Annotated in this window: 55 protein-coding genes and 1 tRNA gene (1 of these 56 running past the window's edge); 41 read left to right on the plus strand and 15 right to left on the minus strand. The window is 71.9% G+C overall.

The genetic code is table 11. From position 1 onward, the window contains the following. Positions 1 to 80: 80 nt before the first annotated feature. Entirely contained in the window at positions 81 to 575 is a 495-nt protein-coding gene (locus LUM46_RS03790) for a heme-degrading domain-containing protein (RefSeq protein ID WP_274992388.1), read from the plus strand. 38 nt (positions 576 to 613) lie between these two features. Here LUM46_RS03790 and LUM46_RS03795 read toward each other — a convergent pair whose 3' ends face one another. Further along, entirely contained in the window at positions 614 to 1,246 is a 633-nt protein-coding gene (locus tag LUM46_RS03795; RefSeq protein WP_274992390.1) for an RICIN domain-containing protein, read from the minus strand. 121 nt (positions 1,247 to 1,367) lie between these two features. Here LUM46_RS03795 and LUM46_RS03800 point away from each other — a divergent pair, with 121 nt between their 5' ends. Continuing rightward, a complete protein-coding gene (locus tag LUM46_RS03800; protein WP_274992391.1) occupies positions 1,368 to 2,102 on the plus strand; it encodes an SDR family NAD(P)-dependent oxidoreductase in 735 nt (244 codons plus the stop codon). Positions 2,103 to 2,130: 28 nt separating this feature from the next. Here the strand turns inward: LUM46_RS03800 and LUM46_RS03805 are convergent, their stop codons facing one another. The 3 genes from LUM46_RS03805 to recQ form a co-directional block, all read right to left on the minus strand. Continuing rightward, positions 2,131 to 2,775, minus strand: coding sequence for a hypothetical protein (locus LUM46_RS03805; protein ID WP_274992392.1), 645 nt, complete (start codon positions 2,773 to 2,775; stop codon positions 2,131 to 2,133). A 19-nt stretch (positions 2,776 to 2,794) separates the two neighbouring features. Then, complete coding sequence (locus tag LUM46_RS03810; protein ID WP_274992393.1) at positions 2,795 to 3,103, minus strand: hypothetical protein; 309 nt, start codon at positions 3,101 to 3,103, stop codon at positions 2,795 to 2,797. Positions 3,104 to 3,234: 131 nt separating this feature from the next. Then, positions 3,235 to 5,091 carry a DNA helicase RecQ gene (recQ, locus tag LUM46_RS03815; protein ID WP_274992394.1) on the minus strand — a complete coding sequence of 619 codons (1,857 nt, stop codon included), beginning with the start codon at positions 5,089 to 5,091 and terminating at the stop codon, positions 3,235 to 3,237. A 116-nt stretch (positions 5,092 to 5,207) separates the two neighbouring features. Between recQ and LUM46_RS03820 the strand changes: the two genes are divergently transcribed. Next, positions 5,208 to 5,372, plus strand: a complete 165-nt coding sequence (locus LUM46_RS03820) for a hypothetical protein (RefSeq protein ID WP_274992395.1) — start codon at positions 5,208 to 5,210, stop codon at positions 5,370 to 5,372. A 3-nt stretch (positions 5,373 to 5,375) separates the two neighbouring features. Here LUM46_RS03820 and LUM46_RS03825 read toward each other — a convergent pair whose 3' ends face one another. The 4 genes from LUM46_RS03825 to LUM46_RS03840 all read right to left on the minus strand — a co-directional run bounded on the left by LUM46_RS03825 (position 5,376) and on the right by LUM46_RS03840 (position 9,091). Beyond that, positions 5,376 to 6,971: a flavin monoamine oxidase family protein gene (locus LUM46_RS03825; RefSeq protein ID WP_274992396.1), complete on the minus strand. Its 1,596-nt coding sequence runs from the start codon at positions 6,969 to 6,971 to the stop codon at positions 5,376 to 5,378. Positions 6,972 to 7,167: 196 nt separating this feature from the next. Beyond that, positions 7,168 to 8,292 (minus strand): DUF998 domain-containing protein, encoded by a 1,125-nt coding sequence (locus LUM46_RS03830; protein WP_274992397.1) that lies wholly within the window; start codon positions 8,290 to 8,292, stop codon positions 7,168 to 7,170. 186 nt (positions 8,293 to 8,478) lie between these two features. Beyond that, positions 8,479 to 8,563 (minus strand) — tRNA-Leu (locus LUM46_RS03835). Positions 8,564 to 8,668: 105 nt separating this feature from the next. Next, positions 8,669 to 9,091, minus strand: a complete 423-nt coding sequence (locus tag LUM46_RS03840) for an SDR family oxidoreductase (RefSeq protein ID WP_274992399.1) — start codon at positions 9,089 to 9,091, stop codon at positions 8,669 to 8,671. A 28-nt stretch (positions 9,092 to 9,119) separates the two neighbouring features. Between LUM46_RS03840 and LUM46_RS03845 the strand changes: the two genes are divergently transcribed. The 4 genes from LUM46_RS03845 (at position 9,120) to LUM46_RS03860 (ending at position 12,976) form a co-directional block, all read left to right on the plus strand. Continuing rightward, positions 9,120 to 9,683 (plus strand): GNAT family N-acetyltransferase, encoded by a 564-nt coding sequence (locus tag LUM46_RS03845; RefSeq protein WP_274992400.1) that lies wholly within the window; start codon positions 9,120 to 9,122, stop codon positions 9,681 to 9,683. A 165-nt stretch (positions 9,684 to 9,848) separates the two neighbouring features. Beyond that, a complete protein-coding gene (locus tag LUM46_RS03850) occupies positions 9,849 to 11,060 on the plus strand; it encodes an AI-2E family transporter (RefSeq protein ID WP_274992401.1) in 1,212 nt (403 codons plus the stop codon). A 4-nt stretch (positions 11,061 to 11,064) separates the two neighbouring features. Then, positions 11,065 to 12,285, plus strand: coding sequence for an AI-2E family transporter (locus LUM46_RS03855; protein ID WP_374726924.1), 1,221 nt, complete (start codon positions 11,065 to 11,067; stop codon positions 12,283 to 12,285). Positions 12,286 to 12,331: 46 nt separating this feature from the next. Further along, a complete protein-coding gene (locus LUM46_RS03860) occupies positions 12,332 to 12,976 on the plus strand; it encodes a GNAT family N-acetyltransferase (RefSeq protein WP_274992403.1) in 645 nt (214 codons plus the stop codon). Here LUM46_RS03860 and LUM46_RS03865 read toward each other — a convergent pair. Beyond that, entirely contained in the window at positions 12,969 to 15,275 is a 2,307-nt protein-coding gene (locus tag LUM46_RS03865) for an MMPL family transporter (RefSeq protein ID WP_274992404.1), read from the minus strand. The two genes, LUM46_RS03860 and LUM46_RS03865, sit on opposite strands and share 8 nt — an antisense overlap. A gap of 130 nt (positions 15,276 to 15,405) precedes the next feature. Between LUM46_RS03865 and LUM46_RS03870 the strand changes: the two genes are divergently transcribed. The 13 genes from LUM46_RS03870 (at position 15,406) to LUM46_RS03930 (ending at position 29,592) form a co-directional block, all read left to right on the plus strand. Next, positions 15,406 to 16,788, plus strand: a complete 1,383-nt coding sequence (locus LUM46_RS03870) for a replication-associated recombination protein A (RefSeq protein ID WP_274992651.1) — start codon at positions 15,406 to 15,408, stop codon at positions 16,786 to 16,788. A 212-nt stretch (positions 16,789 to 17,000) separates the two neighbouring features. Further along, positions 17,001 to 17,627 carry a 30S ribosomal protein S4 gene (rpsD, locus tag LUM46_RS03875; protein WP_274992405.1) on the plus strand — a complete coding sequence of 209 codons (627 nt, stop codon included), beginning with the start codon at positions 17,001 to 17,003 and terminating at the stop codon, positions 17,625 to 17,627. A 267-nt stretch (positions 17,628 to 17,894) separates the two neighbouring features. Then, entirely contained in the window at positions 17,895 to 18,305 is a 411-nt protein-coding gene (locus tag LUM46_RS03880) for a DUF948 domain-containing protein (RefSeq protein ID WP_274992406.1), read from the plus strand. After that, complete coding sequence (locus LUM46_RS03885) at positions 18,302 to 18,556, plus strand: hypothetical protein (protein WP_274992407.1); 255 nt, start codon at positions 18,302 to 18,304, stop codon at positions 18,554 to 18,556. Before LUM46_RS03880 ends, LUM46_RS03885 begins: the two co-directional genes overlap by 4 nt. Positions 18,557 to 18,743: 187 nt before the next feature. Beyond that, the gene (alaS, locus tag LUM46_RS03890; RefSeq protein ID WP_274992408.1) at positions 18,744 to 21,449 is read left to right on the plus strand and encodes an alanine--tRNA ligase; all 2,706 of its coding nucleotides are present in this window, start codon (positions 18,744 to 18,746) and stop codon (positions 21,447 to 21,449) included. An 11-nt stretch (positions 21,450 to 21,460) separates the two neighbouring features. Beyond that, a complete protein-coding gene (gene ruvX / locus LUM46_RS03895) occupies positions 21,461 to 22,048 on the plus strand; it encodes a Holliday junction resolvase RuvX (protein ID WP_374726923.1) in 588 nt (195 codons plus the stop codon). A 36-nt stretch (positions 22,049 to 22,084) separates the two neighbouring features. Beyond that, on the plus strand, positions 22,085 to 23,218 hold the full coding sequence (mltG, locus tag LUM46_RS03900; protein WP_274992409.1) for an endolytic transglycosylase MltG: 1,134 nt from the start codon (positions 22,085 to 22,087) through the stop codon (positions 23,216 to 23,218). Positions 23,219 to 23,576: 358 nt separating this feature from the next. Further along, a complete protein-coding gene (mltG, locus tag LUM46_RS03905; RefSeq protein ID WP_274992410.1) occupies positions 23,577 to 24,608 on the plus strand; it encodes an endolytic transglycosylase MltG in 1,032 nt (343 codons plus the stop codon). 91 nt (positions 24,609 to 24,699) lie between these two features. Further along, positions 24,700 to 25,602 carry a shikimate dehydrogenase gene (locus tag LUM46_RS03910; protein WP_274992411.1) on the plus strand — a complete coding sequence of 301 codons (903 nt, stop codon included), beginning with the start codon at positions 24,700 to 24,702 and terminating at the stop codon, positions 25,600 to 25,602. Positions 25,603 to 25,657: 55 nt separating this feature from the next. Then, positions 25,658 to 26,902, plus strand: coding sequence for a chorismate synthase (aroC, locus tag LUM46_RS03915; RefSeq protein WP_274992412.1), 1,245 nt, complete (start codon positions 25,658 to 25,660; stop codon positions 26,900 to 26,902). Positions 26,903 to 26,934: 32 nt separating this feature from the next. Next, a complete protein-coding gene (locus LUM46_RS03920) occupies positions 26,935 to 27,489 on the plus strand; it encodes a shikimate kinase (RefSeq protein ID WP_374726994.1) in 555 nt (184 codons plus the stop codon). Then, positions 27,486 to 28,643, plus strand: a complete 1,158-nt coding sequence (gene aroB / locus LUM46_RS03925) for a 3-dehydroquinate synthase (RefSeq protein ID WP_274992414.1) — start codon at positions 27,486 to 27,488, stop codon at positions 28,641 to 28,643. The genes LUM46_RS03920 and aroB overlap by 4 nt, the downstream gene beginning before the upstream one ends. 172 nt (positions 28,644 to 28,815) lie before the next feature. Further along, on the plus strand, positions 28,816 to 29,592 hold the full coding sequence (locus tag LUM46_RS03930) for an excalibur calcium-binding domain-containing protein (RefSeq protein WP_274992415.1): 777 nt from the start codon (positions 28,816 to 28,818) through the stop codon (positions 29,590 to 29,592). 1 nt (position 29,593) lies between these two features. On the opposite strand, the gene LUM46_RS03935 is transcribed toward LUM46_RS03930, so the two are convergent. The 3 genes from LUM46_RS03935 to LUM46_RS03945 form a co-directional block, all read right to left on the minus strand. Next, positions 29,594 to 30,367 (minus strand): glycerophosphodiester phosphodiesterase family protein, encoded by a 774-nt coding sequence (locus tag LUM46_RS03935; RefSeq protein ID WP_274992416.1) that lies wholly within the window; start codon positions 30,365 to 30,367, stop codon positions 29,594 to 29,596. Positions 30,368 to 30,494: 127 nt separating this feature from the next. Then, positions 30,495 to 31,595, minus strand: a complete 1,101-nt coding sequence (locus LUM46_RS03940; RefSeq protein ID WP_274992417.1) for an alpha/beta hydrolase — start codon at positions 31,593 to 31,595, stop codon at positions 30,495 to 30,497. 5 nt (positions 31,596 to 31,600) lie between these two features. Continuing rightward, entirely contained in the window at positions 31,601 to 32,662 is a 1,062-nt protein-coding gene (locus LUM46_RS03945) for a LacI family DNA-binding transcriptional regulator (protein WP_274992418.1), read from the minus strand. A 213-nt stretch (positions 32,663 to 32,875) separates the two neighbouring features. Here LUM46_RS03945 and LUM46_RS03950 point away from each other — a divergent pair, with 213 nt between their 5' ends. From LUM46_RS03950 to LUM46_RS03970, 5 genes are all read left to right on the plus strand, one after another. Beyond that, the gene (locus LUM46_RS03950; protein WP_274992419.1) at positions 32,876 to 34,177 is read left to right on the plus strand and encodes an extracellular solute-binding protein; all 1,302 of its coding nucleotides are present in this window, start codon (positions 32,876 to 32,878) and stop codon (positions 34,175 to 34,177) included. 86 nt (positions 34,178 to 34,263) lie between these two features. Next, the gene (locus LUM46_RS03955) at positions 34,264 to 35,109 is read left to right on the plus strand and encodes a carbohydrate ABC transporter permease (protein WP_274992653.1); all 846 of its coding nucleotides are present in this window, start codon (positions 34,264 to 34,266) and stop codon (positions 35,107 to 35,109) included. Beyond that, positions 35,109 to 35,960 (plus strand): carbohydrate ABC transporter permease, encoded by an 852-nt coding sequence (locus tag LUM46_RS03960; RefSeq protein ID WP_274992420.1) that lies wholly within the window; start codon positions 35,109 to 35,111, stop codon positions 35,958 to 35,960. Before LUM46_RS03955 ends, LUM46_RS03960 begins: the two co-directional genes overlap by 1 nt. A 64-nt stretch (positions 35,961 to 36,024) precedes the next feature. Next, on the plus strand, positions 36,025 to 37,380 hold the full coding sequence (locus LUM46_RS03965; RefSeq protein WP_274992421.1) for an alpha-hydroxy-acid oxidizing protein: 1,356 nt from the start codon (positions 36,025 to 36,027) through the stop codon (positions 37,378 to 37,380). Between the two features lie 116 nt (positions 37,381 to 37,496). Further along, positions 37,497 to 38,924 carry an MFS transporter gene (locus LUM46_RS03970; protein WP_274992422.1) on the plus strand — a complete coding sequence of 476 codons (1,428 nt, stop codon included), beginning with the start codon at positions 37,497 to 37,499 and terminating at the stop codon, positions 38,922 to 38,924. 35 nt (positions 38,925 to 38,959) lie between these two features. Here the strand turns inward: LUM46_RS03970 and LUM46_RS03975 are convergent, their stop codons facing one another. Further along, positions 38,960 to 40,114 carry a sigma-70 family RNA polymerase sigma factor gene (locus tag LUM46_RS03975; protein ID WP_274992423.1) on the minus strand — a complete coding sequence of 385 codons (1,155 nt, stop codon included), beginning with the start codon at positions 40,112 to 40,114 and terminating at the stop codon, positions 38,960 to 38,962. 392 nt (positions 40,115 to 40,506) lie between these two features. Between LUM46_RS03975 and LUM46_RS03980 the strand changes: the two genes are divergently transcribed. After that, a complete protein-coding gene (locus LUM46_RS03980) occupies positions 40,507 to 42,273 on the plus strand; it encodes an HNH endonuclease signature motif containing protein (protein ID WP_274992424.1) in 1,767 nt (588 codons plus the stop codon). A gap of 180 nt (positions 42,274 to 42,453) precedes the next feature. On the opposite strand, the gene LUM46_RS03985 is transcribed toward LUM46_RS03980, so the two are convergent. Together LUM46_RS03985 and LUM46_RS03990 are read right to left on the minus strand one after the other, a co-directional pair. Then, complete coding sequence (locus tag LUM46_RS03985; protein WP_274992425.1) at positions 42,454 to 43,806, minus strand: MFS transporter; 1,353 nt, start codon at positions 43,804 to 43,806, stop codon at positions 42,454 to 42,456. Further along, positions 43,803 to 44,915, minus strand: coding sequence for a zinc-binding dehydrogenase (locus LUM46_RS03990; protein ID WP_274992427.1), 1,113 nt, complete (start codon positions 44,913 to 44,915; stop codon positions 43,803 to 43,805). Before LUM46_RS03990 ends, LUM46_RS03985 begins: the two co-directional genes overlap by 4 nt. Positions 44,916 to 45,028: 113 nt before the next feature. On the opposite strand from LUM46_RS03990, the gene soxR reads away from it, so the two are divergent. The 15 genes from soxR to carB all read left to right on the plus strand — a co-directional run. Next, a complete protein-coding gene (gene soxR, locus LUM46_RS03995; protein WP_274992428.1) occupies positions 45,029 to 45,517 on the plus strand; it encodes a redox-sensitive transcriptional activator SoxR in 489 nt (162 codons plus the stop codon). Continuing rightward, positions 45,514 to 45,714, plus strand: a complete 201-nt coding sequence (locus LUM46_RS04000) for a hypothetical protein (RefSeq protein WP_274992429.1) — start codon at positions 45,514 to 45,516, stop codon at positions 45,712 to 45,714. Before soxR ends, LUM46_RS04000 begins: the two co-directional genes overlap by 4 nt. Before the next feature lie 72 nt (positions 45,715 to 45,786). Then, positions 45,787 to 46,257, plus strand: a complete 471-nt coding sequence (locus LUM46_RS04005; RefSeq protein WP_310242909.1) for a type II 3-dehydroquinate dehydratase — start codon at positions 45,787 to 45,789, stop codon at positions 46,255 to 46,257. A 74-nt stretch (positions 46,258 to 46,331) separates the two neighbouring features. After that, positions 46,332 to 47,102, plus strand: coding sequence for a hypothetical protein (locus LUM46_RS04010; protein ID WP_274992430.1), 771 nt, complete (start codon positions 46,332 to 46,334; stop codon positions 47,100 to 47,102). A gap of 15 nt (positions 47,103 to 47,117) precedes the next feature. Continuing rightward, positions 47,118 to 47,654: a hypothetical protein gene (locus LUM46_RS04015; RefSeq protein WP_310242906.1), complete on the plus strand. Its 537-nt coding sequence runs from the start codon at positions 47,118 to 47,120 to the stop codon at positions 47,652 to 47,654. Positions 47,655 to 47,808: 154 nt separating this feature from the next. Then, on the plus strand, positions 47,809 to 48,372 hold the full coding sequence (gene efp, locus LUM46_RS04020) for an elongation factor P (protein ID WP_274992431.1): 564 nt from the start codon (positions 47,809 to 47,811) through the stop codon (positions 48,370 to 48,372). A gap of 80 nt (positions 48,373 to 48,452) precedes the next feature. After that, the gene (gene nusB / locus LUM46_RS04025) at positions 48,453 to 48,869 is read left to right on the plus strand and encodes a transcription antitermination factor NusB (protein WP_274992432.1); all 417 of its coding nucleotides are present in this window, start codon (positions 48,453 to 48,455) and stop codon (positions 48,867 to 48,869) included. Between the two features lie 331 nt (positions 48,870 to 49,200). After that, positions 49,201 to 49,674, plus strand: coding sequence for an SRPBCC domain-containing protein (locus LUM46_RS04030; RefSeq protein WP_274992433.1), 474 nt, complete (start codon positions 49,201 to 49,203; stop codon positions 49,672 to 49,674). Further along, the gene (locus LUM46_RS04035; protein ID WP_274992434.1) at positions 49,668 to 50,078 is read left to right on the plus strand and encodes an ArsR/SmtB family transcription factor; all 411 of its coding nucleotides are present in this window, start codon (positions 49,668 to 49,670) and stop codon (positions 50,076 to 50,078) included. The genes LUM46_RS04030 and LUM46_RS04035 overlap by 7 nt, the downstream gene beginning before the upstream one ends. A 117-nt stretch (positions 50,079 to 50,195) precedes the next feature. Further along, positions 50,196 to 50,888, plus strand: coding sequence for a bifunctional pyr operon transcriptional regulator/uracil phosphoribosyltransferase PyrR (gene pyrR, locus LUM46_RS04040; protein WP_374726922.1), 693 nt, complete (start codon positions 50,196 to 50,198; stop codon positions 50,886 to 50,888). After that, on the plus strand, positions 50,885 to 51,895 hold the full coding sequence (locus LUM46_RS04045) for an aspartate carbamoyltransferase catalytic subunit (RefSeq protein ID WP_274992435.1): 1,011 nt from the start codon (positions 50,885 to 50,887) through the stop codon (positions 51,893 to 51,895). The genes pyrR and LUM46_RS04045 overlap by 4 nt, the downstream gene beginning before the upstream one ends. Beyond that, on the plus strand, positions 51,892 to 53,289 hold the full coding sequence (locus LUM46_RS04050) for a dihydroorotase (protein WP_274992437.1): 1,398 nt from the start codon (positions 51,892 to 51,894) through the stop codon (positions 53,287 to 53,289). Before LUM46_RS04045 ends, LUM46_RS04050 begins: the two co-directional genes overlap by 4 nt. After that, entirely contained in the window at positions 53,286 to 53,885 is a 600-nt protein-coding gene (locus LUM46_RS04055; RefSeq protein WP_274992438.1) for a PH-like domain-containing protein, read from the plus strand. Before LUM46_RS04050 ends, LUM46_RS04055 begins: the two co-directional genes overlap by 4 nt. Positions 53,886 to 53,893: 8 nt before the next feature. Then, the gene (carA, locus tag LUM46_RS04060; protein WP_274992657.1) at positions 53,894 to 55,138 is read left to right on the plus strand and encodes a glutamine-hydrolyzing carbamoyl-phosphate synthase small subunit; all 1,245 of its coding nucleotides are present in this window, start codon (positions 53,894 to 53,896) and stop codon (positions 55,136 to 55,138) included. Next, a protein-coding gene (carB, locus tag LUM46_RS04065) for a carbamoyl-phosphate synthase large subunit (protein WP_274992439.1) crosses the window boundary here: on the plus strand, positions 55,138 to 57,049 show its 5' portion. Its footprint extends 1,466 nt past the window's final position; the window shows 1,912 of its 3,378 coding nt (coding positions 1-1,912); the start codon lies at positions 55,138 to 55,140; its stop codon lies off the right edge, out of view. Before carA ends, carB begins: the two co-directional genes overlap by 1 nt.

The raw sequence follows: 57,049 nt of genomic DNA on the forward strand, positions 1-57,049 counted from the left end.
TTCAGTGTAGAACGCTTCGGACGATTCGGACAGGCCCTCATCGTTCGGCAGCATTCGGCAGCATTCGGCAGTATGGGGGCATGAGCTCATCAGATGTCAAAGCAGATCTCGCCTCCGCCGTCGCCGAGGTCGAGGCCCAGGAGGCCGAGCTGGTCCTGACGACGTTCACGCACGAGGAGGCCTGGCGCCTGGGCGTCCGGCTCGTCGAGCTGGCGACCGAGCGCGACCTGCCCGTCGTCGTGGACATCCGCAAGGGCACGCAGCAGGTGTTCCACGCGGCTCGGCCCGGCACCACCCCGGACAACGACTCGTGGATCAAGCGCAAGGTGCGGGTGGTCTACCGGTTCGGGGCGTCGTCATACCTGATGGGGCTGCGGGCCAGGGCCAAGGGGACCGACTTCAACGCCGACCAGGGCCTGCTGTTCCAGGAGTACGCCGCGCACGGGGGAGCCTTCCCGGTGCACGTCAAGGGCGTCGGCATCGTCGGAGTCGTCACCGTGTCGGGCCTGGCGCAGCAGGACGACCACGCTCTCGTGGTGGAGGCGCTGCGCGAGCTGGTGGAGTCCCAGGTGTGACACCTGGCGACCACCGACCCGCGGTGGTCCGACTCGGCTCACCCCGAGACGGACCACCGCTGGTTGTCCCCGGCATGGCAGTCGTACATGATCACCGGCGTCTCGTTGTCGGTGGCCGCGCCGGAGACGTCCAGGCACAGCCCCGTGGCCGCGTTGCGCACCGTGCCGTCGGTCTGCGGTGCCCACTGCTGGTTCGCGCCGCCGTGGCAGGTCCAGATGGTCACCGCGGTCCCGGCCGCCCCGCCGCTCGGGTCGTCCAGGCACATGGAGCCCAGGGTGCGCAGCTCTCCGGAGGGGGACGCCGTCCACTGCTGGCTCGCCGTGTCGTTGCAGTCGTAGACCTGGAGCGCGGCGCCGTCCGTGGCTGCGCCACCGGGGACGTCGAGGCACCGGCCGGACGCCACGCCCTGGAGCGTCACCACCGCCGGGGCGGGCGGGGTCGCGCTCGGCGTGGGCGACGGGTCCGGGCTCGCCGAGGCCGGCCCCGTCGCCGGTGAGCTCGCGGACGCCGACGGGGCCACCGACGAGCCGGCCGCCCCCTGTGGGTCGGAGGCGTCCCGCGTCAGCACCCACACCGTGCCGATCACCGCCGCGAGCGCCAGCAGCACGGCGAGCGCCCCGACGAGCATCCCGGGGGACAGGCGGCGGCGCGGCGTGACGTGGTCGTACATCCTGACGTTTCCTTTCGGGCCCGACGTCGTTCGCGCGGGCCAGCCGCACCCTACTGCGTCGACCGCGCGGGTAGGTTCGGCGAGGGGACCACCCGAGGTATGCGTCGAGACGGGGTGAAGGATGTTGCGCTCGTTCGTGGTGACCGGCGGCAGCCAGGGTGTCGGGCGCGCCGTCGTGGAACGGTTGGCGGCGGACGGCCACGTCGTGGTCCTCGATCTCGCCGGCGCCCCCACGTGGGCGCACCCGGCGGTCACCTTCGTCGGTGGCGACGCGGGCGACGTGGGCATCGCGCGCCGGGCCGCCGAGGAGGCGGAGGCCGTGGCGCCGCTGGCCGGCTGGGTCAACAACGCCGCCGTCTTCCGGGACGCTCCCATCACCGCACCGCCGTCCGACGTGCTCGCGGCCGTCACGGCGAACCTGGCGCTCGCGGTCACGGGCTGCCACACCGCCGTCGGACACTTCCTGCGGCACCGGCGAGCAGGGGCGATCGTGAACGTCTCGTCCCACCAGGCGCAGCGCCCCGTCCGCGGCGCTCTGCCGTACGCCACCGCCAAGGGAGCGATCGAAGCGTTGACCAGGTCCGTCGCCGTCGACCACGGGCCCGACGGAGTCCGCACGAACGCCGTCGCGCTCGGGTCGATCGAGACGGCGCGCTACCAGGAGTACCGGCGTGCACATCCTGATGCGGACCGGCAGATGGCGGCCCTGCACCCCCTCGGCCGGGTCGGCACCGGCCAGGAGGTCGCCGATGCCGTCGCGTTCCTGCTCTCCGACCAGGCGGCCTTCGTCAACGGTGCGGTACTGCCCGTCGACGGCGGGCGCGCAGCCCAGGGAGCCGATCCCGAGGCCGGCTGACAGCGCCGGGAACGCAGCGCCGGGAGGCTCAGGACCCGCTGCCCACCACGACGTCCCGCACCCAGGCGGAGCCCTCGGGACGGAAGCCGACGCTCCGCAGGTACGCGAGCTCCCCGGGTCCGGCCTGCGGTACGACGACGCGGTCGAACCCCTTGTCCGCGAAGATCCCGCTGCGCCGGTACACGAACTCGCCGGGCGTGAAGTCGCGGAACCGCTTCGTCACCCAGTCGAGCTCGACGACGCCGACCCCGTCGCCGGCGTCGCGCACCTCGACCACACCCACCGTCTCGTCGCCACGCTGCACCAGGAACGCCGAACGTTCCTCGCCGGGCTCCGGCACGGCCACGAATCCCGGCGCGACGCTCGCGATGTCGGCGGCATGGGTGCGCAGGACGTGCAGCAGGTACGCGTCGTCGGGTGCGACCTCGACCACCTCGTACACCGCGGCGTCGTGGCGCTCCCGGTTCAGCCGCGACAGCCAGTAGATGTTGATCAGGCTGATCGCGGCGTTCATGGCGACGAAGGGCCAGATCTCCAGGATCGCGTTGTAGGTGGTCGCGACGAGGGAGCCGATGAGGTTGAGCCAGCGGAAGCGGAGCACGCGTGCCTGCGTCAGGGACAGGACGACGAGGACGGAACCGACCCACCCGGCGATCTCGAGCCAGGGAAACATGCCCTGACCCTAGGCGCTCTCACCAGGACCAGCCGCGCGAGCTGAGCTCCAGCTCCTCCCGCAGCCGTTCGCCCGCCGCGGCGCGCTCGTCCGCACGCAGCGGCGCCGTCGCCGTGGGGAGGCCCGCGAGCTGGCACGCCTCGCGCAGCAGCGCGTCGTACGCGCCCTGCACCGCGAACCAGTGGTGGGCCCGGGCGTACACAGCCGGGTCCTCCTCCACACGGCGCAGCTCGGCCGCGAGCTCCCCGAGCCGGACCTGGAGGCGCAGCGTGACCAGCGGGTCCGGGGTCCGGGCCCGCGCCGGTCGCGTCAGGAAGCTCCAGGTCATGACGGGTCACCGCCACGTCGTCGTCGCAGTGCTGGGGACACGTCCAGCGTAGGTCCGTACGGCCGCTATGGCTATGTGGTCGGCCCATGACCTCGGACGCCTCGGACGCCTCGGCCCTCGGCGACACGGGCTCACCCCGCCGCGTGCAGCGCCGCCAGGATCCCCTCGCCGTACCGCTCGAGCTTGGCCTGGCCGACGCCGCTGATCCCGCTCAGCGCATCGAGGTCCGCCGGCTGCTCGGTGGCCACGGCCCGCAGCGTCGCGTCGTGGAACACCACGTACGCGGGCACGCCCTGCTCCTTGGCCGTCGCGGCACGCCAGGCCCGCAGGCGCTCGAAGACCGGCTGGTCCGCGTCCGACAGCGGTGCCGCTTCCGGCCGGGCGCCGCCGGAGCGCGCGGGCCTGCGCGTGCTGCCCGACGCCGGGCGGGGATCGCGCCGCAGCCGGACGTCACGCCGCCTGCCCAGCACCTCCGCGCTCGCCTCGGTGAGCACCAGCGTGCCGTGGTTCGAGTCCACCTCCAGCAGCCCCAGGGCCAGGAGCTGGCGTGCCACCGACCGCCACTCGCCCTCCGACAGGTCCTCGCCGACGCCGAACACCGTCAGGCTGTCGTGCCCCCACTGCGTGATCTTCGGCGTGGACTTCCCCCGCAGGATGTCGACCACGTGCCCCACACCGAAGCGCTGGTTGCGCTCCCGGTCCAGGCGGAACACCGCGGACAGCAGCTTCTGCGCCGGGACGGTGCCGTCCCAGGCCTCCGGCGGGTTCTGGCACGTGTCGCAGGCGCCGCAGCTGCCCGCATGGTCCTGGCCGAAGTAGCGCAGCAGCTGGGCGCGGCGGCACTCGACCGTCTCGCACAGCGCGAGCATGGCGTCGAGGTGCGCCGAGAGCTTGCGGCGGTGGGCCAGGTCACCGTCGGACTCGGCGATCATCTTGCGCTGCTGGACGACGTCGGCCAGGCCGTAGGTGAGCCACGCCGTCGACGGCAGGCCGTCGCGGCCCGCGCGCCCGGTCTCCTGGTAGTAGCCCTCCACCGACTTGGGGAGGTCGAGGTGGGCGACGAACCGGACGTCGGGCTTGTCGATGCCCATGCCGAACGCGATGGTCGCGACCATGATCACGCCGTCCTCGCGCAGGAACGTCGACTGGTTCGCCGACCGTACGTGCGCGGGCAGGCCTGCGTGGTAGGGCAGGGCACGGATGCCCTGGTCGGTCAGCTGCTGGGCGGTCTTCTCCACCGACGCGCGGGACAGGCAGTAGACGATGCCGGCGTCACCGGGGTGCTCGGTGCGCAGCAGGTCCAGCAGCTGCCGGCCCGGGTTGTCCTTGGGCACGACCCGGTAGGTGATGTTGGGGCGGTCGAAGCTCGCGACGAAGTGCCGGGCCTCGGTCAGCCCGAGGCGGGTGGCGATCTCCGCGCGCGTCTGATGGGTGGCGGTGGCGGTCAGGGCGATCCGTGGCACACCGGGCCAGCGTTCGGCCAGCTCGCTCAGCCGCAGGTAGTCGGGCCGGAAGTCGTGGCCCCACTGGGACACGCAGTGCGCCTCGTCGATGGCGAACAGGGCGATGGTGCCCTGGTCGAGCAGCCGCGCCGTGGACTCGACACCGAGCCGTTCCGGGGCCAGGTACAGCAGGTCGAGCTCGCCCGAGCGGTAGGCCTGCTCCACCGCGCGTCGCTGGTCCGGGTCCTGCGTGGAGTTGAGGAACCCGGCCCGCACGCCCAGCGCGTCGAGCGCGTCGACCTGGTCCTGCATGAGGGCGATCAGCGGCGAGATCACCACGCCCGTACCGCGCCGGACGAGCGCCGGGATCTGGTAGCACAGCGACTTGCCGCCACCCGTCGGCATGAGCACGAGGGCATCGCCGCCGTCGGCGATGGTCTCGATGATCTGCTGCTGCTCGCCGCGGAAGGCGTCGTAGCCGAAGACGTCGCGCAGTACGTCGAGCGCGGTGGCGGTCGGGTGTGCGGCGACGTCCGGAAGAGTCATGGCGGCCAGTGTGCCAGGGGAGGCTGACACGGGCCGCCTGGTGCGCCGCGTGCTCCCGGGATGCCGGTCGGATGCCAGGCTAGATGGTCGAACCTGTGTTCGATTTCAATCCTGTCATGCCCGCGTCAGGCGCCACCGTCCTGCACGCCGACCTCGACGCGTCGATGGACGCGATCCGGACGAGGTTCGGCGGGGACACGGTCGGCTACCTCCCGGTCGTGCTCCGCGACGGCGGCGCGGTGCCCGACGAGTTCCGCGAGCTCGCCGAGCACGGTCTGTGACGGTCAGGCCGATCCCGGACCCGCGGGAGCTCGTCCAGGTCCGCCGAGCGCATCGAGCATCTCCCGTGCGGCCCGTTCGCCGGACTCGACGGCGCCGTTGAGGTAGCCCTGGCTCTCGATCGAGGTGTGCTCCCCGGCGAAGTAGCAGGTGCCGACCGGTTCGCCCTCGACGCCGGCGAAGGCCGTGTACTGCCCGACGCCGTAGTAGGAGTAGGAGCCGCGGGTCCACCGGTAGCAGGGCCAGTAGTCCAGCGCGACGGCACCGGTCCACCGGGGTGGGACCCCGGGCAGCACGGGGGAGAGCTGAGCGAGGAACCTGCGGGCGTACCGGGCGGGTGGGTCGCCCGCGAAGTCGAGCGCCACGCGACCGCCGGTGAAGTTCGTCAGGATGCCCGTCTCGCCAGGCTGGCCCAGCGTGGTGTCCCAGGTGGCCTGGTAGCCCGTGTCGGCGAACGTGTCACCGTCGCAGCCGGCCTCCTGCCAGGCACGTCGGTCGAACTGGAGGGCCAGCTTGGTGTTCGCTCCCATCGGCAGGTCCTCGATGGCGGTGCGCTTCAGTGCCGGGAACCCCGCGTCGCGCAGGTCGACCCGGCGCAGCAGCGAGAACGGCAGGGCGAGCAGCAGCAGGTCGGCGACCTCCGTCGTGGTCCGCCCCCGGCTGGTCAGGCTCACCGCGTACCGGCCGCGGTCTCCCCGGCTCAGCGCGGTGACGGCGGTGAGGGCGGTGCCGGTCACGATCCGGTCGGTCAGGGCGTCGGCGAGACGAGCGACGATCCGGTCGTTCCCGCCCGCCACGTGGAAGACCTCGTCGGACTCACCGAACAGCTGCGGGTCCTCGGCCGTGGAGTAGCCGAAGAGATTGATCAGGTTGAGCGCGGACTGGCGCTCGATCTCGGCGCCGTACTCGATCGTGTACGCGACGTCGAGCAGCCGACCGAGCCTGGAGGACGGTCCACCGGGCACGTAGGCCTCGATCCATTGCCGGATCGACATCAGGTCCAGCTCACGTGCCCGCGGGGTGTGGCTGTCGTAGGTGATCGGGAAGCCGGCCGCCTCGGCGTCGCGCCGGGCCTGGGGCAAGATCTCCCGCAGGTCGTCGCGGACGTCGTCGACCAGGTACGGCGAGCCGTCGAAGAAGTAGAACGGCTCGGTTCCTGGCGGGGTCGCCTCGACGCGGTTCTCGACGTCCAGGCCGAGCTCCTCGACCAGGTCGAGGATCTCGGTGTGCCCCGTGTCGATGAGCTCCCCGCCGTGCTCGGAGACCTGGCCGCCGCGCCAGCGCCGGTTCGACCAGCAGCGCCCCCCGATCCGGTCGGCAGCCTCGTACACGATCGGGCGGTACCCGGCCTGTGTCAGTCGGTACGCCGCGGTCAGGCCGGCCAGGCCCGCCCCGACGACGACGATCCGCGGCCGCCGCCGACCGCGCACGGCCTCCGCCGCGCCCGCAGGTGCCGTCCCGGCGAGGCCGGCGCCCACCGCCAGCGACCCCCCGATGAACTGGCGCCGCGTGAGCCCGCCCGCCGTCGGGCGGCGCCCGGGCGCCTCGGCGTTCAGGTCCCGTACGACGCGGCGTAGGGCTGCATGAAGTGGGGTTCGCATCGGTGCCTGGCTCCGTCCGGCCGTCGTGTCCAGCTCCGGCCCAGGTCCGGCTCAGCCGGCCCAGGGAGGAATCGTGCAGTACCAGGAAAAGTCTCCTCGCCGCGGACGCGGACGTCATCACCCGAACAGGGTGATGCGCGTCGGACTGCCCGAGGACCGCGACACGGTTGCCGGCCTCGCCTCCCGCGACCGACGGTCACGAGGTGGCGGTTGGTCGTGTCCTCGTCGGCGGGCCAGGACGCCGAGGCGGCGCTGACTCCGGGCGGGATGTCGTCACCGCCTCGGTGTTGCGCAGGAACACGATGATCCAGCTGAAGATGAGCACCGCCGCGACCAGCTCGACAGCCGTGAGGTTGTAGTACCCGGTGACGAGGAAGACCGCCAGGAGCACGATGACGCCGACGTACACGTAGCCGAGCAGGACGAAGATCCTCGGCGCCGACGGAAGCAGCCGGCGCAGGCTCACGACCAGCGCGATGTAGACGATCACCATCCCGGTGGCGGAGGTGTTGTGCACCCCCAGGAACTCGTCGGCAGGGAAGGCCCCGACACAGCCGAGGAGCACGCCGATGAGCACGAGCGCCAGTCGGACGAGGCGCTTGCTCCGCGCTTCCGGGCGGGTCGAGCACGGGAGGGACAAGGTCGCGTAGTGCGCGATCGTCGTGACCATGACGCCGGCGATGACGAGCGTCAGGTTGAACGCCATCGCGGAGAGGTCGTCGCTGATCCCGAGCGCGCTGAGGTTCTCCTTCCACCAGGACGGGTCGGAGGCGCTGAGCATGCTGGTCAGTGCGCCGACGGTGAGGAACAGCGCCAGGACGAGCGAGAGCAGCATCGGGGTGAGGTTCACGGCGGAGAGGAACGCCAGATAGGCGGTCACGGCCAGCGCGACGCCGGCGAGCAGCGCGGCGGACGTCGAGTACACGGTCGCGCCGACGAAGCTCTTGCTCACCACGGAGGCAAGCCCGATCCATCCCAGCATCGCGATGGCCGCGTGCGCCAGCGTCAGGGCCGCGACGTCGAACCAGTGCGGCCGCGGCAGGCTCGCGCCCCCGGACGGGTCGCTTCGTTGCTGGGCACGTCGCAGGACGCATCCGAGGAGGAACGCGGCGATCGCGGCGAGCGCTCCGCCGATGGCGACGAAGTTCCCGATCGAGCCGCGGCCCGAGATCGGCACACCGTGACCCCAGAACACGACGAGGCCCACGAGCGTGCCCAGCACGAAGGTGCCGGCGCCGGTGAGAAGCGCTGATGACTCACGCGACTCGGTGCTCGCGACGGGGTCACGAAGGATGCGGGCGATCGGTGACGGCCGGCTCATCTCGGTTCTCCGGTTCTGCTCGCCGCTGCGGCGAACCCGGATCAACACTCTCGGCAGCGCCCTTCACCTGCGTCACCCGAAGCGGATGATCCGGTAGGGGAGGCATGGGCGGCCTGGCCGACAAAGAAGGCCCCTGACCCTGCGTCTCCGCGGGTCAGGGGCCTTCTTCGTCGCTGTCTCAACGAGTGTCCGGAGGGGGACTTGAACCCCCACGCCCGATAAAGGGCACTAGCACCTCAAGCTAGCGCGTCTGCCATTCCGCCACCCGGACAGGTGGACCGATCCCGGCGTTTCCGCCGTCCCGGTGCGTGGAAAAACATAGCACGCAGGTCGGGTCGGTTCCGAATCGAAAAGCGTGTGACCTGGGTCGCCCGGGTCAGCGGAACGCGTCGGCGTTCGCCGCCGCCCACTGCTCGAACGTCGTGGCCGGCTCCCCGGTCACGTCCTCGACGGTGGTCGTCGCGACCTGCGGGTCGTCGACCATGGCCACCGGGGCGTTCGCCGCGTCCGGGTACGGCTCGCACACCTCGCCGACGGTCCGGACCTGGTCGGCCCAGACCATCGTGTTCTCGACGAACTCCCCGGCGTACAGGTGCGTCCACGCAAGACCTGACCCCTCGACCGCCCGGGCGATCGGCTGCCAGTCGGTGGTCTCGTCACCCGACAGGTCGACGATGTGCCGCACTCCCGCCTCCCGGGCCAGCCGCACCACCTCCGTCACCGTCTCCAGCACCGGCGCCAGGTACATCCGGTCGACGCCGGCGAACGCCTCCGGCAGCGCTACCGTACGTGCGACCACCCACGACCGGCTGGCAGACTCGTCAGACGTGACTACCCCGCACTGGCCTCTGACCACCGAGCGGCTGGAGCTGCGCCCGGTCACCCCGGCGGACGCCGACGCGTTCCTCGCGTGGCGCTCGCGGCCGGAGGTGGCGCGCTACATGTTCCAGCCCCCGTGGACGCCCGAGCTCGCCACGCGGAAGCTGATCGACTGGTCGGGAGCCCCGTTCTCCCTGCCGGGGGACGTGCTGGTCCTGGCCGTGGTCGAGCGTGCGGGCCGGTCCGTCATCGGCGAGGTGCTCCTGAAGTGGGCCCACGGCACCGGGCAGGCGGAGGTGGGCTACGGCTTCCGCCCCGAGGTGGCAGGTTCCGGCTATGCCACCGAGGCGGTCCGCGCGGCACTCGGTCTCGCGTTCGACGTCTACGGCTTCCACCGGGTCTTCGCGCGCATCGACGAGGAGAACACGCGCTCGTCCCGGGTGTGCGAGCGCCTCGGCATGCGGCTGGAGGCGCGTCTGGTGGAGAGCGACATCCGGCCCGACGACGGCGCATGGGCCACCGAGCTGAACTACGCCGTCCTGGCGAGCGAGCACGTGTCCGCCGGTCGGTGACACGGCGGAACCGTAGCCCGGCGCGCGGCCAGAGGATGCGCTCGCGGGCCTGTGCCGTGCCAGGCGTCCTGCCGGCTGTCCCGTGGACTGTGGTGCCAGTTGTCGTGCGCTACGACCTGCCGCTAACGTCCGCTGGGACAATCCGCCCAAAACAATAGTGGGAGCATGGCGATGACGGTTGACGCGCCGACGGTAGCGCCGACGACAGCGGCGGAGTCGCCGACCATCCCGCAGCAGGACGTGCCGGAGAGCGCACAGCGGCCGGTGGACCAGGAGCTCCCCGCGCGGGCGGCCTTCGGGGCGCCGTGGATCCGGTCCACGGGCGACCTGGCATGGAAGCTGGTCGGCATCGGTCTGGCCGTGGCCCTCGTGTTCTACGTCGTGAGCCTGGTGCAGCTCGTGTTCGTCGCGCTGTTCCTGGCCCTCGTCTTCACCACCGTGCTGCTCCCGCTCGGGGACCTGTACGACCGGGTGATGCCCCGGGGCCTGGCGATGGCCGCGTCCCTGCTGACCGCGGTGCTCGCCGTCGGCGGGCTCGTGACGTACGTGGTGTCCTCCGTGGTGAGCCGGTGGGAGGAGCTGGCCACCGAGTTCGGGACCGGTCTGACCGACCTCGCCGAGCTCCTCACGGGGAACCCGCTCCTGGCCGGTCTCGGCACGCCGAGCGAGTGGCTCGCCGACGGCGGCGCCTGGCTCCAGGCGAACGCCGGCGACTACGTCGGCACGGCGGCCGAGAGTGCCGGGTCCATCGCGGAGGGTGCGACCGCCGTCGTGCTCGCGATCTTCTGCACGGTCTTCTTCCTGACCCAGGGCGGCCGGATGTGGCAGTGGGTGCTGTCCCTGGTCCCGGCCGACCGGCACGACCGCTGGCAGACTGCCGCGAGCGCCGGCTGGACGGCGTTCTCCGGGTTCACGCGCGGCATGTTCTTCGTGGCGCTGGCCGACGGCGCGCTGGCCGGCGTCTTCCTGACCGTCGTGGGCGTGCCGCTCGCGCTCCCGCTGTCCGTGGTGGTCTTCCTGGGGGCGTTCGTCCCGATGATCGGCCCGGTCGCCGCCATCGTGGTGAGCGTGCTCGTCGCGCTGGCCGCCAAGGGCCCGGTGCTGGCGCTGGTCGTGCTCATCGGCATGGTCGTGGTGGCCCAGATCGACGCGAACGTGCTCCAGCCGCTGATCACCGGCAAGCAGGTCTCGCTGCACCCGGTGGTGATGGCGCTCGTCGTCGCGGCGGGCTCGGTGCTCGGCGGCCTGCTCGGCGCCGTCGTCGCGGTGCCGCTCACCGCGGTGACGTGGGCGGTCATCAGCACGCTGCGCAAGCGGACGCAGGGCGCGACACCGGCCGCAGCGCAGGGCACCGAGCCCGCCCATGAGGCAGACTGACTCGGTGCCTGACCCTGCACCATCCACGAACGCCATGCCCAGCGGCCCGGTGCCCCACGACAGCGCTCCGCCACCCTGGCTGCGCACCGCCGCCGGCTGGTCGTGGCGCCTCATCGTGCTCGTGGCCGGTATCGCCCTGGTCTTCTGGGCGGTCACCCAGGTCCTGATCGTCTTCGTCGCCGTGTTCCTGGCCCTGGTGATCACCGCGGTCCTCAACCCGCTGACCGACCTGTACCACCGGGTGATGCCCCGAGCCCTGGCCACGGCCGCGGCCATCCTGTCCGGCGTGCTCGTCATCGGCGGTCTGCTGACCTATGTCGTGGTGTCGGTCGCCGGGCAGTGGGAACGTCTCGCGGGCGAGTTCAACACCGGCATCGACCAGATCGTCGACCTGATCGAGAACAGCTCGCTGCCGGTCGACGTCGATCTGGACACGCGCGACCAGTGGATCGACGACGCCGCCGACTGGATCCAGGAGAACTCCCAGACGCTCGTCAGCCGGGCGGCCGAGAGCGCCGGATCGATCGTCGAGGGCGTCGCCGTGCTGGTGCTGGCGATCTTCTGCACGGTCTTCTTCCTCGCGTCGGGCACCGGGATGTGGCGCTGGTTCATGACCCAGGTGCCCGCCCGCACCCGGCAGAAGTGGCACGCCGTCGCAGGTGCCGGCTGGTACACCTTCTCCGGCTACACCCGCGGCATCGTCCTCGTCGCCATCACGAACGGCATCCTGGCGGGCATCTTCCTGTCGATTCTCGGCGTGCCGCTGGCGGCGCCGCTCGCCGTGCTCGTCTTCATCGGTACCTTCATCCCCCTGATCGGCGCGCCCCTCGCCATGATCATCGCGGCCGTGGTCGCGCTCGCGGCGGACGGGCTCCTGACGGCGCTCGCCGTCACGCTCGGGATCGCCGGCATCGGCCAGCTCGAGGGCCACGTGCTGCAGCCGCTCATCATGGGCAAGCAGGTCTCGCTGCACCCGGTGGTGGTGGCTCTCGGCGTCACCTGCGGCACGGTGGTGGGCGGCATCCTCGGCGCGATCATCGCCGTCCCGCTGATCGCGGTGGCCTGGTCCGTGTACAGCACGCTGCGCAAGCAGCCCGACGGCACCGTGCCTGACGAAGCGGTGCCTGACGAAGCGGTGCCTGGCGACGGCCCGTCCGATGCCGACGCCGATGCCGACGACGGCTCGTTCGACGCCGACCCGTCGCCGGGGCGGAATTCCTCATAGCGGTAAAGCCGCAGGTCGGACCCTGTTTCTGTGGCACCATCGAGCGATGGAACCGTTCGTGCTGGCCTCTGACCACGTCCGCCTGTCCGTCCCCACGTACGCCGACGTCGACGCGATCACCGAGGCGTGCCAGGACCCCGCGGTCGCCGACTGGACGGTGGTCCCCGTTCCCTACGAGCGTCGGCACGCCGAGGGGTTCGTGCGCTACCACGTGGCGGACGGCTGGGCGAAGGGCTCCGTCTGCACGTGGGCGGTACGCGCCCCCGGCGAGGCCGACGGGCCCCTGATCGGCATGGTCGGCCTGACGTGCGAGGGCAGCCCGGGGGAGGAGCGTACCGGTGAGCTCGGCTACTGGATGGCGCCGGACGCCCGCGGCAGCGGCCTGTGCACCGACGCGACCCGGCTCGTCGTCGACTGGGCGCTCGACCCGGACGGCCTCGGGCTGTCGGTCGTGACCTGGGTCGCGTACGTCGGCAACTGGGCGTCACGCCGGGTGGCGTGGCGCCTCGGGCTCCGGGTGGAGGGCACGCTGCGCAAGCACGCCCTGCAGCGCGGCATCCTGCGGGACGCCTGGGTCGGCAGCATCGTGGCGGGCGACCCGCGGGAGCCCAACGAGCCGTGGCCCGCCGACGCGCCCCGCGCGCAGGTCGGCTCACGGGTCGGCGCACGGATCCTGCCCGGCGTCAGCTGAGCCGGGCGGGGCGCTGGGCTCGGGGTCGCCACCAGGCCCGGCGGCCGAGCACGGCGAGGGCGGTGGGCCAGAGCAGGGCGAGCACCAGGAGGTCGGCCAGCGCGGCGACGGCGACGGCGAACCCCGTCTCCTTGATGGCCAGCCCGCCGCCGGCCAGGAACGCCGCACAGACCACCACGACCATCAGGACGGCGGCGAGCACCGACCGTCCGGAACGGTGCAGGCCACGGCGGACCGCCTCGGCGTCGGGCGTGCCCGCCGCGCGCAGCTCGGCCACCCGGGAGGTCACCAGCAGGGTGTGACCGCACCCGAGCCCGAAGGCCAGGGCGGTGACGGTGGCGAGCACGTTCGCCTCGATGCCGCCGACCGACGTGACCCGCAGCGGCAGCGTCAGCGCGCCCCACTGGAAGGCGACGACCAGCGCGCCGAGGGCGGCACCGAGCGTGAGGCCGCCCGACACGACGGCGGCGGCCGCCACCGTCGCCGACCCGGTCGCGAGCAGGACGAGGAGCGCCGTCACCGCCGCCACGGCCACGGCGGCCGGCCACCCACGCGCGAGCGTCCCGGCGAGGTCGGCCTGCGTCGCCGCACGGCCCGTGACGAGCACCTCGTAGGGCGCCTCCAGCCCGCGGACGGCGTGCACGACGTCCTGCGCCTGCCGGCTCGTGGCATCGGCGGAACCGGTGTGCACACCGGCCACGGAGTAGGCGGTCGGCGTACCGCTGCCGCCGGCGGGACCGAGGGCGCGGGGCTCGTCGGTGCGGGACACGCCGTCCAGGCCGGCGATCTCCGCGGCCAGCGGCCCGACGTCGGCGGGGGCCGCCCGGGCGAGGACCGTCAGCTCGGCGCCCTCGCTGGCCGGGTAGGAGACGGCGAGGACCTCGACGAAGCGGCGCTGCTCGGCGTCGTCGGGCAGCAGCTCGAGGGCGCTCGTGGCCCGGACCTGCAGCGCGAGGGCCAGGGCTGCGAGCCCGAGCAGCACCACCAGGCAGCCCGCCGCGACGATCCACCGGCGTCGGCGGACGAAGCGGGCCACCACGCGCCGGGGGTGCGCGGCGCGTGCGCGCGCCGCCCGGTACCGCTGCCCGAGCACGCTCGTCGTGACCTGCCCGAGAGTTCCCCGGCGGGCGAGACGACGCCCGGTGAGCGCCAGCAGCGCCGGCAGGAGGGTGACCGTGGCGAGCAGCGCGAGCACCGCCGCCACCAGGGTCCCGGTTCCGGCGCCCAGCACGACGCCGGGGGAGAGCACGAGCAGGCCGGCGGTGGCCGCGACCAGCGCCAGCGCCGAGAGCGTGACCGCCCGCCCGGCCGTCGCCGTCGCGCGGGCCACCGCCTCGACGACCACGCCGTCGCGCCGCCGCCGGCGCAGCAGCGGCGCCTCGGCGGCCAGGCCCGACAGCGCGACGAGCTCTTCCCGGAACCGCGCGGTCAGGAACAGCCCGTTGCCCAGCGTGACCGCGGTCGTCAGCATCGCGACGACCGCGGGCACGGACACGTCGACGCCCACGGCCTGCGACGGAAGGTACGACAACAGGTACAGCGCCCCGAGCCCCGTGCCCAGCGCTGCCAGGGCTGCCGCGAACGGCACGGCCGCTGCCAGCAGCCCGCCCAGTGCGAGCGCCGCCACGACGAACGCCGCCGGGAGCGCGACGAGCACGCCGGTCCACAGGTCGTCCCGTGCCTGCGCGCGGACGGCGTCGCCCACGAGGCCGGAGCTGGTCACGAGACCGGACGCCGCCGCGGCACCCGCGCCGGCGTCCCGGCGCAGAGCGGCCGGCACGGCCTCGAGACGCTGCACGACGGCGTCGTGGAGCACCGTGTCGTCCGCTGCTCCGGCGCCGTCTGCTGCTCCGTCGTGCTGGTCCTCCTTCAACAGGACGTAGGTGACGAACCCGTCGTCGTCCGCGGACACGAGGTCGCGCGCGGCCGGGTTGGCCGGTCCGCCGTCGAGCACGTACGGGTTGACGACGGTCGCGACGCCGTCGAGGTCGGCGATCCCGGCGCTCAGCGCGCTCATCGCCGTCGCGACCGCCGGGTCGGCGGGGTCGACGCCGCGCACCACGAGGGAGACCGAGCTGTCGTGCGGTGCGGCGGCGTCGAGGACGGCGTCCGCCGCGGCGCTGTCCGAGCCCGGGGCCGACGGCGCGGCGACACCCGCCCGGTCCAGGAGGTCCGGCCCGCCGACCCCGGTCGTGGCCGCGAGGAGCCCGGCGGAGGCCAGGACGAACCAGACGGCGACTGTCGTCAGCGGGCGGCGCGCGACGGCGCGGCCCAGCGCGTCGAACAGCGATGTGAGCACCGAGCGACCATCTCACCGCACGGATCCTCCCGCGCGCCGAGCGGGCGATCATCGCGAAGAGGCGTCCTGACCTGCGCCGGAGCCCGCGCCGGACGGGCATGTCGGTGAGGCTCCGTAGGCTGGGGGCATGGTGGATCTCTTCGATGCCGCGACGACCGACACGGCAGGCACACCGGCCGCACGGGCGTCGTCACCCCTCGCCGTGCGCATGCGCCCGGCCACCGTCGACGAGATCGCCGGACAGCAGCACCTGCTGGTGCCCGGGTCCCCCCTGCGACGGCTCATCGAGCCGGGGGCCGGCGGGCGCGCCGCCCCGTCGTCGGTCATCCTCTGGGGACCGCCCGGCACCGGCAAGACCACGCTCGCCTACCTCGTCGCCACGGTGTCCGGGCGCCGCTTCGTGGAGCTGAGCGCCGTCACCGCCGGCGTCAAGGACGTGCGCCAGGTGGTCGAGGACGCCCGCCGCCGTCTCGCCACCGGCGGTGACGAGACGGTGCTGTTCGTGGACGAGGTCCACCGGTTCTCCAAGTCCCAGCAGGACGCCCTGCTGCCCAGCGTCGAGAACCGCTGGGTCACGCTCGTCGCCGCGACCACCGAGAACCCCAGCTTCTCCGTGAACTCGCCCCTCCTGTCCCGCTCGCTGCTGCTCACCCTCCGGCCGCTGGAGACCGAGCACGTCCGCGAGCTCGTCCTGCGCGCCGTCACCGACGAGCGGGGCCTCGGTGGCGCCGTCGAGCTCGACGACGAGGCCACCGAGCACCTCCTGCGGCTCTCCGGCGGCGACGCCCGCAAGGCGCTCACCATCCTCGAGGCCGCCGCGGGCGCGGTGCTGTCGGACGAGGCCCCGACGACGGCCGCTGGCGAGGAGACCGTGCCGCGCATCGGCCTGGCCGACGTCGAGCGCGCCGTCGACGTCGCCGCCGTCCGCTACGACCGCGACGGCGACCAGCACTACGACGTCATCTCCGCGTTCATCAAGTCCATCCGCGGGTCCGACGTCGACGCCGCCCTGCACTACCTCGCCCGCATGGTGGCCGCCGGCGAGGATCCCCGCTTCATCGCCCGGCGCCTGGTCATCTCCGCCGCCGAGGACGTCGGCATGGCCGACCCCTCGGCCCTGCAGACCGCCGTCGCCGCCGCGCAGGCGGTACAGCTCATCGGCATGCCCGAGGGACGCATCGTGCTCGCCGAGGCCGTCGTGCACCTGGCCACGGCACCCAAGTCCAACGCCGCCTACCTCGGGGTGGACGCGGCGCTCGCGGACGTGCGCGCGGGCCGGGTGGGCACGGTGCCGCCGCACCTGCGTGACGCGCACTACGCGGGCGCGAAGGAGATGGGGCACGGTGACGGCTACCGCTACGCGCACGACTGGCCGCACGGCGTCGCGCCGCAGCAGTACCTGCCGGACGTGCTGGCGGGCTCGCGCTACTACGACCCGAGCGACCGCGGCTACGAGCGGCAGGTGTCGGAACGGCTGGAACGCATCCGGGGGATCCTCGGCAGCCAGGAGTGACGGGCCCCACGGCAGGCCGAAGTCCTGACGTGCGCTAAGATGTACCGGTTGCCTATGGCGACTCCCTGGGACCTCGGCCCCGTGAGCGTGATGGTCGGATCACTGATCCGCCCGCCCGTTCCATCGGCTGGTCCCGCACCCGGTGCGGTTTCCCTTCATGGGCGAGCTGTGCGCGGGTGTGACCTTCATTCACTACAGGACAGGAATTCACAGTGACTTCTGTGACCCGTGCGCGCCGTCAGGTGCGCCTGAGCCGCAAGCTGGGCCTCGCGCTCACGCCCAAGGCCGTCAAGCACTTCGAGAAGCGTCCCTACCCGCCCGGTGAGCACGGCCGTGCCCGTCGCCGCACCGAGTCGGACTACGCGGTGCGTCTGCGCGAGAAGCAGCGTCTGCGCGCGCAGTACATGCTCCGCGAGAAGCAGCTCCTCAAGGTGTACGAGAACGCCCGCAAGCAGGCCGGTCTGACCGGTGAGGTCATGGTCGAGGACCTCGAGACCCGTCTGGACGCCGTGGTGCTGCGTGCCGGCTTCGGCCGCACGATCCTGCAGGCGCGTCAGCACGTGACGCACCGCCACATCCTCGTCGACGGCAAGATCGTGGACCGCCCGTCGTTCCGCGTGAAGCCGGGCCAGACCATCCAGGTCAAGCCGAAGAGCCAGGCCACCGTGCCGTTCCAGGTCGCCGCCGCCGGTGCGCACCGCGACGTGCTGCCGACCCTGCCGGGCTACCTGGACGTGCAGCTCGAGAAGCTGTCGGCCACGATGACCCGCAAGCCGAAGCGCGCCGAGGTCCCCGTGACCTGCGACGTGCAGATGGTCGTCGAGTTCTACGCTCGCTGATCCGGTCTGCTCAGCACTTCTGCTCAGCACCTCAAGGACGCCTCGTCCGCGCTTCGGCGCGAGCGGGGCGTTCTGCTGTACCGACTTGTGCCGACCCGGGCCGACGCGACCCACGAGATTCGCGGCACGCTGGCGTCGGGCGGCGCCGGCGGCGGCGTCCGGGATAGGGTGACCAACGTTCCGTGCAGACACATCAGGCCGGACACCAGCTGACCAGCAGTGGGCCATCAGCGGACCACGGGCGGACCTTCAGGCAGGAGCTTGCGCATGACCCTGGGCGACCTCGGAGACGTGGCGGGACTGATCGCGGCGATCGCGTTCGTGCTGCTGGTGGGCTTTCTCGCCGTCCCCCTGTGGAAGCTGGGCAAGCTCCTCGACGAGGCGCGATCGAGCGTCCGTGACGTCACCGAGCACTCCGTGCCGATCCTCGACGAGGCCGCGAGCACCGTCGCGTCGGCGAACACGCAGCTCGTCAAGGTCGACACGATCACCACGTCGGCGGCGTCGGTCAGCGAGAACGTCTCCGCGCTGACGGGCCTGTACGCGGCGACCCTGGGCAAGCCGCTCGTGAAGGTCGCGGCCTTCTCCTACGGCGTGCGCCAGGCCTTCGGCCAGGCCAAGGGCCGGTCCGGCAAGCACGCCGGCCCGGACGCGGGCGCCACCGGGGTCGGGGCATGATCCGCCGGCTGTTCTGGGTGGGCGTCGGCGTGACCGTCACGGTCGTCGTCATCCGCAAGGGCCGCCAGGTCGTCGCGCGCTACACCCCCGAGGCCGTGAGCGAGCGCGCGGCGGCTGCCGTGGACGAGGCCGGCGTCCGGCTGAACCGGATGGCGCACTCCTTCCGGTCGGACTTCACCACGGCGCGTGCCGAGCGCGAGGCCGAGCTGATGGCGTCCCTCCGGGGCGAGCTGCCGGGCCACCGGCGCTAGCCGGTCCGCTCCGCCACCGCGCAGGGCATCATTCAGTTTCCGTCCGCGGCGCTACCAGCGGCAGAATAGAGTCGCGTCCGGTTCCGGACGCGACGTGCGCGTCCCCTGCGCGTCCCACCACCTTTCCGCACGACACGTTTCAGCACGACACGTTTCCGCACGACCGAGAAGAAGGATCACTGACCTCATGCGCACCGCCGAGATCCGCAAGCGTTGGCTCGACTACTTCGAAGCTCAGGGTCACGCGGTGGTGCCGTCTGCGTCGCTGATCTCCCCGGACCCGTCGACGCTGTTCACCATCGCGGGCATGGTGCCGTTCATCCCGTACATGACGGCGCAGCAGACGCCGCCGTGGAAGCGCGCCACGAGCGTGCAGAAGTGCGTGCGCACGCTCGACATCGAGGACGTCGGCAAGACGACGCGCCACGGCACGTTCTTCCAGATGAACGGCAACTTCTCGTTCGGTGACTACTTCAAGGCCGACGCCATCCGCATGGCCTGGGACTTCCTGACGGGCTCGCTGGACGGCGGCAAGCTGGGCATCGACCCCGACAAGCTGTGGGTCACCGTCTACCACGAGGACGACGAGGCCCGGCAGCTCTGGAAGGACATCGTCGGCCTGCCCGACGAGCGCATCCAGGGGCTCGGCAAGAAGGACAACTACTGGTCCACCGGCCAGCCCGGCCCGGCCGGTCCGTGCTCGGAGATCTTCTACGACCGGGGCGCCCAGTATGGGCCCGACGGCGGCCCGCTGGTCGACGAGGGTGGTGACCGCTTCGTCGAGATCTGGAACCTCGTGTTCATGCAGTACGAGATCGACGAGGTGAGGTCCAAGGAGGAGTTCCGCATCGTCGGGGAGCTCGAGAACAAGAACATCGACACCGGTATGGGTCTCGAGCGTGTTGCCTTCCTGCTGCAGGGCAAGGACAACATGTACGAGATCGACGAGGTCTTCCCCGTCATCGAGGCCGCCGAGAAGCTCAGCGGCAAGAAGTACGGCGAGAACCACGAGGACGACGTCCGCATGCGCGTCGTCGCCGACCACGTCCGCTCTGCCCTGATGATCATCGGAGACGGCGTGCGCCCCTCCAACGAGGGCCGCGGCTACGTGCTGCGCCGTCTGCTGCGCCGCTCCGTGCGCGCCATGCGCCTGCTCGGCGTCGACGGCCTGGCCCTGACCTCGCTGCTGCCGGTCGCCAAGGACGCCATGGCACCGTCCTACCCGGAGCTCGCTGCGAACTTCGAGCAGATCTCCGCCGTGGCCTACGCCGAGGAGGACGCCTTCCGGCGCACGCTGGTCTCGGGTACCACGATCCTGGACACGGCCGTGGAGAACCTCAAGAAGAGCACCGGCGGCGAGGACGGCAAGGGTCTCGTCCTGCCGGGCGAGGCCGCCTTCCAGCTGCACGACACGTACGGCTTCCCGATCGACCTCACCCTCGAGATGGCCGCCGAGCAGGGCGTCCAGGTGGACGAGCAGGCCTTCCGCTCGCTCATGCAGGAGCAGCGTTCGCGCGCCCGTGCCGACGCCCTTGCCAAGCGCACCGGCGGGGCCGACGTCGCCGCGTACGAGGCTCTGGAGAAGGAGCTGTCGGCCCCCGTCGAGTTCCTCGGCTACACGCAGACGGACGCCTCCGTGCGCGTGACGGGCCTGCTGTCCGGCGGCGTGCCCGCCCCGGCCGTCACCGCCCCGGCCGAGGTCGAGGTGATCCTGGACCGCACCCCGTTCTACGCCGAGGCCGGCGGTCAGCTCGCCGACCACGGCACGATCGTGCTCGACGCCGGTGCCACCATCGAGGTCGACGACGTCCAGCGCCCCATCAAGGGCCTGAGCGTGCACCGCGGCCGCCTCATCGAGGGCACCGTGGCGCTGGGCGACCCGGGTACCGCGCAGATCGACACCGAGCGCCGCAAGGCCATCAGCCGCGCCCACTCGGCCACGCACATGATCCACAAGGCCCTGCACGAGCTGGTGGGCCCGGACCGTACGCAGGCCGGGTCGGAGAACGCCCCGAGCCGCATCCGGTTCGACTTCCGCTCGCCGTCGGCCGTTCCGTCGTCGGCCCTGCAGGAGATCGAGGAGCGCGTCAACGTGCGGCTCGCCGACAACCTCGAGGTGACCGACCAGCTGATGCCGATCGCGGAGGCCCGCGAGGCCGGGGCCATGGCGCTGTTCGGCGAGAAGTACGGCGACGTCGTGCGCGTGGTGTCCATCGGTGACGACTGGTCGCGCGAGCTGTGCGCGGGCACGCACGTCAAGCAGACGGGCCAGCTCGGCCGCGTGATGCTGCTGGGCGAGTCGTCGATCGGCTCGGGCGTGCGCCGGGTCGACGCCCTCGTGGGCGACGGTGCGTACGGTTTCCAGGCCAAGGAGCACGCTCTCGTCGGCCAGCTCACCGGACTGCTCAACACCCGCGCCGAGGAGCTGCCCGACCGCGTCGGCTCGCTCGTCTCCCGCCTCAAGGAGGCCGAGAAGGAGCTGGCCGCGATGCGCCAGGGCCAGCTGCTGGCCACGGCGGGCAAGCTCGCCGCCGAGGCCCCGCGGGTGGGCGACGTCCGCGTGGTCGCGCACGACGCCGGGGAGGTCCAGGCCGACGACCTGCGCGCCCTCGTGCTCGACGTGCGCTCGCGCCTCGGTGAGGCCGAGCCCGTCGTGGCCGCTGCCGGTGGCGTCTCGGGCGGTCGGCCCGTCGTGGTGGTCGTGACGAACGCCGCCGCGCGCGAGGCCGGTTACAAGGCCGGGGACCTGGTCCGCACGGCGGCCCAGACGCTCGGCGGCGGTGGCGGCGGCAAGCCGGACATGGCCCAGGGCGGCGGCACCGACCCGGCCAAGCTCGGCGAGGCGCTGGCGGGCATCGCCGAGAGCGTGCGCCTGGCCGCCGTCGGCGCCTGACGGTGCCTGGCTTGGGCGGGCCCGTCGAGCCCGTCGAGACCACCGAGCCGGGCCTCCCGCGCGGAGCCCGGCTCGGGATCGACGTCGGCATGGCCCGGATCGGGCTGGCCGCCAGCGACCCCGACGGCCTCGTCGCCACCCCGGTGGAGACGGTGCCGCGGGTGCTGGCGGGTACCGGCAAGCAGTCGGGCAAGCGGCCCGTCCGGAGTGCCGAGGGCACTACTGCCGACGTCGCACGGATCGTCGCCGAGGCGGTGGATCGCTTCGCCGCCGTCGTCTACGTGGGACTGCCCCGGCACCTGTCCGGCAAGGAGGGCGCGGCCACGGCCGACGCCCGGGCCTTCGCGGCCCGCCTGGTCGCCGCGCTCGCCGCGGCAGGGGAGGCCGCGGAGGTCCGTCTGGTCGACGAGCGGATGACCACCGTCTCGGCGCACCAGGCGCTCCACGCAGCCGGTCGCAAGACCAAGCGGCACAGATCCGTGATCGATCAGGCCGCAGCCGTTATCATTCTGCAATCTGCACTCGACGCGGAGCGGGCGAAGGGGGAGCGCGCCGGCGAGCTCGTCGAGGTGCGGACCGTGCACGACACGCACGAATGACCCAGTGGCCCCCCAACGAAGGACAGTGAGTCTCCGGTGACGGACCTCTTCACGGCGCCCCCGCGCAGCCCGGCAGATCCTGCGTTCCCCGAACCGAGATCGAGCAGGCGATCCCAGCGGCGTCGCCGACGCAAGCGCGGACGCTCGCTCGTGGTGCTCCTGGTCGCCCTCGTCCTGGTCGGTGGCGCGGGCTACGCGGTGTGGTCCAACCTCGAGTCCCTGACGGGCCTGACGAACCCCCTCGAGTCCAAGGACTACCCGGGTCCCGGCGGAGACCAGATCGACGTCGAGATCCCGGAGGGTGCCACCGGTACCGCCATGGGCGAGGCACTCTACGACGCCGGCGTCGTCGCGAGCGTCTCGGCGTTCACCAAGGCGTTCGAGGAGAACCCGGACTCGGTGCTGATCCGGCCGGGTACCCACACCATGCTCGAGGAGATGCCCGCGCGCGACGCGGTGGCGCTGCTCGTCAAGAACGACACCGTCGACCTGCAGCTCACCATCCCGGAGGGCTACACGGCCGACCAGATCGTGGAGCGTGCCGTGCAGGTCACCGGCCTGCCCGCCAAGGACTTCCGGGCGGCGCTGAAGGACCCGGCCGAGCTCGGGGTGCCGAAGCAGGCCGGGGACAAGGTCGAGGGCTGGCTCTACCCGGACACGTACATGGTGAAGCCGGACGACACGGCCGCGGAGCTGCTCACGCGGATGGTCGACCGCACCAGGAGTCTGCTCCAGCGCAAGAACGTCCCCGCCGAACAGTGGGAGTCCGTGCTGATCAAGGCGTCGCTCGTGGAGCGCGAAGGCCGGCACGCCGAGGACAAGCCCAAGATCGCGCGAGCGATCGAGAACCGGCTGGACGACAAGACGGTCCTCGAGATCGACGCGTCGGTCGCGTACGGAGCCGGCAAGCCGGGCACCGAGCTCACCCGGGCCGACCTCGACGACCCGAAGAACCGCTACAACACCTACGAGCACACCGGTCTGCCGCCGGGTCCCATCGCCAACCCGGGCGAGGTGTCGATCGACGCGGTCCTGAACCCGGCACCGGGCGACTGGAAGTTCTGGGTGACGGTCAACCTCGAGACGGGCGAGACGAAGTTCGCCGAGAACTTCGAGGAGCACCAGCGCAATGTGGAGGAGCTGCGCGAGTGGCAGGCCGCGAACGGGTGAATTCGCAGGTCGCGGGCGCTCCTGACGGCTCCGTGCGGTGAATCCTGGGAGTTGGCCGGGAATGTACCGATCGGGGTAGCGTTCGCGGCACCCGGGCTGTGATGCGATCGTGACATGCGATGGCGGTGTCGCGCGCCCGCGTGGTGATCAGGCGTGGATCAGCAGAGATCCAGGCAGCGCAGAGGATGGAGCGAGCGTGACCGAGGCCCTTCCCGGAGTGAATTATTCGGGGCCACCGCGGCACGCCAGCGGTTCTCGCGGCCGGCGAGGAGAACGGGACGCGTATCCCACGCGGCGGGACAGGCGGTCCAAGGGTGCCAAGCGGTCCAAGCGGTCCAGGGGGCCGCTGATCGTCGCCGTGGTCGCCGTCCTGCTGGTCCTCGGCGGTCTGGGCGCGTGGACAGCGCTGAACGACGGCTACCTGTTCGGGATCCGTACCCCGCTGGCTGCCCCCGACTACGAGGGCACGGGGGGCGAGCCGGTCACGGTCGAGGTGCCCCAGGGTGCCAACGGAGCGACGATCGGTGCCGAGCTCGCGGAGAAGGACGTGGTGGCGAGCGTCGGTGCGTTCGTCCACGCCTACGGGGCCAACCCCGACGCCGCCGCGATCCAGCCGGGCACGCACACGCTGAAGCTGCGGATGAGCGCGGCGTCGGCCGTGGAGCTGCTCGCGGAGAACAAGATCGACCGCGCGGGTTTCACCGTGCCGGAGGGGTATGCGATCAGCCAGATCAAGCAGAGCCTGATCGACCAGGGGTGGCCGCAGGCGGACGTGGAGGCGACGTTCGCGGACATCGCCTCGCTGCTGCCGCCAGAGGCCGGCGGAGAGCCCGAGGGCTGGCTGTTCCCCAGCAGCTACGAGGTCAAGCCGGACCAGACGCCGGTGGCCGACGTCGTCACGCAGATGATCAACGAGACGACCAGCATCCTGAAGACGCTCGGGGTTCCCGCCGAGCAGCGTCAGACGGTGCTGATCAAGGCATCCCTGATCGAGCGTGAGGCACGGCTGGACAAGGACCGGCCCATCATGGCGGCCGCCATCGAGAACCGCCTGGCCGCGGACGAGTGGCTCGGCATCGACGCGTCGTTGCTCTACGGCCTGGGCCGGACGAGCGGCGGCCTCACCAGCGCCGAGCTGGCGGACGGATCCAACCCGTACAACCTGAGCGTGCGGGGCAACAAGGGCCTGCCCCCGACCCCGATCGCGGCGCCGAGCCGCGAGTCGATCGAGGCGGTGATGAACCCCGCTGACGACTCCGACGTCTTCTACTGGTGCACCGTGAACCTCGAGACCGGCGAGACGAAGTTCGCGAACACCCAGGCCGAGCACGACCAGAACGTGGCCGAGCTGCACGCGTGGATGGAGGAGAACCCGGACTGGGCCGGGTAGACCTGGGCAGGGGTGGACCTGGGCCGGGTGGACGGGGAACACGGCTCGGCGGAGAGCGTGAGCACGTGCGGTTCTGCGGCATGATCTCCGTATGCCTGTTCACCAGCGTCGCGCCGCCGTGCTCGGCCACCCTGTCGCGCACTCCCTGTCCCCGGTGCTGCACACCGCGGCCTACCGAGCCTTGGGCCTGGACGGCTGGGAGTACGGCGTGCACGACGTGACGGAGGACGCCCTGGAGAGTTTCCTGCGGGACGTCGACGCCGGCTGGGCAGGCCTGAGCCTGACCATGCCGCTCAAGCAGGCCGTGATCCCGCTGCTGGACCACGTGGAGCCCCTCGCCGAGGCGGTGGGCGCCGTGAACACCGTGCTGTTCTCCGCGGCCGGCGGCACCGGCCGGGGCACAGGCCGCGGCGCGGTGAGCACGACCGGCACGAACACCGACGTGCATGGCATCGTCGCCGCACTGCGTGAGGGCCTCGGCGCCCGCGGCGTGACCGACGCGGTGATCCTGGGCGGGGGTGCGACCGCGGCGTCGGCCCTCGCTGCGGTCGCGGAGCTCGGCTGCGTCTCGCCGCGGGTGTTCGTGCGCTCCCTGGACCGGATCGGACCGCTGCGCGAGGCCGTGGCGCGGATGGGCGTGAGCCCGTCGTTCGAGGTGTTCGACGAGCGCGTGACGACGTCCGCCCTGGCGGCCGCGGACGCCGTCGTCTCGACGACGCCGAAGCACGCCGCCGACCAGTGGGCCCCGCTGCTGACCGAGCTGCTGACCGCCGCGGGGGAGAAGCCCCGCGGTGTGCTCCTGGACGTCGTCTACGACCCGCGCCCCACGGCCCTGCAGTCCGCCTGGTCCGCGCTCGGCGCCGACACCGTGGGCGGTGAGCGCATGCTCCTGCACCAGGCCGCGGAGCAGGTCCGTCTGATGACCGGTCGCACGGCACCACTGGGCGCCATGGACGACGCGCTGCGCGCGGCGCTCACCGACCCGGAGCGATGAGCCCGTCCAGCGGACGGAGGCGTCGCCTGCGTGACACGCGTGAAACAATCGCGGCATGCTGCGTTGGTTGACATCGGGTGAGTCGCACGGTCCTGCCCTCGTGGGCGTGATGGAGGGTCTGCCCGCCGGGGTGGAGCTGACCACGTCGGACATTCAAGGTGCGCTCGCGCGCCGCCGCCTCGGTTATGGCCGGGGTGCGCGCATGAAGTTCGAGCAGGACGAGGTGCGGGTGCTCGGCGGTCTCCGGCACGGCATCACGCAGGGCGGGCCGCTCGCCATCGAGATCGCCAACACCGAGTGGCCGAAGTGGACCGACGTCATGTCGGCCGACCCGGTGCCGCCGGAGGCGCTCCTGGTCGACGCCGGCACCGGCGACGAGCGCGAGGTGGCCCGCAACCGCCCGCTGACGCGCCCGCGCCCCGGGCACGCCGACCTGATCGGCATGCGCAAGTACGGCTTCGAGGACGCCCGGCCGGTGCTGGAGCGTGCCTCGGCCCGCGAGACCGCCGCCCGTGTGGCGCTCGGCGTCGCGGCCGCGAAGTTCCTGGAGCAGGCGCTCGGCGTCCGCCTGGTGTCGCACGTGGTAGCCATCGGCGAGGCGAGCGTGCCCGACGACGCAGCGCTGCCGGCCCCCGACGACCTCGCGGCGCTCGACGCCGACCCGGTGCGCTGCCTCGACGCGGCCTCCTCGAAGCTCATGGTCGAGGAGATCGACCTGGCCAAGAAGGACGGCGACACGCTCGGCGGCGTCGTCGAGGTGCTCGCCTACGGCGTGCCGTCCGGCCTGGGCACCTACGTGCAGGGCGACCGCCGGCTCGACGCACGCCTCGCCGCCGCCCTCATGGGCATCCAGGCGATCAAGGGGGTCGAGGTCGGCGACGGCTTCCGCACCGCGCGTCGACGCGGCACGGCCGCTCACGACGAGATCGTGCGCGAGGCGGGGTCCGGACCGAAGGGCGCCGGCGCGCCCGGCCGGATCCGGCGCACGACCAACCGGGCGGGCGGCATCGAGGGCGGTATGTCGAACGGTGAGGTCGTGCGCGTGCGGGCCGCGATGAAGCCCATCTCGACCGTGCCGCGCGCGCTGCCGACCGTGGACACCGCCACCGGTGAGCCCGTCACGGCGCACCATCAGCGGTCCGACGTGTGCGCGGTGCCGCCCGCCGCCGTCGTCGCGGAGGCGATGGTCGCGCTCACCCTGGCGGAGGCCGCGTGCGAGAAGTTCGGCGGTGACTCCGTGGCCGAGGTTCGCCGCAACATGGAGTCCTACGTCGCCGCCATCCCGGAGCTCCTGCAGTGAGCGGCGCCGCACGCAGCGGGCCGGTCGCGGTGATGATCGGGCCGCCCGGCTCCGGCAAGTCGAAGGTCGGGCGCATCCTCGCCGCGGGCCTGGGTGTCACCGTCCGTGACACCGACGCGGACATCGAGGAGAGCGCGGGCAAGCCCGTGAGCGAGATCTTCGTGGACGACGGCGAGCCGCGGTTCCGGGAGCTCGAACGTGAGGCGGTGCTCGCCGCCCTCGCGGAGCACGACGGCGTCCTGTCCCTCGGCGGCGGCGCCGTGATGAGTCCTGCCACGCAGGAGGCGCTCGAGAAGTACACGGCGGGCGGCGGCCACGTCGTCTTCCTGGACGTGCCGCTGTCCATCGCCGCCCAGCGGGTCGGCATGAACCAGGCCCGGCCGCTGCTGCTGGGCAACCCGCGTGCGCAGTGGCAGAGATTGATGACCGAGCGGCGCCCCACGTACGAGCGGCTCGCGACCCTGACGATCGTGTCGAGCGAGCGGCCCGGCGAGCGGGTGGCCGCGGAGATCATCGAGGCGCTGGCCCTGGCCGAGGAGGTCCCCGACCTGGTGGACCCGAAGAAGAACGAGGAGAGCACCACGTGAGCACCGAGAGTGCTCCCACACGGGTCACCGTGCGGGGAGACGCCCCCTACGACGTCGTCATCGGCCGTCACCTGCTCGGTGAGCTGCCGTCGCTGGTGGGCGCGGCCCGGAAGGTCATGGTGGTCCACCCGGCCGCGCTGTCCGCGACCGCCGACACGATCGCCGAAGACCTCAAGCGTGAAGGCTACGAGGCGTTCGTGGCCGAGGTGCCCGACGCGGAGTCGGCCAAGACGCCCCAGGTGGCGGCGTTCCTCTGGGGCCTGCTGGGCCAGCTGGACTTCACACGGTCGGACGCGATCATCGGCGTCGGCGGGGGCGCCACCACGGACCTGGCGGGCTTCGTGGCCGCGACCTGGCTGCGCGGGATCCGCGTGGTGCACGTGCCGACCACGCTGCTCGCGATGGTCGACGCCGCCGTGGGTGGCAAGACCGGCATCAACACGACCGAGGGCAAGAACCTCGTGGGCGCGTTCCACCCGCCGGCCGGTGTGCTCTGCGACCTGGCGGCGCTCGGCTCGCTCGACAAGTGGGACCTGGTCGCGGGCCTGGCGGAGGTCGTCAAGACCGGCTTCATCGCCGACCCCGTGATCCTGGACCTGGTCGAGACCCACGTCGAGGAGCTGCGGAACTGGGCGGGCGCGGAAGCCACCGACGAGACCTGGGCGGTCGTGGCCGAGCTCGTCGAGCGGTCGGTCCGGGTCAAGGCCCAGGTGGTGGGCGAGGACCTCAAGGAGGCCGGCCTGCGCGAGATCCTGAACTACGGGCACACGCTGGGCCACGCGATCGAGCTGGCCGAGCGGTACCAGTGGCGCCACGGCGCCGCGGTGAGCGTCGGCATGGTCTTCGCGGCGGAGCTCGCACGCGTGGCGGGCAAGCTGTCCGACGACGTCGCCGACCGGCACCGCGCCATCCTGTCGTCGCTCGGGCTGCCGGTGCACTACCGGGGCGACCGCTGGGACCAGCTGCTGGCCGCGATGCGGCGCGACAAGAAGACCCGCGGCGACCTGCTGCGGTTCGTCGTGCTCGACGACGTCGCCAAGCCGGTCCGCCTGGAGGGCCCCGACCCGACCCTCCTGGCCGCCGCCTACGCGGAGGTCTCGAAGGAGCCCCCGGCCAAGGGCCCCGGCACGCCGGTCACGCTGACGCTGGGCTGACCCCGCCACGGTGCGGCGAGGTGCGGCGACCCGGGTGGCGGGCGCCATCGGGGGTGACCTGGGGTGAACTTGCCCGCTCACTGCGCAATGCGAGGCAAACAGGCCTACCGTCCGACGGACAGGGGGCAGCCCGCGTGCGGCTCCGGTCGTACGCCGACCGGAAGGCACCATCGTGCGTAAGGTCTACAACGTGCCGCCAGGCTGGCCCGCTCCCACCCCGGAGTGGACGCCGGACCTGCAGTGGGAGCCCGATTCCCAGTGGTCGAAGCCGGATGGCTGGCAGCTATGGGTCGATGTACCCGACACGGCGCTGATCGGGGAGGGCGCCGTCTTCGTCGAGGTACCGGACGAGGAGGCGCGCAAGAAGTCCCGGCGCAAGCCGCTGATGATCCTGGGTGGGGTGGTGGCCACGGTGGTCGTCTTCCTCTTCGGCGTCGGCGCGGGCGGCTCGTCGGGTGCGTCCGTAGCCGCAGAGGCCGAGGCCTCTGCTTCCGCCGTGTCCTCGGCCGCGGCCGCCGAGCTCGCGGAGGCGCGGACCGACGCCGAGGCGCTCGCCGGCGCACAGGAGTCGCTCGAGGCGGACGTGGCGCAGCTGGCCTCCGACCAGAAGAGCCTCGCCACGCTGAGGGCCGGCGTGACGCAGAAGGCGGACAAGGTCCAGTCCCGGGAGAAGGCGGTCAGGTCCGCGGAGACCGACCTGGACGCGAGAGAGTCCGACGTCGCGGACCGTGAGGCGGCGGTCGAGACCGCGGAAGCCGCGGGTCGCGCAGCGGAGGAAGCCCCCGCGGCGGAGGAGCCCGCGGCCGAGGAACCCGAGGACACGGGCGGCGCGGCGTACTACGACAACTGCGACGCCGCCCGGGCGGACGGCGCAGCCCCGGTCTACAGCGGCGACCCCGGTTACGGCTCGCACCTGGACCGGGACGGTGACGGCGTCGGCTGCGAGTAGGTCAGTCCCAGAGCCCTCGTTCGACGAGGAGGTCCTTCAGCACGTCGGCGCGGTCGGTGACGAGGCCGTCGACGCCCAGGTCGATCAGCCGCACCATCTCGGCGCGGTCGTTGATGGTCCAGACGTGCACCTTCTTGTCGAGCGAGTGCGCCGCCTGGATCGTCGCGGCGTCGACGACCGTGACCGACTTCTCGCGCACCGGGACCTGCAGCGCGTCGACGTCCCGCAGCGACCGGCGGACCAGAGGGCGCGTGTGCAGGCGTACCCCGGTGAGGAAGGCCCTGATCTCGCTGCGCCCGGCCGAGACCGCCACCGGGTGGGACAGCTTGGCGAGCGTGGCCCTGCGCCGCCCCGCGTCGAAGGACGTGACGCACACGCGGTCCCACGCCGAGGTCTTCTCGATGGCCCGCGCGACCGGCCCGACGCCGGAGTCGTGCTTGACGTCCACGTTCACGCGCAGGCTCGGCCAGCCGCCGAGCACGTCCTCGAGCAGCGGCACGGGCTCGACGCCGCCGATGCGGGCCTCGCTGACGTCCGACCACGGCAGCTCGGCGACGAGGCCGGTGCCGTCGGTGGTGCGGTCGAGCGACTCGTCGTGCAGTGCGACGGCCACGCCGTCGGCGGTGCCGTGCGCGTCCGTCTCGACGTAGCGGTAGCCGAGGTCGACGGCGGCGCCGAACGCCGCCAGCGAGTTCTCCAGGCCCTCGGTACCGGCCGAAGAGTGTGCGAACCCGCGGTGGGCGAGGGCTTGGAACGGCCCCTCGAAGTAGGTCACTGGCTGTCCCTCGTGTGTCGGTCCTGCATCGTGGTCCTGCATCGTGGTCCTGCGTCGTGGTCCTGCGTCGTGGTCCTGCGTCGTGGTCCTGCGTGCTGCTCGTCGTGCTGCCCGTGCGGCGTAGGTCCTACGTCGCGTCCCGGCCGCCGGCCACGTGGTCCACCCGGCTGTTCGTCCATTCCAACATGCCGGCGAGGTAGGCCTGCCGCGGCTCGTCGGCCGACAGTGTCAGGTCGTGGACCGCGCCGGGGACGACGAGCTCCGTGACGTCGTGCCCCAGGTACGGCGCGAGCGCCGCCATCTGCTCGACGTCGAGCACGGTGTCCTGCGCGCCGAGGCGCGGGTTGTCGAGCGTGTCCGGGCCGGACGAGTCGGACCGCGCCAGCAGCACGGGGCACGCGATCTCTAGCCCCACGGCGACCCGCGCCTGGCCGCGTCGCACCGCGACGAACCATCCGACCCGGCTGGGCAGCCCATCGGGGCGCTTGAGCGTCGTGTCGAACTCCCACCGCCCGCCGTTGGCCGCGAGCAGGTGCTCGGCGTACCGGGACGGGCCGTCCTTGACGATGGCCGTGGCGGCCAGGCGCCCGACGGTGTCCAGCACCCGTGTGCCGACGCCCCGCTGCCAGTCGGGCGCCCACAGGTCAAGGAAGGGGGAGTCGAGCACCAGCACGTCGGGGCCGGCGTCTGCCCCCGCGGCGTTGCGGTGCGCATGCGCCCACAGCGCCCCGGTGAGCCCGCCGGTGGAGTGGGCGTGCAGCACGAGCGGCAGCCCCGGCTCCAGCGCGCGGACGGTCCGGGCGGCGGCCGAGATGTCGGTGGCCTGCTCGCGCAGGTCCATCACGAAGTGCGGGATCTGGTCCAGCTGCAGGGACCGCCCGGCCGCCCGCAGGTCGACGGCGTAGAACGCGTAGCCGGCCGCGGCGAAGGTGCGGGCCAGGTGCTCCTGGAAGAAGTAGTCGTTGTAGCCGTGCACGTGGATGACGGCCGCGTGGGGCGGGGGAGCGTCGTCCGGGTGCGGGTAGCGCACCAGCGTGGCGGGCCCGAGCGGGGCCTCCTGGAACGGTTCGCCGAGCAGGTGGTCGGTCCGCCAGTCGAGGCTGAGGGGCGCCGCACCTGGGTCCGGGGCGCCTGTCGGGTAGCCGTCTGCCCGGTCCGCAACGTACTGCTCGTCCAATGGTGCCTCCACGTCGTCGCGCGCTGCTCTCGGTGCCCTCGTCGTGCTCACGGTCGTCAGTGCCGGGGGTGCGGCCCGGGGACAGCGGTCGCCGGCGCGGCGGTCGATCCCCGGATCACCAGCTGTGTGGACAGCTGGACGTGGTGGGAGTCGGCCCGTTCCCCGCGCGACTGCTGGAGCAGGGTGCGCAGCGCGACCCGGCCCATGTCGCTGATGGGTTGTCGCACCGTGGTGAGCGGAGGTGCGGTGGACACGGCCATGGAGGTGTCGTCGAAACCGACGACCGACAGGTCCTGGGGCACGCGCAGGCCGTACTGGCGTGCCGCCTCGAGCACCCCGAGCGCCGAGGCGTCGCAGCCGGCGAAGATCGCCGTGGGCGGCTGCGGCTCGCTGAGGAACCTGCTGGCCATCTCGAGGCCCGCGGGGACGCTGAACTCGCGCTCCAGGATCAGCTCCGGGTCGATCGCCGCGCCGGCGGAGCCCATGGCGCTGAGATAGCCCTGCAGGCGCTCGCGCGAGGCTATCGAGCCCGGAGGCCCGCCGGCGAATGCGATGCGGCGATGCCCCAGGTCCACGAGGTGCTGGGTCGCCTGCAGGCCCCCGGTGAAGTTCGTGGCGCCCACCGAGACCACCTCGTCGTCGAGGGGGTTGAGCGGATCGATCAGGACGACGCTGAGCCCGAGGGCACCCATCAGGTCTCGCTGGCCGGCGGTGAGCTCGGAGGTCACGACTATCACGCCCGTGCGGCCGTGCGCCGCCAGCCGGCGGATCCAGGGCGCGGAGAGCGGTCCGTCCTCCCCGAGGTCCGGGTCGGCCATGTCGACGAGCACCTCGACCCGCTGCGCGTGCGCCGCAGCGACGATCCCTTCCAGCACGTGCATCGAGTAGAGGTTCACAAGCGTGTTGAAGACGACGTTCACCTTCTGCAGGCGGTCGCGCTCGCGCGGTCCGGTGGTCGGCACGTAGCCGAGCTCGTCGATCGCCTGCTCCACCCGCCGGCGGGTCTGCGAGGAGATGTTCGGCCGGCGGTTGAGCACCTTGGAGGCAGTGGCTTTGGAGACCCCGGCAGCCCGGGCGACCTGCTCCAGCGTGGGGCGCGATGCCTGCGTCCTGATCACTGCGACCTCCTCGGCCTGCTCGTCTCGACCCGCTCGAGACGACAGGTCCCAGCCTACGCCAGGGAAACAGTTTCGTAATATTGGCACGCGTAGAGCGCCCGCGGTCCCTTGACAGCTCTCGAATGCCGTCTCTACGGTCGGAGACCATTAGGAAACTCCGCGAAACTATTTCTGAACGGTCGACGCCGTCGTCGGCAGGAGAGGACTCGGACAATGAGGCTCGGGATCGGACGACGCGCGGGTGCGGTGGTGGCTGCGGTGACCGTGGCGGCTGTGCTGGCGGCCTGCGGGGGCGGCAGACAGCCCGGACAGGCCCCCGCGGGCGGCGCGAACGCGTGGGCTCTGACCGGGGAGAGCGGCGACGTGCTCGGTGCGCAGTTCGACGCGTGGAACGAGGCCCACCCGGAGGAGGAGTTCGCCGTCGAGTACTTCGCGAACGACGCCTACAAGGAGAAGATCCGCACCGCCGTCGGCGCGGGGAACGCGCCGACACTCATCTACTCGTGGGCGGGCGGCACGCTCGAGGACTATGTGGCGAACGGGAACGTCGTCGACCTGGGCGACAGCACGGCGCGGCTGGAGGAGAAGCTGATCCCCTCGGTCGCCGACAACGGCAAGGTCGACGGCACGGCGTACGCCGTGCCGACCACGCACAGCCAGCCGGTCGTCCTCTACTACAACCAGGAGGTGCTGGACGCGGCGGGGGTCGAGGTCCCGACCACCTACGGGGAGCTGCTCGCCGCGGCGGGCACGCTCAAGGACGAGGACGTGATCCCGATCGCGCTGGCGGGCCAGAGCGTGTGGCCCGAGCTGATGTGGATCCAGTACCTGACCGACCGGATCGGCGGCCCGGAGGTCTTCCAGGCGGTGCTCGACGGCGAGGAGGGCGCATGGTCGGACCCGGCGATCGTCGAGGCCACGACCAAGATCCGTGAGCTGGTCGACGCGGGCGCCTTCGGTGACACCTTCGGGTCCGTCAACGCCGACCAGAACGGCGACACCGCGCTCGTACAGACCGGGAAGGCGGCGTTCCTCCTGCAGGGTAGCTGGGTCTACCCGGACTTCGTCGCGGGCAACCCCGAGCTCGTGGAGTCCGGCGGACTCGGCTACGCGGCGTTCCCGGTCGTCGAGGGCGGCGCCGGTGACCCGGCCAACATCGTCGGCAACCCGTCGAACTTCTGGTCGGTCTCCGCGGACGCCTCCGAGGAGGCACAGGCCACGGCGAAGGAGTTCATCTCGACCGAGGTGCTGAACGACGCCGCCGTCGACGACCTTCTCGCCATCGGCACCGTGCCGCCGATCACCGGGATCGAGGACAAGATCGCCGAGCAGGACGACGCCGACTACCTGTCGTTCGTCTACGGCCTGGTCAGCGATGCCCCGCACTTCCAGCTCTCGTGGGACCAGGCGCTACCGCCCGCCCGGTCCCAGGCGTTGCTGGACAACCTGAGCCAGCTGTTCCTCGGGCAGATCGACCCGCAGCAGTTCTCCGACGCGATGGACGCGACGCCGTGACCGTGGCGGCCCCCTCCTTGAGCCCTGCCCGTTCCCGCCCGGCTCGCCGGCCGGGAACGGGCAGGACCCAGGGGCCGCCGGTGTGGATGGCCGCCCCGGCGCTCGCGCTGTTCGGGGTCTTCGCCGTGGTGCCGCTCCTGGGTGTGCTCGTGCTGTCCTTCATGAGCTGGGATGGCCTGGGGGACCCGGTGTGGACGGGCGCAGACAACTGGGGACGAACCCTGTCGGACCCGGTGACGCTGAACGCGATGCGGCTGACCGCCATCGTCACGGTCGCCTCATGGCTGTTCCAGGCGCCGGTGTCTCTGCTGCTGGGTGTCTTCATGGCGGGCAGGCAGCGCTATCGAGCCGTGCTGTCGGTGCTGTACTTCCTGCCGCTGCTCTTCTCGGCGGCGGCCGCGGCAATCGCCTACCGTGCGCTGCTGGACCCGAACTTCGGCCTCGGCGCGGCGCTGGGCATACCGCTGCTGGCCCAGGACTGGATCGGGAACCCCGACCTGGCGCTGTGGGTGGTGCTGTTCGTCATCGGCTGGTGCTTCGTCCCGTTCCACTCCTTGCTCTACCAGGGCGGCGTGCGGCAGATCCCCGCGTCGCTCTACGAGGCCGCGCTGCTGGACGGCGCCGGCCGGGTGCAGCAGTTCTTCCACATCACCCTGCCGCAGCTGAAGTACACGATCATCACGTCCTCGACGCTCATGATCGTCGGCTCCCTGACCTACTTCGACCTGATCTTCGTGCTGACCGGCGGCGGGCCTGGGAACGCGACCCGCATCCTTCCGCTGGACATGTACCTGGCGGGCTTCCGCAGCTACGACATGGGCCGGGCGAGCGTCATCGCGGTGATACTCGTCGTCGTCGGGCTGGGTGTGTCGCTGGCGCTGAACCGGTTCTCGGGCGCGAGCCGCATGGAGTCCCAGATGGAGGGTGTTTGATGTCCGCACGCGCTGCACGGGTCGTGCGCACGCCGCGCACCACGCCCAACGTCATCGGTGGCCTGGCCGGCTGGATCTGGCTGCTCGTCATCATCGTGCCGATCTATTACATCATCGTCACGAGCCTGCGGCCCGAGGCCGACTACTACTCCGAGAGCTCGTTGTCGTGGCCGTCCCGCCCCACGCTGGACGCCTACGGCGAGGTGATCGCGAACGACTTCCTGCTCTACTTCGGCAACTCCGTGTTCGTCACCGTCGTCTCCGTCGTGGTGATCCTCGCGGTCTCGCTGATGGCGTCCTACGTCGTCGTGCGCTCCAGGCGCCGCTCCGCCGCACGGATGTTCCAGGTCTTCCTGCTGGGCATCGCGATCCCGATCCAGGCCACGATCGTGCCCGTCTACTACCTCATCATCCAGCTCGGCCTGTACGACACGCTGTGGGCGCTGATCCTGCCCTCCATAGCGTTCGCGATACCGCTGTCCGTGCTGATCCTGACCAACTTCCTCCGGGACGTGCCGGTCGAGCTGTTCGAGTCGATGCGGGTCGACGGTGCGGGCGAGTGGCGCACCCTGTGGAGCCTCGCGCTGCCGCTGACCCGCCCGGCCGTCGTCACGGTAGCGGTCTACAACGCGCTGCAGGTCTGGAACGGCTTCCTCTTCCCGCTCGTGCTCACCCAGAGCGCCGAGACCCGGGTGCTGCCGCTGTCCCTGTGGGCGTTCCAGGGCGAGTTCTCCGTGAACGTGCCCGCGGTGCTCGCCGCGGTGGTGCTGTCCGTACTGCCGATCCTGGCCGCCTACGTGATCGGGCGGCGTCAGCTCGTGTCGGGCCTCACGGCGGGGTTCGGCAAGTAGTCCGTCGGGTGGTTCAGCCGGGGTGGGCGGGAGGCGTCAGGCGGCGCGTGACAGGATGTCCGGCATGCGCAATATCGGCCGGACGGTGCAGTCGTCGATCTACCGCAACGGGGTGTTCGGCCGCCGGCCGGTCGTCCCCACCGACCCGGACGCGCTCGCCGAGAGCGCTCGGCGCCGGATGACCCGTACCGGCTGGTCCTACGTCACCGGGGGAGCCGGCGCGCAGCGCACCGTCGACGCGAACCGGGAGGCGTTCGGCAGGTACCGGATCGTGCCCCGCCAGATGGTCGACGTCGGCGAGCGGTCGCTGGCCACCACCCTGCTCGGGCGCGACCTGCCCGCACCCGTGCTGTTCGCACCGGTCGGGGCGCTGGAGCTCGCCGTGCAGCACCAGCTCGGCCGGGGAGGCAGACGAGCCGCCCCCCGTAACGCCGAGCCCGCGCTCGCCCGCGCCGCCCGCGACCTCGGCCTGCCCGTCGCCATCTCCACGCAGGCCTCGACGCCCATGGAGGACACCGCCGCGACCCTCGGGGACAGCCCGCGCTGGTTCCAGCTCTACTGGTCGTCCGACGACGCCCTGGTCGAGTCGTTCGTCCGCCGCGCCGAGGCCAGCGGCTGCGAGGCGATCGTCGTCACCCTCGACACCCACGTGCTCGGCTGGCGCACCCGCGACCTCGACCTCGGCTACCTCCCGTTCGCGCGCGCCGAGGGCATCGCCCAGTACCTGAGCGACCCCGTCTTCCAGCAGCTGGTCGAGACCAGGGTCCGCGCGGCGTCGACGGTCAGGTCGTCGCGCACGACCGGCACAGCCGCGGACGCGTCGCCCCGGCCCACCGTCGCCGCCGTCCGCTCCCTGCTGTCCATAGCGCGCCACCACCCCGGACCCACCTGGCGCAACCTCACCCAGCCCTACGCCCGTGCCGCCGTCGAGACCTTCCTGGAGGTGTTCTCCCGCTCGACCCTGACCTGGTCCGACCTCGCCTGGCTCCGCGAGCGCACCACCCTCCCCGTCCTCGTCAAGGGCATCCAGCACCCCGACGACGCCCGCGCCGCCCTCGACCACGGAGCCGACGGCATCATCGTCTCCAACCACGGCGGACGGCAGATCGACAACGCCGTCGCCTCCCTCGACACCCTGGCTCCCGTGGTCGACGCCGTCCGTGCGCACGCGGGCACCGGGACACGGGTCCCCGTCCTGTTCGACTCGGGCATCCGCACCGGCGCCGACGTCTTCACCGCGCTCGCCCTGGGCGCCGACGCCGCCCTCCTGGGCCGACCCTGGGTCTACGGGCTGGCCCTCGCGGGAGCCGACGGCGTCCGCGCGGTCACCGAGCACGTCCTGGCCGAGCTGGACCTCACGATGGCGCTCGCGGGCGTGTCCGGGACCAGCCAGATCGGGCGCCACAACCTGGCGCTCTGAGCTGGCTCTGGCCTCGCTCTGACCTGGCACTCTGGCCGTGCCCTGACCTGCGTGTCGGTATGAGATCGTGACCGGCTCAGCACCCACGATTCACTCGACGCGGGCAGACTGCGGCCATGACCGACGCCACACCCCGACCCGATTCGCCTGCAGTCCCGGTGGTGCCCCCCACGATGGGCCTGGAGCTGCAGGAGGGCGTACGGATCCCACGCCGCCAGGTCTTCTCCTGGGCGCTGTGGGACTGGGGTACCCAGCCGTTCAACACGGTGATCCTGACGTTCGTGTTCACGGCGCTGTACCTGACCACCGAGTCCTTCCTGGACCCGGCCGTCGTGGCCCTCGGCGAGAACGATCCCGCCTACGAGCGTGGCCTCGCCGACCTGACCAGCGGCGTCGGTCTGTGGAATACCCTCGCGGGTCTCCTCATCCTCGTGCTCGCCCCCGTGCTGGGGCAGCGCGCCGACGTGACCGGCCGGCGCAAGGCCTGGCTGGCCGGCGGCACGGTCGGCATGGTCCTGTGCATGCTCGCGCTGTGGTTCGTCGAGGCCGACCCGGCCTACTTCGTGCTCGGCGCCGCCCTCATCGGGCTGGGCAGCGTGCTCAACGAGATCGCGGGCGTGAACTACAACGCCATGATGGTGTCGGTCGCGACGCCGAAGACCGTCGGCAAGGTCTCCGGCCTCGGCTGGGGCCTGGGATACGTGGGCGGCATCCTCGCGCTCCTGTTCGTGGTCATTGCCAACGGGGCGGACTGGTGGGGCATGCCCACCGACAACGGTCTTGCCTTCCGCGTGATTGCCGTGGGCTGCGCCCTTTGGGCGCTCGCGTTCGCCTGGCCGATCCTGGTGTTCGTGCCGGAGCTGCCGCCCACCAAGGGCCGGGCCAAGGTCGGGTTCTTCGCGAGCTATGTCGTGCTGTTCCGCGACGTGCGGGGCCTGTGGCGCACCTCGCGTCGCACCTTCTGGTTCCTGCTCGCCAGCGCGGTGTTCCGTGACGGCTTGAGCGGTGTCTTCGCCTTCGGCGCGATCATCGGCGGCGTCAGCTTCGGGTTCTCCGCCGACCAGGTCATCGTCTTCGGCATCGCCGCCAACCTCGTCGCAGGGATCAGCACCGTCCTCGTGGGGTTCGCCGACGACCGCTTCGGTCCCCGGTCCGTCATCCTCAGCACGCTCAGCGTGATCGTCGTGGCCGGCCTCGCCGTCGTCTTCCTGCGCGACCTCGGCCCGATCGTCTACTGGGTGGGCGGCCTCGTCCTGTCGGCCTGCGTCGGCCCGGCACAGGCCGCTTCGCGGTCCTACCTCGCCCGGGTGACGCCGGCTGGCAAGGAGTCGGAGATCTTCGGTCTCTACGCCACCACCGGCCGCGCCTCCTCCTGGATGTCCAGCGCCCTGTGGACCATCACGATCGCTGTCACCGGCGCGACGATCTGGGGCACCCTCGGGATCGTCGCCGTCGTGCTGCTGGGCCTCGTGCTCATGTGGTTCGTGCCGGACGCGTCCGACGCGCCGGACGGCCCGGTCGCCGAGACCCGGGCAGCGGTGTGACCGGCGTCTGACCGGTTGTCTCGCCGGAGGGGCGCCTAGCGGGCGCCTCTCCGCGGCCTGGCGTTCCGCAGCCACGCCTGAAGCCTGTCGAGATCGGCCAGCGGCCCCAGGTGTCGCAGCTTCTCCGGGTTGATCACGCCGCGGACCCCCGCGAGGCGTCCGTCCGGCACGTCGAACGACATCTCGAACGACCACGTGCCGATCAGGCCGCCACCCACGACGTCGTCCGCCATGATGAGCAGCCCCGGCTCCCCGCCCACCAGAGCACGCTCGAAGTGGACGGGCGCCCCACGGCGCATGAAGCCCGCCAGCAGACGCGCGATCGCATCCCGCCCCGTGACCGGCCTGGCGATCGACATGCCCCGCGGCACGTTCCCCCCGCTGTCACCCGTGAGCACGACATCCTCGGCGAGCAGCTCCAGGAACGAGTCCACGGCACCCTCCTCGCACGCGGCGAGGAACCGGGTCACGAGCTCGTCCGCACGCGCCCGCCTCGCCCGACCGGGCGCGGCGCTCGCGGCAGCGCCGTCCGGAGCCTCGGTGTCGGCCGTGCTCGCGGTCCGTCGGGCGGGCGCCACGGGACCGACGTCGCCGCCGTCCTGGACGACGTCGCCGCGCTGCCGTGCGATCCGCCGCCGGGCGCGCGACGCCAGCTGACGCGCCGCTACCTCGCTCGTACCGATGACCTCGGCCGCGTCACTGTGCGGGAACCCGAGCACGTCATGCAACAGGAACGCCGCACGCTCCGTCGCGGTGAGCGTCTCCAGCAGCACCAGGAACGCCGTCGAGAGGTCGTCGGCCAGCACGGCGTGCGCCGCGGCGTCCGGCGGCTGTGCCGCCATCGCGACCGGAAGGTTCGACGGCACCGGACCGACCAGCGGCTCCGGGAGCCACTCACCCACGTAGGACTCGCGCCGCACCCGGGCGGAGCGCAGCACATCGATGGCGATCCGCGTCGTCACCGTGGTCACGAACGCATCAGGGTTACGCACCCCGTCGGCCTGCGAGAGACGCATCAGCGCCTCCTGCACCACGTCCTCCGCCTCGGCCACGCTGCCGAGCATCCGGTAGGCCACGGTGAAGGCCAGGGGGCGCAGCCGGTCCAGGGCCGCGCCGTCGAGCCGCGCACCGCCCAGCTGCGCATCGCCGTCCTGGACGCTGCCGTCGTGGGAGACCTCGGGGTCCGTCATGAGGACATGCTCTCGCGTCATACCTCCATGACGAGGACCACGCAGCAAACGTGACAGCACCCCCGTACCTGACTGCGGGTGCTGTCGGCCCGTGCGGAGGCTCGGCGCCCTATGGAGGTACGGCGGAGGGGACGGCGCTCGCGGTCGTACGAGCGTGGGGTGTACACGCTGGACCCGCCCAGGGGTACGGCCTCGCCGGAGGGGCGGCGCTGTGCACGGACAGCAAGGAGCGTGCTCCGCGGGGCAGGTGGGGAGCCCGTCCGGCCGGCCGGGCCAGGACGGTTGAAGGGTTATCCACAGATTTCATTTTGGGCGTGCGATGCGTACGGACGTTCGAGATAATAGATGCAGCGAGGACGTGAAAACTAGAGGCGGCGAGGGGGTGGGGACCGGTGGAGCAGTCGACGAACGGCGTGCCAGCCGGGGGCCTGCCCAATGCCGAGTCGATCGAGGAGACGCTGGCCCGGTTCGAGAACGTGATGGACGAGCTCGCGGTCCTGACCGACCCCGAGGTGCTGGACGGGTGGGACGCGCCGACCGTGGGCCGGCTGATGGAGGCACACACCCGGATCCGCCGCTTGACCGGCCGCCTCGACGGAGTGCGATACACCCTGCTGTCGAGGATCGAGGCGGACGGGTCCTGGCGCTCAGGTGGGATGGCGCGGGCGTTCACCACCTGGCTACGGCTCCGGGAAGGTATCTCTGCGGTGACGGCGGGTAAGGACATGACGATGGCCCGCCGCCTCGCGACCGCGCTGCCCGCCACCCGGGAAGGCCTGGTCGCCGGCACCCTCGGGATCGACCATGCCCGTGTGATGACCAAGGTCGCCCCGACCAGCGAGACCCGTCAGGATGCGTTGGCGTGGCTGATCGACGCCCGCACGGGTGAGCGGACCACCCCGGAGGCGTTCGTGCAGACCGTGCCAGTCGACTTCCCCGACCCGGCCCAGGACCCCGACGGTGACCACACCCGCCAGCTCATCACCCAGGTGTTGGAGGACGCCGTCACCGAGGGCACCCTGGTCACGGGTGAGGGCCTGGTCCTGCGCGAGGCGGGTTCGTTGAACGCGGACCAGTTCCGGATCGTGGCACGCCGGTTCGCGACGATCACCGACCCCGACACCGATGACGTGGATGACGACAAAGCAGCCCTGGGCGAGTTCCTCGACCTGGCCAAAACCTTCGGCGGCTACCACCTCGCAGGCTTCCTGACCGACGAACACGGCCTCCTGGTCACCGCGGCGATCAACGCGATCCTCGGCGCCCCGTCAGCGGAGGACACGCGTACCTCGACGCAGCGCCGGGCACAGGGTCTGGCGGACGTCGCCCGGGTGGTGCTCGACACGAACCAGGCCTCCCCGGGTGCGGCGATCCCGCCGCACCTGAATGTCACGGTGTCCTGGACCGAGCTGGTCGCTCAGGCCACCCGTACCCGTGACGGCTTGTGCCTGACCTGCGGACAGGCACGACCGGGCCGCACCACACCAGGCCGCGCACCCGGCCGCGCGACCGGCGCAGAAGCACCGGACACAGGCACGGGCGCAGGTGCAGGTGCACCGGACGCGGGCGTCGGCGCAGGCCCAGCACCTGGAAACCCAGCGGGCGCCCCGACGATGTCCGGGCTCCTCTCCGGTGGTGGCCCGGTGTTCACCGAGACCGGCGGCCGCGCCCCACGAGCACTGCTGCGCCGTCTGGCCTGCGACAGTGCGGTCACCCGGGTCGTGTTCGGACCCGACGGCACGGTCCTGGACGTCGGCCGCGCACAACGCACCGTCACCGGACAGATGCGACGAGCGGTGATCGCCCGTGACCGGCACTGCGTCTTCCCCGGGTGTGATCAGCCGCCATCGAGGTGCGAGGTGCACCACGCGGTCACTCACTGGGCTCACGGCGGAAACACGTCTGTGTCCAACAGTGCGTTGTTGTGCTGGTACCACCACCAGCTCGTCGACACCCGAGGCATCACCATGCACTGGACCGGCAAACCCACCACCACGGGCACCACCACAGCCGACAGCACCACCGGCACCACGTCGAGCGCCACCGTGCCCGTCGCCCTGATCGAGGCCGGGTGGGCCTTCACCGACGCCCGCGGACACCGCATCACCCTGCCCGACGCCCTCGAAGCCCCACCGCCATCGGAAGCCGAAGCCGCCTAACCTCGCCGGGGGTGCGCCAACCTCGACCGACCACGGAGCTCCCGACCACGGAGCCCTCGACCACGAGGCTCCCGCCCACGAAGCCATGAACGGCCGGGACACCGACCGCCGAAAGCGCCTGACCTCGCAGCCGGGGCGGCCCGACTCGTCAGGGAGCAGGCCGCCCCCCCCGGCACCCGGTCACTCCTCGACAGGCCGGGTCCGACTTGCCAGCAGCACGGTCCCCAGTGCCAGCAGCCCGGTGAGGGCGAGCACCGCTGCGTACGCGGGCAGGCCTACGGCGTCGTGCAGGGCCCAGAGGAGCGCACCGGTCGCGGTGGATGCGACGGCGGCGGCGACGGCGTCTGCCACCTGAAGTGCCGACGAGGCCGAGCCCTGTTCGTGCGGCGGCGCCAGCTCGAGCGTGAGGACCGACAGAGTGGGGTAGACCAGGCCCATCCCACCGCCGGACAGCACCCATAACGCCATCCCGACCCCGGCCGGTACGTCCGGGAGCGCGAGGGCTGTCGCTCCGACCATCCCGAGCGCGAGCAGGCTTCCGCCGAGTCGCACGTAGCCGACGTGGCTCAGGTGCAGCAGGTCGCGGCCACGCACCCAGGACGCTCCGGACCAGCCGAGCGCTCCCACCGTCAGGACGAGGCCTGCGCCGCCGGGGCTCAGGTGCCGCTCGTGCACCAGCAGCAGCGGCAGCAGCACCTCGGCACCCACGAACGCCGCCGACACCAGTGCCCGCACCGACACGACGGCCGGCAGCCCTCGTCCGGCCCGCAGGGCGGCCAGGGCAAGGCGTAGCGCGTGCAGCGGGGGAGTCGTCGGCGGGTCGACGACCGCGCTGGGCTGAGTCGCTCCGTCGGGCTGAGTCGCGGGACGCGTCGCGGGTACGGGCCGGTCTCCGCGGGCGGCCGTGAGGCCGGGCCGCATCAGGAGTGCCGCCGGGACGGTCAGCACGGCGGCGCCGAGGAACACCCAGCGCCAGCCCACGTGGTCCACGACGAGCCCGGCCAGCCCCGGCCCGACGATCGCGGGGACCACCCATGCCGCGGCGAACGCCGAGAACACGGCCGCGTGCCGCTCGGTGGCGAACACCCGGGCGACCAGGACGTACAGCGCGACACCGAAGAGCCCGTTGCCGACGCCCTGCACCGCACGTCCCGCGACGACGGCGCCCATGTCGGTCGCGGTGCCTGCCATGACGAGCCCGACGACGAAGAGCGCCACGCCGGTCCACATCGCCGGTGTCGGGCCGCTGCGATCGCACCAGCGGCCGGCCGCGAGCATCCCGACGACGCTGGTGGCGAACACCACCGCGAACGCGAGCGTGTAGTGCCGCAGGCCGTCCAGCTCGACGGCGACCGTCGGCATCGCCGTCGACACGGCGAGGGACTCGAACGCCCCGAGCGAGCAGAGCGCGACCATCCCGGCGAGGACGAGGCGCTGCGCGCCCCGGCCCAGCACGCCCGACGGGGCGGGTGGTGCCGGGGCCGACGACGAGACCGAGGACGGGGGCGAGGACGGCGGGACGACGGCGGTCACACCAGCACCACCTTGCCGGTGGTGCGGCGCTCCTCGAGCTCGCGGTGCGCTCGGGCGGCCTCGGCGAAGGGCACGCGGTGCGTCGCGACCCGCCACCGGCCCGACGCCGCACGGGCCAGGGCGCGCTCCTGGTAGGGCCGCTGGTCAGGCATCGGGGGAGCGTCGGGCCCGACGGCGTAGCGCACCTCGATCGGCGACCTGATCTGGTCGGCGTCCGCCCAGGACGTGTAGCGGTTGGGCGCACCGGATGCCCAGCCGTACGCCACGAGCCGTGCGGGCGGCGTGGCACTCCCGCTGCCGGTGCGACCCGTGGCGCCGGCGCCGCGGTACAGCAGCGCCGTCGCGGCGGTGCCGAGCTCTCCGCCGACGCCGTCGAGCACGAGTGTCGCGGAGGCGCCTCCGAGTGCGGCCCGGGCGGTCTCCGTCCAGTGGGGGGCGGAGTAGTCGACGAGGGCAAGGCGACCGAACGGGCTGTCGTCCACCACGTCCTTCACGTCTTCCGGGTCCACCACAGCTTCCACGGCCACCAGATCCTCCAGGACCTTGAGCCTGGACGGGCTGCTCGCCAGGGCGACGACGCGGGCGCCGGTGTTCAGCGCCTCCTGCACAAAAAGTGTGCCAAGCCCGCCTGCAGCACCCGTCACCACGACGACGTCGGCTGCGGTCACGGCCGCGATGTCGAGGGTGTAGACCGCCATCCGGCCGGTCCCGATCATCGCTGTCGCGTCGGCTGGATCGAGGGGGGCGCCGTCCGGCCCGTCGGTAATCAGGTGCAGCTTGTCGGCGCCGACGACGACGCGCCGGGCGTACCCGCCGCCGTCGGTCACGCGGCCGAGGTGTGCTGCCACGTGCTGTCCGATCCACGCGGCGTCGACCCCGGGGCCGACGCCGGCGACCGTGCCCGCGATCTCCCGGCCCGGGACGGTCGGGAGGCTCGGCAGGGCGAGCGGCGGGCCTTCCTCGCCACGGCGGATGCTGGTATCGAGGAGGTGCACCCCGTGTGCCATGGCGTCGACGAGTACCTCCCCGGGGCCCGGTACGGGATCGGGGACCTGCTCGAGCGTGAGGACCTCGGGCGGCCCGAAGGAGTGGTGTCTGATGGCGTCCATGCCGTCATCCTTTAACCTGAACCAAAGTTGAGGTCAATTGTGACCTGTGCCGGCCGGGTGCCGCTGTGCCCGGCCGTGCCGTCGGAGCGTTCGAGAGCCGTAGGAGGCCGCTTGTGGAAGCACCCAACCCTGCCGTCCCGTGGGACCGTGACGAGCTCACCGTCGGCGACCTCGCCGCGCGGAGCGGCGTCTCCGTGTCCGCGTTGCACTTCTACGAGCGCAAGGGGCTGATCGCGAGCCGGCGGACGTCGGGCAACCAGCGGCGCTACCGGCGCGAGACGCTGCGGCGCGTGGCGTTCGTCCGGGTGTCGCAGCGCGTCGGCATCCCGCTCGCGGACATCGGCGCGGCGCTGGACACCCTTCCTGGCGACCGCACGCCGACCGCGAAGGACTGGCGGCGGATCTCGCAGGCCTGGCACGACGACCTCGACGCGCGGATCGAGCAGCTCTCCCGGCTGCGGGACCACCTCACCGACTGCATCGGCTGCGGGTGTCTCTCGCTGCGCCGCTGCGCGTTGACCAACCCGCACGACGAGCTCGCCGAGGCCGGTCCGGGGCCGCGGACGCTCCTGGTGGATGGGCTGGAGCCGGACGGGGCGTGACGGCTGCACCGGCCGAGGGCAGCGAGTCGACTGAGGAGAGCGGGCGCCGAGACAGAACCTGGAGTGCCGGGCGTGCGGCGCTCGTCTGCCTGGCCTTCGTCTTCTGGGGCTGGGGCGAGCTTCGTCCCGATGTTCCGCGCTGGGTCGCCGACGCGACGGGTGGGCACCGGCTCGCGAGCGGTAGCGGCAAGGTCTGACGCCCAGCCGCAAGGCCTGACGCCGTGCCGCCGCTGTGCTCACTGGCCGCTGTGCCCACTAGGCTCGCGGCCATGGCTTCTGCACTGCCCCGCGTCCTGGTGCTCAACGGTCCCAACCTCGGCCGGCTCGGCGTTCGCGAGCCCGAGATCTACGGCCATGCCTCCATGGCAGACCTCACGATCGCCGCCGCGAAGTGGGGCGAGGAGCTCGGGCTGGACGTCGAGGTCCGGCAGACCGATGGTGAGTCGGAGATCGTCGGCTGGCTCCACGAGGCGGTCGACGCCGGCGCCCACGTGGTGCTGAACCCGGCGGCGTTCACGCACTACTCGTACGCGCTGCGTGACGCCGCCGCCCAGGTCACCACCGCGGACCTGTTGCTCGTCGAGGTGCACCTCTCCAACCCGGCCACGCGCGAGTCGTTCCGGCACTACTCGGTGGTGGCCGGGATCGCGACCGGCACCGTCGCGGGGTTCGGCTTCGACTCCTACCGGCTGGCCCTGTCGGCGATCGCGGCACGGCTGGCCGACAAGGACGGAGCGTAAGCTGTTGGACTTGATGACTTTTGCTTAAGCCTCTGGACTTGAGGTCTCCTATTGAAGGGTCTAGGCTTGAGCGCATGATCGTTCTCACCGTCGACCAGCGGGGTTCGACCTACGCCGCCGACCGGGTTCCCGAGGTGCTCGCAGAGCTCGCGGAGCTGACACGCGGGCACGAGGGGGTGGTGGTGCCGTTCGAGCGCACGGTGGGCGACGAGGTGCAGGGCATCCTGGCGGTCGGGCCGGCCGGTGCCGAGCTGGCGGTCGACATCGCGCTGCACCTCTTGCGGGACCAGGGCTGGAGCGTCGGTATCGGCGTCGGACCGGTCGAGGGGCCCTTGCCCACGGTGTCGCGTGAGGCGCGCGGTTTCGCGTTCTACCGAGCCCGGGACGCCGTCGAGCGGGCGAAGACCCGGGGTAGGGGCACCTCGATCGCCGTCGAGGGGCCGGCGCCGGGCCCGGCGGAGCCGGACCTGGCGGCCGAGGTCGAGGCCCTGCTCCGTCTTCTTGCGGCGATTCGCGCCCGCAGGACTCCCCAAGGGTGGGAGGTCGCCGATACGCTCGCCACGCTCGAGGACAAACCGGGACGTCAGCGGATCGTCGCCCAGTCCCTGGAGGTCAGCGAGCAGGCGGTGAGCCAGCGGGTCCGTGCGGCCCTCTGGCAGGAAGAAGTAGCGGTGCGTCCGGTGGCGGTGCGGTTGCTCGCCGAGCTGAGCGGCTCGACGCGCGAACAGCCGGACGCCGTGAGCAGGCCCGCCGCCGAGGCGGGCAACCGTAGGGCCAAGACGACGCGTGCGAGCGGCAAGCACGCTGAGACCGAGCGTGCTGAGACCGAGCGCGCGAAGAGCTGAGGGGGACGTGGCACCGTGACCTGGGACATGCTGGAGACCATCGACGGGTGGCAGTGGTTGGCGGTGGTGGCGATCTGGCTCGTCACGCTGTTCTTGAGCGTCATGGTGGGTTCGTGGGTGGTGCCCTGGGTGCTGCGCAAGGCCAGCGGGGGAGACCTGCCCTGGGCGCGCTACGAGCCCTACGAGCCGCCCGTCCTGCCGCAGGCGCTCGACCCGGGTGAGGAGGAGCCGCGCGGCACCTCGAGGAGCGGGCAGTCCGGTGACGGCGACGAACCGCCGACCGGCACCATGAACCCGGAGGCCATGGACATCCTGCGGGGCGGCGCGTGGCTCGGTGTGCTGGAGCGTCTGGCGATCACCGGCGCCCTCCTGGCCGGCTACCCCTACGGCATCGCGATAGTGGTCGCGATCAAGGGGCTCGGTCGCTACGCGGAGCTGCGTGACCAGCCGGTGGCGTCGGAGCGGTTCGTCGTGGGTACGCTCGCCTCGCTGATCTGGTCGGTCGCGACGGGTCTCCTGGGCCTCGCCGCGATGAACGCGCTGGTGATCTGACGGCTCGTCGAACTGTCTCCTCAGATCCCACGGTCCGTTAGACTTGACCGCTGCTGCTTGACACCTGCTTGATCACTCACCTTGATCACCCCAGCCGCCGGCCTCCTGTCGGCGCGCCCTGGGTATACACCTTCACCGACACAGGAAGACGAACGTGGCTACCTCCAACGACATCAAGAACGGCACCGTGCTCCGTATCGACGGGAACCTCTGGTCCGTCATCGAGTTCCAGCATGTCAAGCCGGGCAAGGGTGGAGCGTTCGTCCGAACGAAGATGAAGAACGTGCTGTCGGGCAAGGTCGTCGACAAGACGTTCAACGCCGGCATCAAGGTCGAGACGGCCAACGTGGACCGCCGCGACTTCCAGTACCTGTACATGGACGGCGAGGACTTCGTCTTCATGGACACCGACACGTACGACCAGGTGAACGTGCCCGCGGCGACCGTCGGCGACGCGAAGGACTACATGCTCGAGGGCATGAACGTCATGCTCGCCTCGAACGACGGCACGCCGCTGTACATCGAGCTGCCGACGTCCGTGGTCCTGGAGATCACCTACACCGAGCCGGGCCTGCAGGGTGACCGGTCCACCGGCGGCACCAAGCCGGCGACCCTCGAGACGGGTGCCGAGATCCAGGTCCCCCTGTTCCTCGAGCAGGGCGTCAAGGTGAAGGTCGACACGCGCACGGGTGACTACCTCGGTCGCGTCACGGAGTGACGCGCCGCTGAGGCGCAACAGCCCACCAGCAGGTTTCGTAGCACAGCTTCAGTAGTGACCTTCCGTAGCAGAGAGAGACCATGGGCGCACGCACCAAGGCGCGCAAGCGCGCCGCCGACATCCTCTTCGAGGCGGAGCAGCGGGGCATCGACCCGCTGAAGCTCCTCGCCGACCGCGTGGCCGTGCCGCACACCGAGGCGGCCGTGCCGCAGTACACGGTCGACATCGTCGAGGGTGTGGTCGCGCACCGCGACCGCATCGACGAGGTGCTGGAGACGTACTCGCAGGGCTGGACGCTCCAGCGCATGCCGGCGGTCGACCGCGCGCTGCTGCGGATCGGCTCCTGGGAGGTCCTCTTCAACGACGAGGTGCCCGACGCCGTCGCGCTGGACGAGGCGGTCGACCTCGCGGGCGACCTGTCCACCGACGACTCCCCGGCCTTCGTGAACGGTCTGCTCGGCCGGGTCAAGGATCTGAAGCCGACGCTGCTGGCGTGAAGCCAGGCAGGGTCGCCGGCCTGAGCCGGCAGCACGTGTGAGCACCGGTCCCGGTGCTGAACGGTTCGACGAGCGACGTCTGCTCCTCGCCCTGTTCGGCGCCGGGACCGCTGCGTTCGCGCAGCTCTACGACCCGCAGCCCGTCAGGCCCGGAGCGGCCCGTCCTGCCCGGACCGGAGCGACCCCGCCATTCGCGCGACCCGTCTGTGCAACCTGAAGGTTGCTCATCCCCGCGCCATGGTGCATCCTGAGTGTGCAACCGGATGGTTGCACCGTGGCGGCGGGGCACCTCCCCGCCCGGAACCTTGCTCGAACGACGTCGGAGGAACTCATGACCACCACTCAGCCCCGCGCGACCGTCGACCTCGACACGCGATCCATCACCCGTACCGTGCGGGTCGCCGCCGCGCCCGGCGCCGTCTGGCGGGCGATCTCGGAGCCCGAGCATGTCGCCGGCTGGTTCGGGGACGGCTGCGAGACCGACGACGGCGGTCCGCTCGGCCCGGGCACGCGCGGTCGCCTGCACTTCGAGGGCTACGGCTGGTTCGCTCTCGAGGTGACCCGGGTGGAGCCGGGCCGGCTGCTCGCGTACCGGTGGGGCCAGTCGGTGGAGGAGCCCGAGCGCATGACCGAGGCCGAGTTCACGCTGCGGGAGGACGGGGACGGCACCTTTCTCACGGTCCACGAGACCGGCTTCAGCGGTGACACCGACGATGCGCTGCGCGCCGCCCTGGACGGCAACCGGCAGGGCTGGGACGGCGAGCTGGACGAGCTCGTCGAGTACGTCGAGTCGCGCACGTGGTGACCGGTCCGGGAGCGGCGGCCTCCGGGTCGCCGGTCACGGCGTTCGCCGCCCTCGCCGACGAGACCCGCTGGGCTGTGCTGGAGGCCCTGGCGGGTGACGACGGCGCGGCGGGTCTGACGGCGTCGGTCCTGGCTGATCGCCTGCCGGTCACCCGGCAGGCGATCGCCAAGCACCTGGTGGTGCTGGAGGGTGCCGGGCTCGTCGAGTCGGAGACGGTCGGCCGCGAGCGCCGGTACCGCGCCCTCGGTGCCGAGCTGACGGCGCTGGGGCGGCGGCTGGAGCGCATCGGGGACGCGTGGGAGACACGGCTGGGTCGCATCGCGCGCATCGCCGAGGGCATCGCGTCGGACACAGCGTCGGACACAGCGTCGGACACAGCGTCGGACACAGGGCGCGGGGTGTGAGCAACGCCGCTCCGGCGGGCGGCTGCCCCGGCATCCGGCACATGTCCGGCGAGTTAAGGTGGTGGCTGTCAGACTCCCTTTAATCCCGTCCCGTGAGGCGGAGAAGGAGGTCGCCAGATGAATCCTGGCAGCCGCATGCCCGAATCCAGCGCCCCACTGAGCACGGACCCCAGTACGGACCCCAGCATCGCCGCAGCGCGGACGGTGCTCGGCGAGGCCGACATCGCTCGGGCCCTGACCCGCATCGCCCACGAGATCGTGGAGCGGAACAAGGGGGCCGCCGATCTTCTCCTGCTCGGCATCCCGACACGCGGTGTGCAGCTCGCCCGCCGGCTGGCGGAGCGCCTGACGCAGATCGAGCCCGCCTTCGACGGTGAGTACGGCACCCTCGACGTCACCATGTACCGCGACGACCTCCGCAGGCAGCCCACGCGCGCCGTCGGGCAGACGGTCCTGCCGGGCAGCCTCGACGGGACCATCGACGACAAGGTGGTGGTGCTGGTCGACGACGTCCTCTTCTCGGGCCGCACCATCCGCGCGGCGCTCGACGCGCTGAACGACCTGGGCCGCCCTCGCGTGGTGCAGCTCGCGGCCCTGGTGGACCGCGGGCACCGCGAGCTCCCGATCCGGGCGGACTACGTGGGCAAGAACCTGCCCACGTCGCGCAGCGAGCGTGTGCGGGTCCGGCTCGCCGACGTCGACGGCGGCGTCGACGCCGTGGTGATCAGCGCTGCCTCGACCACGCAAGCCTCGACGACACAGCCCTCGATGACACAGCCCTCGGCCGGCGAGAACGGGGGTGCGCGGTGAAGCACCTGCTGACCACCCAGGGCCTGTCGAAGGACGACGCGATTCTGCTGCTGGACACCTCCGCGCAGATGGCCACCACCCAGTCGCGGGAGAACAAGAAGCTGCCGACGCTGCGCGGGCGCACCGTGGTGAACCTGTTCTACGAGGACTCCACGCGCACCCGGATCTCGTTCGAGACCGCGGCCAAGCGGCTGTCCGCCGACGTCATCAACTTCTCGGCCAAGGGGTCGAGCGTGTCCAAGGGCGAGTCCCTGAAGGACACGGCGCTCACGCTGCACGCCATGGGGGCCGACGCCGTGGTCGTGCGCCACTCGGCCTCGGGCGCCGCGCACCAGCTGGCGCACGCCGGCTGGCTCGACGCCGGCGTGCTGAACGCGGGCGACGGCATGCACCAGCACCCCACGCAGGCGCTGCTGGACGCGTTCACGATCCGCCGCCACCTGGTGGGCAACGTCGGCGAGGACGGTCGCGGGACCGACACCTCCGCGGGCGCGGACCTGTCCGGCCTGCGCGTCGCGATCGTGGGGGACGTCCTGCACTCGCGCGTCGCCCGCTCGAACGTGTACCTGCTGCGCACCCTCGGCGCCGAGGTGACGCTGGTCGCGCCCCCGACCCTGGTCCCGGTCGGTGTGGAGACGTGGCCGTGCCGGGTGTCGTACCACCTGGACGAGACGCTCGAGCAGTGGCAGCCGGATGCGGTCATGATGCTGCGGGTGCAGCGCGAGCGGATGTCGGGCGGCTCGGGCTCGTTCTTCCCGAGCCCCATGGAGTACAGCCGCAAGTTCGGGTTCGACGCCCGCCGCCTCGCGGTGCTGCCCGACCATTCGATAGTGATGCACCCCGGTCCGATGAACCGCGGCCTGGAGATCTCGGCGGCCGCCGCCGACCACCCCCGCTCCGTGATCGTGGAGCAGGTGGCGAACGGCGTGGCCGTCCGGATGGCCGCCCTGTACCTGCTGCTCTCGGGGACGGACGAGACCAGCACCGACGAGAGGAACACCCTGTGAGCGCCCCTGCAACAACGACCTACGTCCTGCGTGGGGTGCGTCCCTACGGCACGGACCCGGCCGACGTCGTGCTGGCCGACGGCGTGGTCGCCGCGATCGGCGCGTCCGGGACCGTGGAGCTCCCCGATGGCGCGGCAGAGGTCCGGGCCGAGGGGCACGTGCTGCTGCCGGGTCTGGTCGACCTGCACACCCACCTGCGCGAGCCCGGCCGGGAGGACGCGGAGACGGTGTTCTCCGGTACCCGTGCGGCGGCGGCCGGCGGCTTCACCGCCGTGCACGCCATGGCGAACACGACGCCGACGCAGGACACCGCGGGCGTCGTCGAGCAGGTGTACCGCCTGGGCCAGGAGGCCGGCTGGGTGGACGTGCACCCCGTCGGCGCCGTGACCGTGGGTCTGGGCGGCGAGAGGCTCGCCGAGCTGGGCGCCATGGCCGACTCCGCGGCCCACGTCCGCGTCTTCTCGGACGACGGCAAGTGCGTGCACGACCCGGTCCTCATGCGCCGTGCGCTGGAGTACGTCAAGGCGTTCGACGGTGTCGTGGCCCAGCACGCGCAGGAGCCGCGCCTGACCGAGGGCGCCCAGATGAACGAGGGCGTCGTCTCCGCGCAGATCGGCCTGACGGGCTGGCCCGCGGTCGCCGAGGAGTCGATCATCGCCCGCGACGTGCTGCTGGCCGAGCATGTCGGCTCGCGGCTGCACGTGTGCCACCTGTCCACCGCCGGCTCGGTGGAGATCATCCGCTGGGCCAAGGGCCGCGGCATCGACGTCACCGCCGAGGTGACGCCGCACCACCTGGTCCTCACCGACGACCTCGCCCGCGACTACGACCCGGTGTTCAAGGTGAACCCGCCGCTGCGTACCGCCAAGGACGTCGAGGCGGTCCGCGCGGGCCTCGCCGACGGCACCATCGACATCGTCGCCACCGACCACGCGCCGCACCCGGTCGAGGACAAGGACTGCGAGTGGTCGTCCGCCGCGTTCGGCATGACCGGCCTCGAGACGGCCCTGTCCGTGGTGCAGCAGACCATGGTCGACACCGGTCGCATGACCTGGGCCGACGTCGCCCGCGTGCTGTCGGAGAACCCGGCGCGCATCGGACGGATCGACGGCAACCATGGCGGGAGCCGTACAGCGGGGCAGGGCCGCCCGATCGCCGTCGGCGAGCCGGCCAACCTGACCCTGGTCGACCCGTCCGCCACCCGGACGATCGACGGCCGCAGCCAGGTCACCGCGAGCGACAACACGCCGTTCGCCGGGATGGAGCTGCCGGGCCGCGTGGTCGCGACGTTCCTGCGCGGCCGGGCGACGGTGCTCGGCGGCGAGGTCGTCGACCGCACCGCCGTCGACGGACCAGCAGCCGACGGAAAGACCCTCGAAGGAGTCACCCGATGAGAATCCTGGCAGTCGCACTGCTGGTCGCGTGCGCGATCTTCCTCGTGCTGTACGTGACGCTCATCGGCCGGCGCCGCCTCGCGCAGCGCACCACCACCCTCGTGCCACGTCCACCCGCGGTACCCGGCCCCGACCACGTGGGTCCCGTGCGGTTCGGCCCGCTGGAGGCCGTCTACGTCTCCACCACGCTCCACGGCGACTGGCTCGCCCGCGTCGGCGCGCACGGGCTGGGCGACCGGTCGAACTGTCTCGTGTCCGTGCACGACGGCGGCGTCCTGGTCGAGCGCGAGGGCGCCGAGGACCTCTGGGTACCCGTGAACGCGATCCGCAGCGCGGGTCTCGCCCCGGGCATGGCCGGCAAGTACGTCGGCGCCGACGGTCTCGTCGTCCTGACCTGGGCTGTCCCCGAGGCCGACGACGTCGCGGCAGCCCTGGTCGACACCGGGCTGCGCACCCGGCGCGCCGAGGACCGCGGCGCGCTCGTCGACGCCGTCCGGTACCTGCTGGCCGCTCAGCAGCCCCAGCACCCCGGGCAGCAAGCCCAGCACGCTCAGCACGACCCCCAGCACGACCCGCACCAGCAGGAGGCCCGGTGACCACCCCGATGACACACCCCGCTACGTCCCCAGCCGCGGCCCCAGCCGCGTCAGCAGCACTGGTCCTCGAGGACGGCACCACCTACCGCGGCCGTGCGTACGGCGCGACGGGGACCACGTTCGGCGAGATCGTCTTCTCCACGGGGATGACCGGGTACCAGGAGACGCTGACGGACCCGTCCTACCACCGGCAGATCGTCGTCATGACGGCACCCCACATCGGCAACACCGGGGTCAACGACGAGGACCCGGAGTCCGGCCAGATCTGGGTCTCCGGCTACGTGGTCCGTGACCCCGCGCGCCGCGTGTCGAGCTGGCGCGCCCAGCACTCGCTCGGCGAGGAGCTCGCCGACCAGGGCATCGTCGGCATCTCCGACGTCGACACCCGCGCACTGACCCGCAGGCTGCGCGAGGAAGGCGTGATGCGCGCCGGGATCTTCTCCGGCCAGGACCTGGTCCGCGACGGCTACCCGCGCCCCGTCGAGGAGCTCGTGGCGCAGGTGCAGGCCTCCCCGCAGATGGCGGGTGCCGACCTGGCCCGCGAGGTCTCCACCACCGAGGCGTACACCGTCGAGCCGAGGGGCGAGTTCGAGGGCGAGACCCCGGTCGCCACGGTCGTCGCCGTCGACCTCGGCATCAAGACCATGACGCCGGTGCGCCTCGCCGAGCGCGGCGTGCGCGTCGTCGTCGTGCCGCAGTCGTCCACCATCGCGGACATCGAGGCCGCCCTGCCCGGCGACGGCACGCCCCACGGTGTGTTCTTCTCCAACGGCCCCGGCGACCCGAGCGCGTCCAGCCACGAGGTCGAGCTGCTGCGCGCCGTCCTGGACCGCAAGATCCCGTTCTTCGGCATCTGCTTCGGCAACCAGCTCCTGGGCCGGGCCCTCGGTTACGGCACCTACAAGCTCGGCTACGGGCACCGCGGCATCAACCAGCCGGTGCTGGACCGCACCACCGGCAAGGTGGAGGTCACCGCGCACAACCACGGCTTCGCGGTCGACGCCCCGCTCGACGAGGCAGGCTCGAGCGCGCCGCACGACGGTGGTCGCTACGGCCGCGTCGTCGTCTCCCACGTCGGCCTGAACGACCAGGTGGTCGAAGGCCTGACGTGCCTGGACCTGCCCGCCTTCTCGGTGCAGTACCACCCCGAGGCGGCCGCCGGCCCGCACGACGCCGCCTACCTGTTCGACCGGTTCGTCAGCCTCATGACGAACCCGGCGGCCTGGCCGCCTGTTCTGAAGGAGAACCACTGATGCCTCGCCGTTCCGACATCTCCTCGGTCCTCGTCATCGGGTCCGGCCCGATCGTCATCGGCCAGGCCTGCGAGTTCGACTACTCCGGCACCCAGGCATGCCGGGTGCTCCGCGAGGAGGGCCTGCGCGTCATCCTGGTCAACTCGAACCCGGCCACGATCATGACCGACCCCGAGTTCGCGGACGCCACGTACGTGGAGCCCATCACCACCGAGGTCCTGACCACGATCATCGCCAAGGAGCGCCCCGACGCCCTGCTGCCCACCCTCGGTGGCCAGACGGCGCTCAACGCCGCCATCGCGCTCGACGAGGCCGGAGTGCTCGAGAAGTACGGCGTCGAGCTCATCGGCGCCAACATCCCCGCCATCCAGAAGGGCGAGGACCGCCAGCAGTTCAAGGACGTCGTCGAGAAGTGCGGCGGCGAGTCGGCCCGCTCCGAGATCGTGCACTCCATCGAGGAGGCGCTCAAGGCGGCCGAGGTCCTCGGCTACCCGATGGTCGTGCGCCCCTCCTTCACCATGGGCGGCCTCGGCTCCGGCCTGGCCTACGACGAGGCGGACCTGCACCGCATCGTCGGGCAGGGCCTGCACTACTCGCCCACCACGGAGGTGCTCCTGGAGGAGTCCATCCTGGGGTGGAAGGAGTACGAGCTGGAGCTCATGCGCGACCGCGACGACAACGTCGTGGTGGTCTGCTCGATCGAGAACGTCGACCCGGTGGGCGTGCACACGGGCGACTCCGTGACCGTGGCCCCCGCGATGACCCTGACCGACCGCGAGTACCAGAGGCTGCGCGACATCGGCATCGCCGTGATCCGTGAGGTCGGCGTCGACACCGGTGGCTGCAACATCCAGTTCGCCATCGACCCCGCCGACGGCCGCATCATCGTCATCGAGATGAACCCCCGCGTGTCCCGCTCCTCGGCGCTGGCCTCCAAGGCGACGGGCTTCCCGATCGCGAAGATCGCCGCCAAGCTCGCCGTCGGCTACACGCTCGACGAGATCCCGAACGACATCACGAAGGTGACCCCCGCGAGCTTCGAGCCCACGCTCGACTACGTGGTGGTCAAGGTCCCGCGGTTCGCCTTCGAGAAGTTCCCCGCCGCCGACGACACCCTCACCACGACCATGAAGTCCGTGGGCGAGGCCATGGCGCTGGGCCGCAACTTCACCGAGGCGCTCGGCAAGGCCCTGCGCTCCATCGACAAGGGCGGCGTGCAGTTCCACTGGGACGGCGACGCCCCGTCGGGCGAGGAGCTCGCCACCCTCCTCCAGGAGATCCAGCGCCCCACCGAGGGCCGCATGGTCGGTGTCCAGCAGGCGCTGCGCGCGGTCGCCACCGGTGGGACCACCCTCGAGCAGGTCTTCGACGCCACCAAGATCGACCCCTGGTTCCTCGACCAGATCCAGCTCGTCAACGAGGTGGCCGCCGAGGTCGCGGCGTCGCCCACGCTCACCGAGGACGTGCTGCGCCACGCCAAGCGGCACGGGCTGTCCGACGCCCAGATCGCGCGCCTGCGCGGCATGAGCTCCTCGGGCGAGGTCACGGTCCGCGAGATCCGGTACGCGCTGGGCGTCCGCCCGGTCTACAAGACCGTGGACACGTGCGCCGCCGAGTTCGCCGCCAAGACGCCCTACCACTACTCGAGCTACGACTCCGAGACCGAGGTGGCACCCCGCGAGCGCGAGGCGGTGATCATCCTCGGCTCCGGGCCCAACCGCATCGGGCAGGGCATCGAGTTCGACTACTCCTGCGTGCACGCCACCCTGGCGCTCAAGGACCGGTACGAGACCGTCATGGTCAACTGCAACCCGGAGACGGTCTCCACGGACTACGACACGTCCGACCGCCTCTACTTCGAGCCGCTGACCTTCGAGGACGTGCTGGAGGTCTACCAGGCCGAGCTCGCGG

It is taken from the genome of Promicromonospora iranensis, from assembly GCF_028994805.1.
In the GTDB taxonomy this organism is placed as follows: Bacteria; Actinomycetota; Actinomycetes; order Actinomycetales; family Cellulomonadaceae; genus Promicromonospora; species Promicromonospora iranensis.

Coding starts and splice junctions, on each gene's coding strand:
- LUM46_RS03880 (WP_274992406.1), top strand. CDS start 17,895: ATGACCCTGGGCGACCTCGGAGACGTGGCGGGACTGATCGCGGCGATC.
- LUM46_RS03950 (WP_274992419.1), top strand. CDS start 32,876: ATGAGGCTCGGGATCGGACGACGCGCGGGTGCGGTGGTGGCTGCGGTG.
- LUM46_RS03955 (WP_274992653.1), top strand. CDS start 34,264: ATGGCCGCCCCGGCGCTCGCGCTGTTCGGGGTCTTCGCCGTGGTGCCG.
- carA (WP_274992657.1), top strand. CDS start 53,894: ATGACACACCCCGCTACGTCCCCAGCCGCGGCCCCAGCCGCGTCAGCA.
- LUM46_RS03885 (WP_274992407.1), top strand. CDS start 18,302: ATGATCCGCCGGCTGTTCTGGGTGGGCGTCGGCGTGACCGTCACGGTC.
- LUM46_RS04030 (WP_274992433.1), top strand. CDS start 49,201: ATGACCACCACTCAGCCCCGCGCGACCGTCGACCTCGACACGCGATCC.
- LUM46_RS03795 (WP_274992390.1), bottom strand. CDS start 1,246: ATGTACGACCACGTCACGCCGCGCCGCCGCCTGTCCCCCGGGATGCTC.
- LUM46_RS03805 (WP_274992392.1), bottom strand. CDS start 2,775: ATGTTTCCCTGGCTCGAGATCGCCGGGTGGGTCGGTTCCGTCCTCGTC.
- pyrR (WP_374726922.1), top strand. CDS start 50,196: ATGAATCCTGGCAGCCGCATGCCCGAATCCAGCGCCCCACTGAGCACG.
- LUM46_RS03910 (WP_274992411.1), top strand. CDS start 24,700: ATGCCTGTTCACCAGCGTCGCGCCGCCGTGCTCGGCCACCCTGTCGCG.
- LUM46_RS03960 (WP_274992420.1), top strand. CDS start 35,109: ATGTCCGCACGCGCTGCACGGGTCGTGCGCACGCCGCGCACCACGCCC.
- LUM46_RS03920 (WP_374726994.1), top strand. CDS start 26,935: ATGATCGGGCCGCCCGGCTCCGGCAAGTCGAAGGTCGGGCGCATCCTC.
- LUM46_RS04010 (WP_274992430.1), top strand. CDS start 46,332: ATGATCGTTCTCACCGTCGACCAGCGGGGTTCGACCTACGCCGCCGAC.
- nusB (WP_274992432.1), top strand. CDS start 48,453: ATGGGCGCACGCACCAAGGCGCGCAAGCGCGCCGCCGACATCCTCTTC.
- LUM46_RS03965 (WP_274992421.1), top strand. CDS start 36,025: ATGCGCAATATCGGCCGGACGGTGCAGTCGTCGATCTACCGCAACGGG.
- LUM46_RS03810 (WP_274992393.1), bottom strand. CDS start 3,103: ATGACCTGGAGCTTCCTGACGCGACCGGCGCGGGCCCGGACCCCGGAC.
- LUM46_RS03850 (WP_274992401.1), top strand. CDS start 9,849: ATGGCGATGACGGTTGACGCGCCGACGGTAGCGCCGACGACAGCGGCG.
- recQ (WP_274992394.1), bottom strand. CDS start 5,091: ATGACTCTTCCGGACGTCGCCGCACACCCGACCGCCACCGCGCTCGAC.
- LUM46_RS03970 (WP_274992422.1), top strand. CDS start 37,497: ATGACCGACGCCACACCCCGACCCGATTCGCCTGCAGTCCCGGTGGTG.
- LUM46_RS03800 (WP_274992391.1), top strand. CDS start 1,368: ATGTTGCGCTCGTTCGTGGTGACCGGCGGCAGCCAGGGTGTCGGGCGC.
- alaS (WP_274992408.1), top strand. CDS start 18,744: ATGCGCACCGCCGAGATCCGCAAGCGTTGGCTCGACTACTTCGAAGCT.
- LUM46_RS03990 (WP_274992427.1), bottom strand. CDS start 44,915: ATGGACGCCATCAGACACCACTCCTTCGGGCCGCCCGAGGTCCTCACG.
- LUM46_RS04055 (WP_274992438.1), top strand. CDS start 53,286: ATGAGAATCCTGGCAGTCGCACTGCTGGTCGCGTGCGCGATCTTCCTC.
- LUM46_RS03830 (WP_274992397.1), bottom strand. CDS start 8,292: ATGAGCCGGCCGTCACCGATCGCCCGCATCCTTCGTGACCCCGTCGCG.
- aroC (WP_274992412.1), top strand. CDS start 25,658: ATGCTGCGTTGGTTGACATCGGGTGAGTCGCACGGTCCTGCCCTCGTG.
- LUM46_RS03820 (WP_274992395.1), top strand. CDS start 5,208: ATGCCCGCGTCAGGCGCCACCGTCCTGCACGCCGACCTCGACGCGTCG.
- LUM46_RS03975 (WP_274992423.1), bottom strand. CDS start 40,114: ATGACGGACCCCGAGGTCTCCCACGACGGCAGCGTCCAGGACGGCGAT.
- LUM46_RS03825 (WP_274992396.1), bottom strand. CDS start 6,971: ATGCGAACCCCACTTCATGCAGCCCTACGCCGCGTCGTACGGGACCTG.
- LUM46_RS03860 (WP_274992403.1), top strand. CDS start 12,332: ATGGAACCGTTCGTGCTGGCCTCTGACCACGTCCGCCTGTCCGTCCCC.
- LUM46_RS03790 (WP_274992388.1), top strand. CDS start 81: ATGAGCTCATCAGATGTCAAAGCAGATCTCGCCTCCGCCGTCGCCGAG.
- LUM46_RS04005 (WP_310242909.1), top strand. CDS start 45,787: ATGGCTTCTGCACTGCCCCGCGTCCTGGTGCTCAACGGTCCCAACCTC.